The sequence below is a fragment of the Shewanella woodyi ATCC 51908 genome, assembly GCF_000019525.1.
Lineage (GTDB): Bacteria > Pseudomonadota > Gammaproteobacteria > Enterobacterales > Shewanellaceae > Shewanella > Shewanella woodyi.
Genome location: NC_010506.1, coordinates 2,652,892 through 2,710,562 on the forward strand (window position 1 = coordinate 2,652,892; position 57,671 = coordinate 2,710,562).

Sequence of the window (57,671 nt, forward strand, 5' to 3'; positions counted from 1 at the left end):
TGTTGACGATTGCAACCGAACCATCGGCATTTTTTACAAGCCAAGTCCAAGCACTTCCAAAGTTGTTCACTGCGGCATCAGTAAATTGCGCTTTAAAGGCTTCAAAAGATCCAAATGCATCATCAATTGCTTTGGCTACTGCGCCTGTTGCTGCACCACCGCCATTTGGTGATAGACAGTTCCAGTAAAAAGTGTGATTCCATATTTGGGCTGCATTATTAAAAATTCCACCAGAAGAGGTTTTAATGATCTCTTCTAGGCTCTTTTCAGCTAACTCTGTACCTTCTACTAGACCATTAAGCTTTACAACATAAGTGTTATGATGCTTACCATAATGGTATTCGATGGTTTCTTGAGAAATATGGGGTTCAAGAGCATCTTTAGCGTAAGGTAGTGCTGGTAATTCAAAAGCCATTGCGTTTCTCCACTCAACAAAAAATTGATTTATAGTACTTGTTAGAATGATTCTACTCGAAAAATCACAAACAGTATGTGCAAATATAAGATTATTGCAATCGATAAATGAGTTCGTTAAAGCCCTATAAAAAGTAGGTTTTAGTTCTGGGGTGACCTGAAGTACAATAGTACTAATTTGTTAGTTAACGCATGTGTGAGTTAGGAAATAAAAATGGAAACAAACGAAACAGTAGAGAAGATCAAGCAACAGATCGCTGAAAACCCTATCATAGTGTATATGAAAGGTTCACCAAAATTACCGAGCTGTGGTTTTTCATCTCAAGTAGCTCAGATCATGATTAACTGTAATGCACAATTTGCGTTTGTTGATATCCTGCAACATCCAGATATCCGCAGTGAGCTGCCTAAGTACGCTAATTGGCCGACATTCCCACAACTGTGGGTAGAAGGTGAGTTGATTGGTGGTTGTGATATTCTGACTGAGATGTACCAAAAGGGTGAACTTCAGACATTAATCACAGAGACTGCAGCAAAATACCAATCTGAAGAGAACCCCTCTTAATTCGTTATGAATCAGATGTCCCATCCTGAAATAGGTTGACGGTTTTAATTAGACCAGTTGCTCTTGCTGCTGGTCTTTTTTATGCACTTGATTTGGTGTTCTCATACCTAAACTCAAGTGCGGCCTCATTTCATTGTATATAAAAACTGACTCTTCAACGAGTCGCTTTAACTCATCAAGATTGCTGCACGGATATAACAAAAACTCTTGCTTCAAAATACCATTTACTCGCTCCGCTAATGCGTTTTGATAGCAATCATACCCATCCGTCATTGATGCTCGGATACCATTTTTCTGTAATGCTGACTGATAGACTGCTGAACAATACTGTAACCCTCTGTCTGAATGATGAACTGCATGGCCTTGATATTGGCGATTATTCACTGTCATTTTTAAGGCTTTAACTACATCAGTTGCTTTCATCTCATCACTAAGTTCATAACCCATAATCTTACGACTAAACGCATCCGTCACCAGTGACAAGTAGTGAACACCTTGCTCTGATTGAACATAAGTTATGTCACTCACAAAGACCTCTTCAGGCGATAAAGGCGTAAACTCTTTGAGTAAATTCGGGTGTTTCTTCATCCAGTGTTTACTGTGGGTTGTCTTGGTATAGTTATGCTTAGGTTTTACCAATAACCCTTCACGTTTCAAGTAACTAAAGAAGTTATCTCGCCCAAGTTTAATTCCTTTCTCGATGAACTTGGGTTTCAGTAAAAAGTAGAGTTTCCTGCCACCCACACGTGGCATAAAGCGACGGATATCAAGCACCATTGCTTTTACTGGGGCCAGTTCTATAGCTCGGCAGAGTTCTCTCGTTTCTCTTTGGTAGATAGCTTGTCTTGTTATGCCAAGAAGCTCGCAAGCACGATTTAAGCTTGTTACTTTCTGTTTTTGAAGACTTCTCGCTCCCTGGCTAAGTACTTTTTTCTTAGGCCTGCGCCATACTCAGCATCAATGATATCAACGGCTTCATTGAGTAATAGATTACGTAAATGTTCATCCTCAAGCTCTTTTTCAAGGCGCTTTATTTTTTGAGCTGGCGTTTCTTTAGCTTTGGTGGTCTTAGGCATGGTTATTCTCACTGGTTGAGTCCAATCCATCTTACCGTGCTTTCTGAGCCAAGTAAGTACGGTTGAACGACCTTGGATACCATAAATGCTTTGAGCTTGCTTATAAGTCATGTCGCCTTTTTCAACGGCTGCTACAACTTGTAATTTAAAGCCTAACGAATAATCTCGTTGTGTTCGCTTAACGTGGGTGGGGATTTGAGTTGTCATAATAAAGTCCTAAATGTGTAAACACATTTCAGGACAAGACAGATTGAATAAAAAAGCCTTTCATCTGAAAGGCTTTTTTGTATTTGATTGTATTGTCACTATTTAACTGAGGTTTCTATCTCTTCTGAGTTAGATGTTTTCGGCATAGGTAATAGCAAATTCATTGTAATGGCGACGATTCCGCACAAGCTGATGCCTGTTAGGCTAAATGAGCCGATACCAAATGCCATCCCACCGATCCCAAAGACTAACGTGATCCCCACAATACAGAGGTTTCTAGGTTCTGTCAGGTCAACTTGATTCTTGATTAATGAGTTTAAGCCCACCGCGGCAATAGAACCGAACAGTAAACACATGATCCCTCCCATGACTGGAACAGGAATGGTTTGCATGATGGCCCCAAGCTTACCGACAAAAGCCAGCACAATGGCAGTAATGGCTGTCCAAGTCATGATCACTGGGTTGAAGTTTTTGGTGAGTGTGACCGCGCCAGTCACCTCTGAGTATGTGGTATTAGGTGGACCACCAAACGCCGATGCTGCAATGGTTGCCACGCCGTCTCCAGCTAAGGTGCGATGTAATCCAGGCTTTTTAAGGTAATCCTTACCTGTGACATTGGAGATGGCAAGAATATCACCGATATGCTCGACAGCTGGTGCAATGGCGACTGGGATCATAAAGGCAATGGCATGCCAGTTGAACTCAGGGGCAACAAAATTGGGCATGGCTATCCAGCTTGCCGCTATGACGGGGGTAAAGTCGACAATGCCGAAGGTGAGACTTAAGCCATAACCAACCAGGATCCCTGCCAAAATTGGCATCAGTTTTAATAGCCCTTTGGCAAAGATGGCGACAGCGACCGTGCTTAATAGGGCAGATAGAGAGATGATAAGGGCGGTGCTTTGTTCAACCAGAACTAAGGAGCCATCTCCACTCTTGCCTAAAGCCATATTAACTGCAACAGGTGCAAGACCGAGACCGATCACTATGATAACGGGGCCGACTACAACAGGAGGAAGTAAACGTTTGATAAAGCCATCCCCTCTAACTTTAACTAAACTTGCCAGAATGAGATAGACACAACCAGCCGCCATCAAACCGCCCATGGTCGATGGGATCCCCCAAGTTTGAACACCATACATAATCGGGGCAATGAAGGCGAAAGATGATGCTAGAAAAATTGGGATTTGACGTTTAGTGATAAGCTGGAAGATGAGTGTGCCTATACCAGCAGTAAATAGGGCGACGTTAGTATCTAAACCTGTTAATAGCGGCATTAATACCAGTGCACCAAAGGCAACAAAGAGCATCTGAGCTCCCTGAAGTGCGAGCGAAACATTTTTCATTTTTATTCTCTTTACATGAGGTAAACCCTCAAATATTAACAGCATTATTTTACTTTAATAGAGATAATTTTTTTTAGTTGAAAATTATTATCTTAAGTGATGTTTTTTAGAATCATGAAGTGAAATCAGAAGTGGAAGAAAAGTTGTGATACAATTTTGGCATATCGACTTTTAGAACTGTAGAAGATGCTCAAAACCCTATTTAAAGCCTCACTTTTATACACGAGTTGTTTGTTTATTCAATTTAACTCTTTAAATGCCGCCGAAGTGACCCAGCTGGATCAAAGCTTGGTTCCAGTTGAAACCCGTTCGGCCGCTGAGCGAAATAAAGCCATCTCTTTAGGTCTTCAACACGTGATATTAAAAAACTCAGGCTCTGCTGCTGCATTGAGTAATCCAAGTGTCAAGGCTAAGGTCAAATCGCCCAACTCTCTTATTAGGCAGTTTGGCTATGATGAAGTGGATGGAGAGCTACTGCTCAAAGTTAACTTTGATCACAAGCGCATACTAGAACTACTCCGTGAGGCTCAACTGCCCGTGTGGGGAAAGCAACGCCCCTTAACTTTAGTGTGGTTGGTTGAAGAGAGTAGTGGAGAGCGGAAAATTTTGAATGACGCTTCGCCTGTAGAGAGTCGAACATTGTTTCAAAAAGATGCCGAAGCCAAAGGGGTACCGCTGCTGTTTCCGCTGATGGATCTTGATGACAATATGCAGATCTCCGTCAGTGATGTGAGGGGAATGTTTGTTAATCAGATTGAGCTGGCCTCACAACGCTATCAAGCCGATTACTTTGTTGTGGCGTCGATGACCCCAAATGCCGATGGCGTTGAGTATAGTGTTTCTCTGTTTTCTAAGGGAGCAGAGCAAGGTGGAACAACGCCTCTAGTGAGTAAGCAACAACAGGTATCGGATACAGAAGCTGCCGTAAACGGCATTATCTCTACTGTGAGTGAGTATTACGTTAGTCGATATGCTATTGCAGATAGTGGTGAGCAACTGACTAGTTCAGTTACATTTGTCGATATTACTGAAATGAAACAACTGGTTGCAATTGAAAAGTACCTTAAACAACTCAGCGCTGTAAAAGCGGTTCATATCTCGCAACTGCAGGGAACCAGCGTTAAATATGCGTTAGAACTATTTGGTACTCTTGATGACCTTCATCGTTTAATGGCTCTTGACCCACGGATTATAGAGGCTAGTGGTGGATATCAAGGTGATATTGGTCGTGATGATAACCTCAATAGTTTAGATCCAGCCTTAGTTAATGAGCTTGAATATCGCTGGCGCGGCTAGTCATTCAAATTGGTGGGTACCCATGTTAAAATGGGTATCTAAGTTACATCGTGTGAAATTGAGAAGTACTTGAGTGAAATCTAACTCACCTATACAGCTATCATTACCAGTTCATCTGCCTGACGATGAAACCTTTAACAGTTATTATCCCGCAGCCGGAAATGATGAGCTAATTCAGAGCTTACAAGCTTGCGCTGAGGGAAGCTCTGAACGTTCTGTTTATTTGTGGGGGCCGGTGAAGTCAGGCAGAACCCACCTAATGCATGCTGCATGTGCCCATGCAAATGATCTGCAGCGAAGCAGTTTCTATCTACCGCTTGGCATTCATGCCAGCATCTCAACCGCTCTACTTGAAGGCTTGGAGAGTTTAGATCTTATCTGTATCGATGATGTCGATGCCATTGCTGGACATCCACTCTGGGAAGAAGCCATTTTCGACCTCTATAATCGAGTCTCTGAGCATAAGAACTGCTCCCTTATCGTGAGTGCCAGTGTATCGCCGAACGATTCAGGTTTTACCTTGCCAGATCTTATCTCTCGGATGCAGTGGGGATTAAACTATCAGTTACAGCCCATGGCTGATGAAGAGAAGTTGGCTGCTCTTCAGCGTCGCGCTGCCATGAGAGGTCTACAACTACCCGAAGATGTAGGCCGTTTTCTACTTAATCGCTTGGCGCGTGATCTGCGAACCCTGTTTGACGTATTAGATAGGCTTGATAAAGCATCACTGGTTCATCAACGTAAGCTAACCATCCCTTTTGTTAAAGAGATGCTCAGGTTATAAAAAGCGTGGAACCTTAATACCAATCGGTATAAAGATGTGATCGCTCAGCGAGAGTTTAGCGCTTCTGAGGCAAGGCAACGAGTGAGGAACATAGTTGTTCTACGTTTAAGCTCGTTAACGCAGAATCAGAACCGCTAAAACTCGCCTGTAAGGAGTGTTTTTGGCTGCCTACTTCTGCGTTGAATGAACTCACAAGGGAATAACCATTCTGTCATTCATTCGCCTTGAATTAGCTTGCCAAAAAAACTCTGAGTAGATCACTTTCTTATACCGATTGGTATAATAAGTTCCGCGCTTTTTGTATCGATAGGTTCATTCCAATCTATTTTTTGTAAACTAATCTATGAGCTTATGCCTATCTCCACTGACTCTCAGTTCAGGTATTCGTAATGGTGTTGTTGAGCTGTTCTGTTGCGTAGCCGCTCTTTTCTGAGCACTGCTTAATGTCGAAATAGTCAGGTTTTCTAACCAGGAATCTCCCTGTGTCATGGCAATAGGCTCTGGAAGGTTACTGATCAGGTTTGTGCCATCCATATTTGGGAAAATATTGTTAATGACAAAGGCGGCTCTGCTTTGCAGTGAGCTTTGACCAATACGCCCACGTTGACCCCAATCAACTGTGATTGTTGCTGCTGTGATGTTTTCAGGACGATCTGTTATACCTACGTCACGTAAAATACCATATCGATGGCTCATCATCGCCTCCTCAAACAGCATGGCCGTATCCTCTCGAGTACTTGAGTAGGCGTAATAGTCACTGGCGATATCGTTAGAGAAGAATAGAGTAATATCTGAAGGTAGGTAGCTTTTCTGAGTGCTACTAGCTGTCTCACCCCTAAAGCTGACAGTCGCTAAACTGGACATTTCACCACTGGTAAGTGGAAATCTAGAGGTGACTTTATCTGAAATTAACTCTTTATTTTCAGATCTTTGTTCAAAATGGTCGAGTAGTGTTTGATTATCTATCCCAAGACTTGAATGAGTTGAACTGGGGAAGAAATCATTGGCGTGGGCCAGTTCATGATAGAGCAGGGAGGAGAGATCTGGAGACAGCTCTGCTAGGCTGCGATCTGTTCTGGTAGCACGTGCTGTTATGTAAGAAACATAGTCATTATTTTTAATGTAGCGCCAAGGCATAATAAAGCCCAGCTCATTACCGAAGCTACTGCGAAAATCAGGGGCTTCATTGATCACATCACGCTCCTGAGCAAGTAACCAAAGATCGCTGGGATCAAGGTAGATAGCGCCAGTCACAACCCAATAAAATGAGGGGCGAACATCATAACTAATGACCACGGCCGTGACTGATTGTAGCAAGGTGGCAAAATCACTATTGGGATCCATCTGCTCAATAAAGGTTTCAAAGTTTTCCCCCATCCACTGGTGAGAAACCAAGAGTCTATCCATGATCTTCTCTTTATCTGTCGAGCCTGGAATTTGCCCTAGTAGAGGTAGTGTGTTTGTTGAGCAAGGAGAGGTGAGCTGATTTGAGTAGATACAGCTCTCCAATGCACTGGCGTATGGTGAGTTTTCCTTGTAGGCAAATGTCCTAGCAACTGGCTCATCAAAATACTGAGAGGTGATTGCTGACTCATTCGTTATCAGTGACAGAACCTCTTCATTGATGGTTTCTCCTGAAACAGTGCCAGTGACGCGAAGTATTGAGATGGTATCACTAGTGACATTAGGCGCTTTAAATTGTGGTCGCTCAGGGGTTTGGGTATCCAAGTTGAGCTCAGGGCCAGAGGCGATACACCAGCTAATATCTGAAGGCTGTTGGTCATTATTCGCCCCAACTCTATCAATTCTGAAACTGGCATTATTACCTTCTACCACTTGATGATCGCTGCGAACTTTGAGCCTTGAGGCTGAAGCGTCATCCACTGTGAGGTCAATTGTCTCGGTCAGGTTTAGGCTAGTTGATTTAACATTGACTGAGAAAGAGTAGCTACCAGCCTCTAAGAATTCGAAGGCAAGCACTGGGCTTTTTACCGACTTTAAGATTAAAGATGGGCCGCTTAATTGTTGCCATGTAAAATTAAGTCCTGCACTGTCTCTGTCTTTTACTCTAGCGATAATGGCAGCTGTTTGTTGCGCAAAATAGTTTTGCTCTACAACAAACTCAAGTCTTGATGATGTGGTGATGACATTTAGCTCTGTGGCTTGATCACAAAAGGTTAGGCTCGGTGGTGTCGGTGGTGTCGGTGGTGTCGGTGGTGTAACAGGTGTAGTCTCTTCATCAGAGCTGCCACCGCCACAAGCTGTTAATAGGAGAGTGGCTATTACAAATGGGCTGTATTTCCACATAGACGGATCCTCAAAGGGGGAGACATTATTTAACCAAAATATAACACGGAGAGTCGGCTTCAGGTAGGGGGCGTTTTTAGCAAAGTAAAGAATCCACCTTCTGAAGAAGGTGGCTTTGTATTAGCCCCCTAAAAGGGGGCGTTGTCTACTTCAAATCTAATTGCGGCTGCTCCTGTTTTTCAACCTTTTCTTGATGCCTTACATATCTTCGAATCACTTCCTCATTAATCCCCACTGTGTCAACAAAGTAACCTCTTTGCCAAAAGTGATTTCCCCATAGCTTATTTTTCCGAAGATACGGATACTTGCTAAACATTTTCAAAGCAATTTTACCTTTTAAAGCACCCATCAACTTTGAAATCGATAGCTTCGGAGGAACTTTGATAACCAGATGTACATGGTCTATTTGTACATTCAACTCTACAACCACACACCCTAACTGCTCACTATAGACATGAATACATCAGTAAACATCTTTTCCTAACTTATTCTTTAAAATCCTAAACCTATACTTAGGTGTCCAAACTATGTGATATTGACATCGCCAATACACATGCGATGCTTTCTCATATCTACTCATGTTTTTTATCCTCTATTACTTCGCTAAAAGTTAGAGTTCAATTAACATGAGTAGATATTCAGGCAAAGCCTAATTGATGATAACCACCTACTGAAGTAGGTGGTTTAGGGCTGAAAATAAAAAGCGCCCTTGGGCGCTTCTAGTTTATCGCTTTATACTCAGGGCATAGCGCATTATTTTTTATTCTTCTTTAATCCTAAGCCTAATTCGCGGCCACGTAGCCTAGCATAAAATGGAAATCCAATTAGTAAAGCGCCTAAAAGAAGTACTTCAATGAGAGCGAAAGCAAAATACTCTTCAGTGACATAGAGCAAAGTTAGCCCATGAAGCATATAGAGGCAGATGATAAAACTACCCCATGCATAGGTATAGGGCTTTCCTTGAATAACGCCTTTAAGAGGAAGCAGGATAGGGATTATCCAGAGAAGGGCAAATGGGAGTGAATATTCCCCGGTCACCCCTTTGTTGACAAACCAGCCAGCTAAAAGAAGAACGAGCAGCAGGTAACCAGCCCGGCATAGCTTAAATAGCATATCAGTGCTCATGAAAGACCTTTATTTATAAGATAGAGAGTACATTTTCAGGAGGACGACCAATAGCAGCTTTGTTATTTGCCAGTACAATAGGGCGTTCAAGTAGTTTAGGTGTTTTGACGATTGCACGAATAAGCTGCTCTTCAGTGAGGTTTAACTCACCTAAACCTTGCTCTTTATACTCAGTCTCTTTGGTGCGCATGATCTCTCTAGCTGTTAGGTTCAACTTCTCGAGTAAACCCTCTATTTCACTCTTAACTAATGGGCTTTTCAGGTATTCAACAACTTGAATATCACACTTGTTCTCCTCAAGTAGCGCAAGGGTTTGACGGCTTTTTGAGCAGCGAGGGTTATGAATGATAGTAACTTGAGTCATCGTAATTAAGTCTTGTCTTTGAAATTTGACGATATCATACGTGAAAAGGTGAGCGAAGTCACAAGGATAGAGTGTAATTAATTAGCAAAAATTTAGAATTATAAACTGTAAGCTATTCATTTCTATTACTTAGATGAATACTTTTCATTCCCCTACCACACCTTAACTATATTGCTGTAATGTGGCAGGGGATGAGCTGCTATTTTAGTTCATCTAGTGCTTTTTCAGATTGTTTAAACTGTCTTATTCTTGCCTCGATACGGGCAAGTTGCAATGGGTTGTCTTCAGTAAGACGATAAGCAAAATTGAGCTGGTCAACTGCACCTTTGTAATCAGCGCCCAGAGCCATAGATTCTGCTTTCACAAAATGCTCCATCGCTTGGTTGCCGGTTTTCTTATACGCATCGCTAAGTAGGAAGAAGGGGAGTTGATTCTGTTTATCTAGAAATATCTGATCTTCTAATAATGGGATCGCTTTCTCTGCTTGATTGGACTCAATATAGGCATTGGCCAAGTTGATATTGATCACTTGAGATGTCGGCTTAAGACGTTTTTGTGTCTCAAGCAGAGCGATTGCTTCGGAGTTTGCTTCCCTTTGTAGTAAAAGATCTGTCTTAGTATCTAGATAAAAGAGGTTATTCTTATCCTCTTTTAACAAACTATCGATAATGGTTTCAGACTCTTTAAAGCGTTCGGTCTTAAACAGAGCAAGTGCTTTGCCATACAGTGCGGCGTTTTTAAATGCGTATGTCTTCTTCGCTAATTGTGTTTCAAAGAGTGAAAGCGCCGCTTCATCACTGTAGCTTGAAAAGCGAACTTGTATTCTGGCTTTGGCGAGCTGAAAATCGATATTATCGGGAACATATCGGTGTGGATATTGTGCGGCTCTGTTTCTTGCATCTGTGATTCGCGATTCGGGTAAAGGGTGAGTCAGCAACATCTGTGGCGGCTTAGAGGTAAAGCGGTAACGGGTGGCTAACTTCGCAAAAAAATCTGATGCGCCATTTGGATCGAATCCAGCGTCAACCAAAATTTGCATGCCGATGCGATCGGCTTCTTTTTCATGAAGACGGGTATAATTAATTTTTGCTTGAGTCGATAGTGCTTGCGTCGTTGCTAAGGCTGCCATTCCCGCTTGAGGTGCGGCGATGGTTAAGAGTATTGCTCCTAACATGCCAACCATGGTGGCGGTTGAGCTCTTGTTTTGTGCTTCTAAAGAACGGGCTAAGTGACGCTGAGTTACGTGAGTTATTTCGTGGCCGAGTACCGATGCAATCTGGCTCTCATTGTCGGCATTGAGGAATAAACCAGTATGGACACCAACGTGGCCACCGAAAAATGCAAAAGCATTGATCTCATCATTTCTTAGCAGGAAAAAGTAAAAAGGGGTTTTGACGCCAGTAGCATGCGCCACGAGTTTATTGCCCAGCTCCGTGAGATATTGGCTCAGCACAGGATCATTTAACATGGGAGCCGATGAGCGAATAACCCGCATATAGGCATCACCAAAGACAGTCTCCTTCTCTAAGCTGAAGGTATTAACTGCTGCGGTGCCCAGATCTGGTAGATCGTTATTGGCGAAGCTGAGTGGGGCTGTAGCACAGAATATGAGTGACAATGCACCAGCTAAAAGCGATTTTGTTGATGTAAATTTACTCAAATTGATCCTTAATAAAGTACGTCACCATCAATAGACAATTTTATTCGCTTTTGGTTCGACGGCTAAGCTTTTGCTGTAGGTTATTGATTGTATACCCTAGTTCGAGATGCTAAAAGCCAAATTACAAAAAGATACTTTCACTCTATGTCATTTTTTTAGACATCAAAATGGTGACAACATTGCGTGTGACCTTCTTGTCACTTAGGATAATAGTCAACGTTTGTTTATAGCAAGACTATTATGGATTTTATTGATTTAACGCCGTTTCGTTGCCCTTTGGCACTCGTGAAGGTCAAACTTGCGTTAAAAGCGTTACAAGAGGGTGAAGAGCTCTGTATCTCACTATCAGACACTGGTTCCAGACAAGATGTTCCCCGATTCTTAAAAAAAGTCGGCTATGACTTTTCAGAGCTCACAAATGATGAAGATATTTTAACACTTAAAATTCGACGCTTAGGTTAGTATTAATTCGATTTCATCAGACATTAAAAGAGAAAAAATAACTTCAGGAATAACGAATGTTAGCTTTATTGACAAATTGGTACAAAGAGAGATTTAGCGATCCACAAGCTGTCACACTGGTTTTTATTTTATTGGGAATAGCACTGGCTATCTACTTCGCCGGTGGTTTGTTAGCCCCGTTAATTGTTGCACTTATATTGGCATTTTTATTGGAGTGGCCTGTTGCGCAGATGCTTAAAATTGGCATTAATCGAACCACTGCTGCCTCACTGGTTTTAGTGGTGTTTATAGGGGTGATGCTATTAATAACACTTGGTTTGGTGCCAAGTATTTGGAAGCAAGGGGTCGCGCTAATTACCGATCTGCCCACCATGTTAGATAAGGGCCTGTTGACGGCTCAAACTTATGTTAATCAATACCCGCAATTTGTCAGTCCAGAACAGTTAGACAGCATGGTTGCTGAGTTAAAGAAGATGTTAGATACCCAACATCTACTCGATATCGGTAAGCAGATATTAGGCTACTCTGCCTCATTGTTAGTCTTGATGGTGTATGCGATCCTTGTTCCATTGCTGGTTTTCTTCTTTTTGAAAGACAAAGATCAATTGATCAAGGGGAGTAAGCGTTTTATCCCCACTAATCGTGAGCTTGCACGTAAAGTATGGTTCGAGATGGATCAGCAGATCTTTAACTACATACGAGGCAAGGTGATTGAGATTGTGATCATTGGGGTTGTGAGCTATCTCTTTTTTGCAATCATGGATATGCGTTATGCAGCATTATTAGGGGTCTTAACTGGATTCTCTGTTTTGATCCCTTATGTGGGGGCGACATTAGTGACCCTGCCCATCGCCTTAGTTGCATTTTTCCAGTGGGGGTTCAGCCCTGAATTTGGCTATTTAATGTTAGGTTACGGTATTATCCAAGCGCTCGATGGTAACCTTTTAGTGCCGCTACTGTTTTCTGATGCGGTTGATCTCCATCCAGTATTTATCATTGCTGCCGTGCTGATTTTTGGTGGATTATGGGGAGTGTGGGGCGTTTTCTTCGCTATCCCTTTAGCATCGTTAGTAAAAGCGGTTATCAATGCATGGCCGACACCAAACTCATTGAGTGATGGGGCGTCAGTCGATGAGCAGTCAGCAGAGAAAAGTTAGCCACTAACTCTTTTTAAAACACTAATTTTAAAGCACTAATAGCAATTAATATAGAATGGGGCGCAAGCCCCATTTTGTTTTCAGCCCTAAACCACCTACTTCAGTAGGTGGTTATCATCAATTAGGCTTTGCCTGAATATCTACTCATGTTAATTGAACTCTAACTTTTAGCGAAGTAATAGAGGATAAAAAACATGAGTAGATATGAGAAAGCATCGCATGTGTATTGGCGATGTCAATATCACATAGTTTGGACACCTAAGTATAGGTTTAGGATTTTAAAGAATAAGTTAGGAAAAGATGTTTACTGATGTATTCATGTCTATAGTGAGCAGTTAGGGTGTGTGGTTGTAGAGTTGAATGTACAAATAGACCATGTACATCTGGTTATCAAAGTTCCTCCGAAGCTATCGATTTCAAAGTTGATGGGTGCTTTAAAAGGTAAAATTGCTTTGAAAATGTTTAGCAAGTATCCGTATCTTCGGAAAAATAAGCTATGGGGAAATCACTTTTGGCAAAGAGGTTACTTTGTTGACACAGTGGGGATTAATGAGGAAGTGATTCGAAGATATGTAAGGCATCAAGAAAAGGTTGAAAAACAGGAGCAGCCGCAATTAGATTTGAAGTAGACAACGCCCCCTTTTAGGGGGCTAATACAAAGCCACCTTCTTCAGAAGGTGGATTCTTTACTATCTGTGTACCACTAACTCTGACACAGTGATTGCTTGGCCGTTACGGCCAACGAGCGATAGACGATGGTCGTTTGTTTTGCTTTTATATTCCAATGCTGCCAGTAAAGTGGCACACGCTTACGTTTGTCGGGGGTGATCTCGATTAAGATGCCTCTCTCTATTAATGGCTCAGCTTGTAGATGACCCACTAAGCCATAGCCCATTCCCTGAATGATAGCCTCAAGAAAGCTCTCTGATGAGGGGATCTTATGTTCCCGCCAACTCCCAGTTTTCATCTTAAAATATTTTTTAAGATATTTTTCATGGAGTTTATCTTTGGTCGAGAAGACCACGGCCGGTGCTCTTTCTAGGGAAGTTGGAGTGATATTAATCGGAAAATACTGCTGGATAAATTCAGGAGTTGCAACGCATAGGTATTCCATCTCTCCCAGATATTCGCTGCTGCATCCCGCAAGAGGTTCTTTGGTTGTGGTGACGCAGCCAACGGCTTCGCCATTTTTCAATAGATTGTGAGTATAGGATTCATCATCGACAATCAGTTCTAAGAGCCATTGGTGACGTTTAAATATCTCTGATAAGGCTGGAAGAAACCAGGTCGCTAAACTGTCAGCATTAACGGCAATTTTGACTATGGTGGGGAGCTTAGGATCATCGGCATCCATCTCTACACTCAGTTCACTCTCTAGCAGTTGAACTTGAGAGTAGTGGCGTAATAAGCGTTTTCCTGTCGGCGTGGCTTCTACGGGCGTACTGCGGATCACTAGGGCCTGACCGACACGCTCCTCTAACTGTTTAATTCTTTGTGATACAGCAGGTTGTGATATACACAATATCTTAGATGCGCGTTCAAATCCCCCTTCGGAGATCACCACGGCAAGCGCGTGCAGATGCGCATAATCGAGCATAAATCCATTCCTAATAAACAGAAAACTTGAATATAAGTATTACTTATACAGCATAAAAAACATTAGTTATATTTATTTTTTTGATAGGGATAAACTTAGTGTCAATTCATATTATTGTCGATGTAAAAGGTTAAGAAGATGCAAGCATTTATTCAAGGTGTGGGAATAGGGGGAAGCTTAATCATGGCTGTTGGCGCACAAAATGCGTTTGTGTTGAAGCAGGGGTTAAAACGCTCTCATTCGCTGCCAATTGCAGGTTTATGCTCCTTAATCGATGCCTTGATGATCACGGCAGGTGTTGCCGGATTAGGTCATTTGATTTTGGCCTTTCCACTTATTAAAGATATAGCCAGTATCGGTGGAGCCATATTTTTGTTGGTGTATGGGGCTAAAGCGCTGCAATCATCCTTTATCCCGCACAGCCTAGGTGATGAAACAAGTAAGGGGACTGATACATTGAAGGCGGCGGTATTAACCACCTTAGGGATCAGCCTACTTAACCCACATCTCTATTTGGACACTGTGGTGCTTCTGGGCAGTATCAGTGCACAGTTTGAGGGCAGCGACCGTCCTATGTTTGGTGCTGGGGCTGTATTGGCATCTTTTGTATGGTTCTTTAGCTTAAGTTTTGGAGCTCGTTATTTAAGCCCACTGTTTCAAAAGCCTAAGGCTTGGTGTTATCTCGATAGGTTTATCTGTGCGACCATGTGGACCATCGCTGGAGTGTTAATTTGGCCCTACCTGTTTTAGAGGTAAAATCTTAGAGATAAAAATGCCCGCTATTGCGGGCATTTTGGGGTATAAACTGAGCTTTTTTATTAGCCCTCTTTGAGATGTTTTAATACCACCTCATGATGATCTTTAGTCTTAAATTTATTAAATACATGAGCGACTTTACCATCTTGGCCGATGAGGAAGCTTAATCTGTGGATCCCATCGTAAATTTTACCCATAAACTTCTTCTCTCCCCAAACACCAAATGCATCGGCGATGGCATGATCTTCATCGCTGAGCAGGGAGAAGTTGAGTGATTGTTTATCTGAGAAGCGGGCGAGTTTAGCCACAGGGTCAGGGCTAATACCTAATACAGTAACGTTAAGCTCAGACAAATCTTCACGGCTGTCTCTTAAGCCACAGGCTTGGACAGTACAGCCAGGGGTAGAAGCTTTGGGGTAAAAATAGACCAGTACAGGTCCTTGAGCTAGGCAAGCTTCCAACGAGATTGACTCATCTTGCTGGTTTTTCAGTGTGAACATAGGGGCGAGCTCACCTGAGGTTAATGTTTTCATTTTCAGATCCTATCTAATTATTTTTATGCTGTTGTTAACTCACGCATACGTTCGATGGTGCAATCTAATGACATCTCTTGAGCGAGTTCATTGATGCTGATCTCCAACTTTTCTAACTCAACCTTTTCAGGCACATTGATGGTTAAAAAAACCGCTTGAGTTGGATTGCCATTTTCATCCTCTTCGGCATGAGATCTTACTGCGGCAAGATCCAGTGAGCGTTCTGCAAGAAACTGAGTTATCTTTCTCATCGTGCCGCGCTGATCTTTACCATTAAAGGTCACCTCAAGACGAGAGACATAATGTTGAGCCGTATGCTTAGAGGTGCGTTTCATTACTGTCATTAGCTCAAGTTCAACACTCAAACCGGGTAGGGTAGACTCCATCTTAGTGATGGAGGCCCAAGAGCCTGAAAGCATCATGATTAAAGTGAACTCATTGCCAAATAAAGCCATTCGACTGTCGACAATATCGCAGTCACATTCACTTGCAAGTCTTGCAAATTTACTGACAATTCCTGGGCGGTCAGCTCCCATAGCAGTAACAACAAGATGGTTGGACATGAACTCTCCTTTTTAATCTAAACAATAAATCAAAACGTAAAAACACCCTGTACGTTTTTTCAGTGGCGTAATGCTACCACAAGTTACTTAATATGCGATCTTTGTCTTGTACCTATGTTATTGCAAAATGTTAGTTTCAATACTGAGGTTGTTTTGCTTGTTACTGACGACATAAACCGCCTAAAAAATGACGATTTTTCGATATTTGCTTGCTATAAATCGGAGTCGTTAACTTATATCTGTAAGCATGATAAATGAATAGTATTCATCAAGAAGAAGCTGAAACACTGAAACGCTTGTTTTTACTGCTTAGCATCAGTACCATAGCGAGTCCTGAATTCTGGGGAAAGTCACATGATAAACGGAAGCATCGTAGCCTTAATCACACCAATGAATAGTGATGGCTCAGTAGATTACAAAAGTCTTGAACAGTTAGTTGAGTACCACGTTACTGAAGGTACAGATGCCATCGTAGCAGTAGGCACCACAGGTGAGTCTGCAACTCTGCCAATTCCAGAGCATATCGAAGTTGTGTCACAAACGGTTAAGTTCGCTGCAGGTCGATTACCTGTTATTGGTGGTAATGGCGGAAACGCGACTGCTGAGGCGATAGAGTTAACCAAAGCACAATCTAAACTTGGTGTCGCAGCCATGTTAGGCGTTACCCCCTATTACAACAAACCTAGTCCTAAAGGGATCATCGCCCACTATAAAGCAGTGGCTGCGAGTACTGATGTCCCGCAAATTCTTTACAATGTTCCCGGACGTACCGCAGTGGATATGTTACCGGAAACCATTGCTGAACTCGTTGATGTACCAAATATTATAGGTGTCAAAGAGGCGACGGGTGACTTAAGCCGCGTGAAACGTTTACGTGAGCTATGTGGTAATGATTTTCTGCTTTATAGTGGTGATGATGCCACGGCCAGAGAGTTTTTAACCCTTGGTGGTGATGGTGTTATCTCGGTTGCCAATAATATCGTACCTAAGCAGTTTAAAGCGATGTGTGATGCTGCATTGTCGGGTAATTTAGCCGCTGCGCAGGGAGCAGAAGATACCATTAAAGGGCTGTTCTCAGCACTATTTTGCGAGGCGAATCCGATCCCTGTTAAATGGGCCGCTCACCGTATGGGCTTGATAACTCACGGAGATATTCGTCTACCTTTAACGGAACTTTCTGATGAGTTCCATGGTCTGTTATTAGATGCAATGAAAAATGCCCGAATAGAGGTTAATTAATAGATGTTAAAGCAAGTGACTCCTTTAGTCTTGATCGCTGCAGTTACCGCTTGTAGCTCACCAGTGGATCGAAGACAAGCCAATGATGGCGACGAATACATTAATGCTGTTGTTGAGCCTGCGCTTATTATTCCAGATGGATTAAACACTCCTGTGTACAGTAAGGAGTATGAGATCCCCTCCATCGGCAGCAAAAGTGATGTGAAATTAGTCGGTAAGATGTTGGATATTCGTCCTCCATTGCAAGTATTACCTATGGCTGAAGGAACACATGTTGAAGAGGGCAGTGACAATATTAAGATTGTTGTTGAGTCTATTGATAACGATATCGACCTTAAAAAAGAGCTGTATGACGTTTTGCAGTCTTATTTAGCGAGTCGCTCTATTGCTGTGTTAAGTGAAGATTACGATAATGGCTTGATAGAGACCGATTGGCTGGAAAGCAAAGAGGTGATCGACTCTAACCTGTGGGGGAGTGATGAAGTTTACTTGCTTCGTCAACGTTATCAATTTCATGTCGATGTTCGTCCCCATGGCCGCAGTGGTAATATCTCCATCGATCTAATTGATCATGAAGAGAGCTTTGATGGTGAGCAGCAAGATATCGTGTTAAGTGGTGAAGATAAGCGTCGTTACACCATAGACATGCTCAATAATGCCGTTGCTTACATGAGTGTTAAACGTGCTCAATCTATTAAAGCTAAGCGCATTAAAGAGAGTTTAGGTATTGATGTTGCTGTGGTTAAAGGTTCTGAGCCTGATGTTGAAGCTGAAGAGTTTGTTCAATCATATTGGCTTGCCGATGCACCGTTTAAGCGAACCTGGGAACGTCTTCGTATCGTTTTGCCTGAACTAGGCTTTGAAATTATTGATATGGATATTGGTAAAGGTCTTTACTACGTCAATGTCAATGATGACTCTGGTTTCTGGAGTTCTCTGTGGAATGAGAAAGATCTGCCTATTGATGAGGGATCTTATCGTCTAATTCTCAAAGAGAGCGGTGAGAGCACCGAACTTTATCTGCACAGTGCAGATGATCAACCTCTAGATAATGCGGTTGTTGAAGCTGTGTATGAAGGTTTAGCTGAGTTGATGAGAGAGGACCGTAAGGTTCGATAATCAGCTCAAGGGTTCGATAATTAAAGGAGGCTTATAGCCTCCTTTTTTGTGCCTGGGATTTAGCTTTGAATGTTAAATTTATGTGTAATTTGTAAGTAAGCGTAAAAGCCCTTGAAGCAATGTTTTTGCTAGGTAAACTGTATGACATAAAATATACGCCATTGATCTATAAACGATGTAATCGACGGAAAGTTAATGAAAAAAATAATAATAACGTTAATCCTAATCTCCCTTGCCTTTCTGGCTTATCAAAAGCTATACCCAGCTAATGAAACCTTAGTGAAAAAGCCAAGACCCATCGCCAATGTGGTGGTTGCCAAGGCCGCAATTGAGCCGATAAGGGATGAGGTCGAGGCGCTAGGTACCAGCAAAGCAAATGAATCCGTGACAGTGACGCCTAAGGTGACTGAGGTGGCAACAGCGCTCTTTTTTGATGATGGTGACGTGGTTAAAAAGGGGCAGCAGTTAGTCCAGCTTCAAGATAGAGAGCAGCTTGCACGTGTTACAGCAGCTAAAGTGCGTGTAAATGAGCATATGCGCGAGCTAGATAGAATACGCTCTCTTGTGACCAACCAAACTATCGCTGAGTTGGAGCGAGACAGATTACAGACTTTAATTGATACTGCAAAAGCTGAGTTGGCTCAGGCAAGTTCAGCCCTCAATGACAGGCAGATCAGTGCACCTTTTGAGGGGCGCTTAGGTCTGCGACAGATAAGTGTTGGTAGCTTACTCTCTCCAGGAACAGTGATCACAACATTGGATGATATCTCAGTGATTAAGCTGGATTTCTCTGTTCCTGAGCGTTTTTTGCCTTCACTTGCTGTCGGTAAAAATGTTGAAGCCACCGCCATGGCGTTTCCCGATGAACTGTTTAGCGGGAAAGTTATCTCTATCGATAGCCGCGTTAATCCAACCACACGAGCAGTGATTGTGCGTGCTGAACTTCCTAATCCTAAACACAGACTACTGCCTGGTATGTTGATGAAGGTTAAATTGATTAAAGAGAGCAGAGATGCACTCATTTTGCCTGAGTCAGCCATTATTCCTATACAGGATAGACACTATGTTTATTTAGTCGATGGGGATGACAAGGTTGTGAAAAGAGAGGTGCACCTAGGATTACGTAAACGCGGCTGGGTAGAAATTCTTGATGGGATCAACTTAGGTGAGCAGGTGGTGATCCGCGGGATATTGAAAGTGAGACCCGGTGATAAAGTTAAAGTCCAATTCAGCGAAAAATTTAGCTTTTTAGAAAATGCTAAGGTTGGGCCAACTGTATGATATTAACTGATGTATCGGTAAAGCGACCCGTATTTGCTTCGGTTATCAGCATACTGTTAATTCTTTTTGGTCTGGTGGCTTTTGATAAATTGCCCTTGAGAGAGTATCCCAATATTGATCCGCCAGTGGTGTCGATTCAAACTAACTACCGAGGGGCGAGTGCTTCTGTGGTGGAGAGTCGTATCACTCAGCTGGTGGAGGATAGGATCAGTGGTGTAGAGGGGATCCGCCATATTAACTCCTCTAGCAGCGATGGCCGTTCTACAGTGACCTTAGAGTTTGACGTTGGCAGGGATATCGAAGCGGCAGCCAACGATGTGAGAGATAGGGTTTCAGGTTTGCTCAACAACTTGCCTGAGGAGGCTGAGCCCCCAGAGGTACAAAAAGCCAATGGCGGCGATGAAGTGATCATGTGGCTGAATCTGGTATCCGATCAGATGACCACTTTGCAGCTGACCGATTACGCCAGACGATACCTGACTGATCGTCTGTCAGTTATTGATGGTGTGGCTAACATTCGTATCGGTGGCGGTAAGGTTTATGCCATGCGTGTCTGGATCGATAGACAAGCTTTAGCCGCTAGAAATTTAACCGTCGCAGATATTGAGAAGGTGCTGAGATCTGAAAATGTTGAGCTTCCAGCAGGTTCAGTTGAGTCTAAAGAGCGACATTTCACCGTTCGGGTTGAGCGTAGTTTTCGAAACCCCGATGATTTTGCCAACCTCGTACTCTCACAGGGGGAGGATGGCTACCTGATAAAGTTGGGTGATGTTGCTAAGGTGAGTGTTGGCGCTGAGGAGGAGAGGATCACCTTTAGAGGCAACCGGGAAGCCATGATAGGCCTAGGGATCACTAAGCAGTCGACCGCGAATACCTTAGAGGTGGCAAGGGCTGCTAATGCTCTAGTTGACGTGATTAATCCAACCTTGCCTGCCGGTATGGAGATAAAGCGCTCCTATGACAGCTCAGTGTTTATTGAAGCCTCGGTGAAGGAGGTGTACCAAACATTGTTTATTGCGATGACCTTAGTGATTATCGTTATCTACCTTTTCCTCGGTAGTGTTCGTGCCATGTTGATCCCTGCCATCACAGTGCCTGTTTCCTTGATGGCCACCTTTATTATTCTTTACCTCTTAGGTTATACGATTAACTTGCTAACCTTGTTAGCCATGATTTTAGCCATTGGCATGGTGGTGGATGATGCGATTGTGGTGCTGGAAAATATTCACAGGCGGATTGAGGAGGGAGACACTCCTCTAAAAGCGGCTTATCTCGGTGCCCGTGAAGTTGCCTTTGCTGTGGTGGCAACGACTTTAGTTTTAGTTGCTGTATTTATGCCGATTACTTTCCTTGAGGGAGATTTAGGTAAACTGTTTAAGGAGTTTGCGGTGGCCATGAGTGCTGCGGTGATCTTCTCGAGTATCGTAGCACTGACTCTAAGTCCAATGATGTGCTCAAAGCTTCTCAAACCAGCAGGAGAGGATCCATGGTTGGTAAGACAAGTCGATGCTGGAATGAACTTTGTGACCGAGCATTACAAGCGCATACTCACTAAAGCCATGGCTCATCCATACCTTATAGGCTCACTGGTGGTTGTTGCTTTGGCTTGCAGTGCGCTGCTAGTTAAAGAGGTACCGCAAGAGTTTGCACCAAAAGAGGATAGAGGCTCTATGTTCCTCATCGTCAATGGTCCTCAGGGGGCTAGTTTTGAGTATATCGAGTCCTATATGGATGAGATTGAAACACGCTTAATGCCCTTGGTGGAAGCTGGTGAGATCAAACGGCTATTAATTCGCGCGCCAAGAGGGTTTGGTAGTGTGGCTAACTTCTCTAACGGTATGGCTATTATCGTACTGGAAGATTGGTCAGTGAGACGAAGCGCTAATGAGATCACCGGAGATATTCGTAGAAGGTTAGGGGATCTTGCGGGGGTGAGAGCGTTTCCTGTCATGAGGCAGGCATTTGGCCGCGGCGTGGGTAAACCGGTACAGTTTGTACTTGGCGGACCTAGCTATGAAGAGCTGGCCAAATGGCGTGATATTATTTTAGAAAAGGCAAAAGAAAATCCAAACCTGGTCGGACTCGATCACGATTATAAAGAGACTAAACCACAACTTAGGGTCATTATTGATAAAGACAGGGCGGCAGATCTTGGGGTGTCAATCTCGCACATCGGCCGAACGTTAGAGTCGATGTTGGGTTCAAGATTAGTGACGACGTTTATGCGTGATGGTGAAGAGTATGATGTGATTATCGAAGGAAACAGAGATAACCAAAATACAGCATCAGATCTGGAAAATATCTATGTTCGCTCCGATAGGAGTCAAGCACTTATCCCATTGACAAACTTAGTGCATGTAGAGGAGTTTGCCGATGCAAGTCAGCTCAATCGCTACAACCGAATGCGCGCTATCACCTTAGAGGCGAACTTAGCTGATGGGTATAGTTTGGGTGAGGCGTTGACCTACCTTAATGAACTGACACAAACCTATCTTCCCGCTGAAGCGGTGATCAGCTATAAAGGGCAATCTTTGGATTATCAGGAGTCGGGTAGTTCAATGTATTTCGTGTTTGTACTCGCACTGGGTATCGTCTTCTTAGTGCTTGCTGCGCAATTTGAGAGTTACGTGCATCCTATCGTGATCATGCTAACCGTGCCATTGGCGACCTTAGGAGCGCTAGTTGGCCTCTGGTTGACGGGCCAAAGTTTGAACATCTATAGTCAGATAGGGATCATCATGCTGGTGGGCTTAGCGGCTAAAAATGGCATATTGATCGTGGAGTTTGCTAACCAGCTCAGGGATAAAGGGATTGAGTTTGAACATGCAATTATTCAAGCATCATCTCAGCGTTTAAGACCGATTTTGATGACTGGGATCACCACCGCAGCTGGCGCGGTACCTTTGGTGCTTGCTCAAGGGGCAGGTGCTGAAACCCGCTTTGTGATAGGAGTTGTTGTGCTATCTGGTATTGTATTGGCAACCCTGTTTACCATCTTTATTATCCCAGTGGCTTACTCCATGTTTGCTAAACATTCCGGTTCACCTGATGCGGTTGCACAGGCATTGGAGAGAGAACTTAAGCAGTAGGAAGATGCTGAAATAATTGAAATAAAAAGCCCAAAAGTGATTCTTTTGGGCTTTTTTATGACGAGAAGTTTTATCAGTTACAGCTTACCAGAATCCATCTGAATCTTTATCATCATCCTTTTTTGACTCTGTGTTTGACTGTTTTTTCTCTGGGTCTGTCTGCTTGTCTTGCTGGCTATCATTCGATTGTTTACCCTGAGCATCATCATGACTATTCGCGCTTTTCTTATGGTCTTTACCAAACTGCGTCATCTTAAATTTTGCACTGTATTTGAGAACCGCAAGATTACTTGCGATGACCCCAACAACCAAAATAATGATGAGCCAAGTTTCTAAGTCTGTCATAGGCAGTCCTTAATTTTCAATAATCTCACCATAGTTAGGCCAACGTTTTTAATGATTAATCAACGGCCAAACGTGCTTCACAGATGCGGATATCTTCCGGTGTATCAACCTCTGGAGAGTCAAAAGCACTGATAGCTACTTTTATCTTATGACCATGCTCAAGGGCTCTGAGTTGCTCAAGCTTCTCTAAATCTTCTAGTCGGCCTAAAGGTAGTTTGGCAAAAGTAGAGATGAAGCTGCGTGTATAAGCATAGATCCCTAAATGCTTATACACTGGGTAATCGTTAGTGTCACGACCAAATGGAATGCGTGCACGTGAGAAATACAGGGCATTAAAGTTATTATCAAACACCATTTTAACGTGTTTAGGATCGTCAAGTTCTGCTTTTTCTGTTATCTCAACCCCAAGTGTTGCCATGCTGAACTCACCAGGGTGACGTTCGAACAGTGTGATTACTTGCTCAATTGAGATTGGGTCGATCAGCGGCTGATCTCCCTGCAGATTGACGATTAGATCATCATCTTTCAAACCCAATTGTGTGATGGCATCTTCAATTCGGTCAGTACCAGAAGCGGCTTGTGGATCTGTCATCACCACTTTGCCACCAAAAGCTTCAACAGCTTCTTTGATGCGATCATCATCGGTTGCAACATAAATTGCAGTTAAGCCCTTAGCCAAAGAAGCACGCTCATAGACGTGTTGGATCATCGGCTTACCGTTAATCGGCGCCAAAGGCTTGCCAGGAAAACGGCTTGAGCCATAGCGAGCTGGGATTAACAGAGTTACGTTCATTGGTTTATACCTATGCTTTACTAATCTAAAGTATTGATTAAGAGAAAAGGGCTCAAAGAGCCCTGATCAAATTGTGCGACTAGATACGACGGAATAGCTTAGTTAGCATCTCGTCAGTCACTTTCTCTTCCCAGCCTTCGCCGTAGACGTTATCCCAAAGTGGTCCCATGCTCTTAGTCACGGCAACCATCTTAGCGATAGTCTCATCTGGAAGATCTTTACAGATATTTTTTGGCAGTTTGATGTTGTGCTTATCCATCATCTGACGGAATTCGGCAACCCCTTCAGGGTAGAACTCTTCCAGTACGTCAAAAGCTAAACAGTTACCGATCCCGTGGTGGTAACCTAGCACATAGCCCAAACCGTAAGAGACTGCATGACATGCACCAACTTGGCTATAAGCGATACTCATCCCACCCATGTAAGATGCCATCATCAGCTTATCATCTTTCTCTGCATGATCATCGATGAAGACTTCACGGCAAAGATCCATCGATTTCTCTGCAAAGGCCTTGGCAAACTCATTTAGGTAAGTACCTTCGAGTGACTCAACACAGTGGATATAACAATCCATACCTGTGTAGAACCACTGGTCAGTTGGTACGCCAGCAATGAGCTCGGAATCCATGATGATCTGATCAAAAACAGTGTAATCGGAGTTAAGACCTAATTTACGCACAGGCCCACAAAGTACAGCTGTACGAGATGCTTCAGCACCTGTACCAGACACTGTTGGAATACCGATGTGGTGAATGGCTGGGTTCTTAATCAGATCCCATCCTTGATACATGGCACTGCCACCTGGATTGGTTAGCATCAGTGATACTGCTTTGGCCAAGTCCAGTGTTGAGCCGCCACCTAGGCCAATAACACTGACTGGCTGCTTGCTATTAAATGCTTGTACTTGTTCTGTTAATGCATCAACTTGCTTAGTCGTTGGTTCATCATCGACGTTAACGTAGATTAGTAGATCATGGGCTTTGGCTGGCACGCGCTCAGCAAGAGGTTTACTTTGATGTACATCATCGACAAGAAATACCACGAAATCATCGTCAGACTGACGCTCTTCTGCTAATACAGCGTCAAGTTGAGCGAACGAACCGCGGCCAAAGATCATTTTTGGGACGCATTTGAAATTTTTAAAACTCATTACAACACTCTCCGTTGAGATTTTTACTGTAAGAAGTGATGTCGCACGTTAAGAGCTTAAGGTGCGACATAAGTATCAGGTGTATTAAGCGAAAGCACGCTTGATGTTTTCAATACGCTGTGCGATCTCATCTTCTGTCCATGACAGTTTGATTAGCATAGAGATAGTACGGCTCATGATGGCATCAGACTTAGGCACTGAAACTTGAGTATAATCAGGACGATCTTCAATTAATGTGATCGGTAGGGCAGAGCAAGACTTAAGCTCTTGAATATGCTTCCAGTTACTTAGGTAGTGCCAGTTGTTCACGTACCAGTAGAAGCAGCCATCTACGCCATTTTCAGCTAACTTTTTGTTGATCTCTATGGTGCGCTCTTCGGTTGGCATCATAAAGGTCAAGAAGCCTGCTGAGTCACCTTTAACATCTGGTAGTTCGCGGAAAGAGATATCGGCGATATCTGCAATGGCTGACTTGATGGTGTTCTTGTTTTTACGTTGGATATCGATAATGGTATCGAGTTTACGTAGCTGAGCAAGACCCATCGCCGAGTTCATCTCAGAGATACGGAAGTTCAAGCCCATAATAGGGTGGCCTTCTGCACCACGATCGTTACCCACATGGTCGTGACCGTGGTCTGAGAACATGTGTGAGTTTTTGTAGATGGTTTCGCTGTTGGTGATCACCGCGCCACCCTCACCACAGGTAATGGTTTTCACTGAATCAAATGAGTAGCAGCCTACATCACCGATAGTGCCTAGGGCTTGACCTTTGTAAGTACCACCAATAGCCTGACAAGCATCTTCAAGTAGGACTAGATCATGCTTTTCACAGATGGCTTTAATCTCATCTAACTTGCCCATTGAACCACACATATGAACTAAGTTAACCGCTTTAGTGCGTGGTGTGATGGCAGCTTCAATGCCCTCAGGAGACAAACATAGAGTTTCATCAATCTCTGCAAAAATAGGGACTGCGCCAGCCATAAATACGGCTTCAACAGATGCAACAAAGGTAAATGGTGGGACAATAACTTCATCACCAGCGCCAATGCCTGCAGCCGCAAGTGCCGTTTGAAGAGCCGCAGTACCACTAGAGAGCAGGTGAGCATGTTTTACGCCCATCTTTTCACAAAGTAGCTGCTCCATCTCACGTGTCTTCCAACGGTCATTGCGCATATGATCGAAGTTATAACGGAAAGTAAAACCGTTCTCCATTACATCTGCAACTTCTTGCTTCTCTTCAGGACCAAATAATTCAAAACCGGGCATGGAAATTTCCTTAGAATTCGCTGCGCTTAAAATGCGCTGAAATAGATCATAACTGAAGGATTATAACTGGGTTAGAAGGCAAACTGCGATGTTTATTAAGCGATATTTCGCTAAAAAAGAGAAAAAAAGCTGTAATAGGGGGATAGATAGACACTCAAGCGATGGAGGAGTGCATTTTTGCGTGCGCCTCAGCATCATATTTTGAGGCGCACGGAGAAGCTTGGGTTGTTACTTTTCTTTAAACTGTTCATTATCGACAGTGACATCTAGATCCGACAACAAACCATTATCGATACCGTAGATCCAGCCATGTACCGAGACATTTTGGCCGCGAGCCCAAGCATCTTGAACGATGTTGGTGCTACTGACATTACCAACTTGCTCAATCACATTGAGTTCACAAAGTCTGTCGAACTTCTCTTCCCCTTCAAGTTTATCAAGTTCATCACTGTGTAGGCGGTGGATATCCCTTATATGACCTAACCAGTTATCGATTAAACCTAGACGCTCAGTGCCCATAGACGCTTTAACGCCACCGCAGCCATAGTGGCCGACTACCATGATATGTTTAACTTTAAGAACTTCTACGGCATATTGAAGCACAGACAAACAGTTAAGATCTGTGTGGATGACCATGTTGGCAATATTACGATGAACGAAGACTTCGCCAGGCATCAGATCAATGATCTGATTTGAAGGTACACGGCTATCGGAGCAACCGATCCAGAGATACTCAGGGTTTTGTTGGGTGGCCAACTGCTCAAAAAAATGTGGTTTTTCCTGAACGATACGTTCTGCCCAGCGGCGGTTATTATCAAAGAGCGGTTTTAGTATTTTCATGGTTCTCAACAATATTTAGGGAATGTATCTCGTTCTTATGAACATGCATTCTAACAGCTAGCGTTTATCTATCTGGTCTATTCAGTCATGTTAATGACTACCTGGTTTGCTCTCTTTTTCTGTTGATTGATATAGTAATTATTAATACTCATTAGGGATTAAGTCTAATTGTGCTGACTTAGGAAAGCACAGAGATGTTGATTAACAAACTCAGCCTGTTCCAGAGTGGAGATATGCCCTGCTTGTGGGATATGGATAAATTCACTGCCCTTGATGGCATCATGCATCAAGTATCCCTCAAGTACGGGGCGAACGGTATCCTCGACACCTGTCATGATTAAACAGGGGGCATTTAAAGATTCGATCTCCTCTAGGGTATCTCGTCTGCCAAAGATGATTTTTCCTAAACGGCAGATGGTATCAATCTGTTCAGGCTTTACCTGTCTTAAGGACTCTTTAAAGCCGTTAAAAAGCTCAGGGTTATTAGCCTCTGTGTTATGAGCGAAAAAGAGAGGAGCGATCTGCTCGACTAACGCTTCGGGTACTGCTTGAGCTTCTTTAATGGCATCGAGCATAGTGTAATATTTGGCTCGCGCTACCTCTGGTTCAAAGCCGACGAAACATCCGAGCATTGCGAGCGACTTTACTCGCTTAGGTACTTTCAGTGCAAGTTCTGCCCCCCACATGCCCCCAACAGACAAACCTATGATAGAGAACTCTTGAATGTCGAGTTGATCCATCAGCTTTAACATATGATCGGCGATATGCTGCAGTGAGCGACAGTTATCTGGGAGAGGGTCTGAGTCACCGTGTCCCCAAAGATCAGGAACGATACAGCGATATTGTTGACTTAATGCTTCAATCTGAGGGGCCCACATCTGAGCATCCCAAAGGTAGCTGTGGCCAAGAAGCAGCACAGGCCCTGTACCAATATCGATATAACTTAATGTTTTGTCTTCGATGGTTAATCTGTTTTTATAGGAGGTAAACTTCATATTGCCTACTGTCATCAATCTTATCTAAATTAAAAAGTGTTTGTTGCTGAAGGAGCTGGCGCCACTCTTTGTACATATTCATTAATAATATGGGTGAGTTTAGGGATTATGGCACTCTTTAGCTCAATATCGGCATCGTTTAAAATGGCATTGATTCTACCGGTATCAAAGCCTTTGAGTAGCTCATTGGCTACGGGAAAATAGCTTAAGTGCCAAGGCTCTGGGCTGACCCCACTAAGACCCGCCTGAAATGGAAAATAGAAGCCAAATTCATGACTGTGCTTGACCAGCCAACGGTGCAGAGGTGCGCAGGGGCCGTTGTCTTCATACTCGCAGGAGACAAGTCGTAACTCACCGCTAGTGATAGCACTGGCGTCATAGAGATCTACATCCGTACCCCAATGGTGTCTCGATGTGCCCGGTAGTGCAGACCATAAGAGTATCAATTCAACTATCTCTTGTTGGCTTTTATTCGCTATCGAGACGGGGTGAGAGTCAATATCTAGCAGTGTACGTTTTCCTTGGGCTTTTGCGTTCCAGATCTGCAGCTGCTTGTTAAAATGCCTATGGCCTGAACAGACAGCAATATCGATGCCTTGATGTTTTGCAGCTATAGTCATACTTGCCAAGGCTTGAGCCGTTTTTGGCTCGAGCCTATGACCTTGATAGTCCACAAGGTGCTCGCTATCAAGGCCGTAGAGGGCATCTGGTGAGATTAGCAAAGTAGCTTTTCCAGGATCACTTCATAACATTGGGTTAGCAGTTCAAGATCTGAAACCTTAACGCATTCGTTGACCTTATGTATGGTCGCGTTGACTGGACCTAGCTCAATCACATGGGCACCAGTTGGCGCAATAAAGCGTCCATCAGATGTGCCACCTGAGGTCTGGGGATCTGTATCGGAGCCTGTAACCTGTTTAATCGCTTCGCGGGTTGCATCCAGTAGTGGGCCGTCACCAGTTAAAAATGGCAGGCCGTTAAAAATCCAGCTGATATCGTAATCTAATCCGTGCGCATCTAAGATATTAAGCACTCGCTGGATTAAGATCTCTGCGGTTACCTCAGTGGAGTAACGAAAATTAAACATCACCTCAAGGGCACCAGGGATCACATTCGATGCACCGGTACCGCCATTTATATTGGCAATTTGAAAACTGGTCGGTGGGAAAAACTCATTACCATTATCCCATTTCATCCGTGCCAGTTCATCCAAAGCGGGCGCCGCTTTGTGGATTGGATTATCCGCAAGGTGAGGGTAGGCAACATGTCCTTGAATACCATTGATGGTTAGATTTCCAGTTAAGCTGCCTCGTCGACCATTTTTAACGATATCACCCAACTTATGGGTCGAAGATGGTTCACCGACAAGAGACCAAGTTATTTTCTCATTGCGTGCTTCTAAGGTATCGATAACACGGGTTGTCCCGTTAATGAATGGACCCTCTTCATCACTGGTGATGAGAAAAGCGATAGAACCATTATGATCGGGGTGTTTCTCTACAAAGCGCTCAGTGGCAACCACCATGGCGGCAAGTGAACCTTTCATGTCAGCTGCGCCGCGACCATGAAGGTAACCATCGATGACTACCGGGTCAAAGGGGGGCGTGTGCCAACGATTAAGGTCTCCGACTGGAACGACATCTGTGTGCCCTGCAAAACAAAAAAGTGGTCCCTCTTTGCCTCGGCGTGCCCACATATTGGTGGTATCTTCAAATACCATAGATTCTATCTCAAAGCCTTGGGCTGCTAACCTTTCAGCCATGAGTGTCTGACACCCTTCATCAAGAGGAGTGACAGAGGGGCGAGAGATAAGATCCTGAGCTAAGGTTAAGACTTCTTGGCTCATAGGTTGAACCACGCTTTATACTCAGCTTCTTTAAAGCCAACAAGGGCTTTACCATCAGCGGCTAAAACTGGTCTTTTAATCAGCGTTGGGTGCGTTAACATCAGCTCAATGGCTTTGGCTTGATCAATGTCTGACTTCTCTTCGTCGCTAAGATTTCTAAAGCTTGTGCTGCGCTTGTTAAATAGCGGCTCCCAGCCTAAAGTTTCTACCCAAGACTCGAGTTGCTCCTTGGTGAGTCCATCGACGCGAAAATCATGAAAGGGGATATTCAGACCATTAGCTTCTGTCCACTTTCGCGCCTTTTTGACTGTGTCACAATTTTTTATTCCGAAAAGAGTCAAGATGGTTTCTCCGTTGATGTTGTTATTGACTGCGACTTATTATATTGATTGGCATTATCCAATTAGTCGATTTTTATGGGCATTGTGTCATTGCCCTTGGTTTCTCTCAAGATAAGTTGGCGATTAAGGATGAATAATATTCAGGAGAGAGTCTGTAAGGGCTGACAGTTTCTAAAATATGCTGGAGCAAGTTAAAGATCGACGGTAAAAATCACATCTTTGCCTGCCTCAACATGACCGTGAGATTTATTTAGCGATCTCACATCTTCCATGTTGGCCAGTACTACAGGGGTCAGTAGGCTCTCTGCATGTTCTTTAAGGTAGCTGAGGTCAAACTCGAGAATAGGATCACCTTTTTTGACCACTTGGCCCTCTTCAGCAAGTCGATTAAAACCATTACCTCTAAGCTCTACTGTGCCGACACCAAAGTGGACAAAGAGCTCTAACCCTTGGTGAGATTCGATGCTAAACGCATGGTTAGTTTCAAATATTTTTCCGATAGTGCCATCTATTGGAGCAAAAATCTGACTACCTTTCGGGTTAATCGCGATACCGTCCCCGACTATTTTTTCGGCAAAAACGACATCAGGTACCTTTTCAATCGCTAAGATCTCACCTGACACAGGGGCATAAATTTCAATACCACCAACGGGATTGGCTTGTCCTGACATTAAACGTCTTATTCGGCTTAAAAATCCCATTTATCATCCCCTAGTAAACATATATTTTTCATTTTTATGATGTCACTCTTGCGTAGCATACTGAATTATTTGACTTAGGAACAGTGTGATACGTAATGATTTAACGCTTCTATACGTTGTAATTTGAGTGCTTCTACACCCCATCTTTGATAAGTCGATAGATCTTGTTTAGAAAGTGCTGATTTAAGCTCAAGTAGTGAGTTAACGTTGATGCTCAGTTCATCAATTCCCATCCCAATTAATATGGGGGCGACATTAGGGTTACTGGCTAACTCTCCACATACAGATACTGGGATGTTGTGTTTTTTAGATTCATCTAAGGTCATTTTGATTAATGTTAAAATCGCAGGTGACAGAGAGGGAAAAAGCTTAGTTAAGCTTGGATTTGTTCTGTCGGCCGCCATTGCATATTGAGTGAGATCGTTTGTGCCGATACTGACAAATTGTAACCTTGGAAGCATAGAGGCAAGGTTCATCACCGCAGCAGGGGTCTCAACTACGATGCCGTAGCTAAGCTCACCAAAACCGCGCTCCTCATTATCCAACTCTTGTTGACACTCGCTGATGAGGTTAAAGAGTTGGTCTAGCTCTTCGACCTGATTGATCATGGGAAACATTAATCTGATGTTGCCATGGTTTGCGGCGCGGAGCACCGCCTTCAACTGTGTTTTTAGCAGGTGTGGATGCTGTAGAAAGTAGCGAGTGCCACGCACGCCTAAGGCAGGGTTATCCTCACTGGGTAAAGATAAACAGGGAAGCTCTTTATCGGCGCCGATATCTAAGGTTCTTATGGTGAGAGTCTTGCCATTAAGTAGCTGAGCTGCATCGCAGTAGAGACCATACTGAACATCTTCCGTTGGCATAGTACTGACATTCATCAACATAAATTCGGTACGAAATAGCCCGACACCATCAGCGCCAACTTCACTTAAGTGGGTGAAATCACTCAAGCTACCCACATTTGCCATCAGTTGGATCGGGTGATTATCAAGGGTTTCGCATGGCAGCTTTTTAAATCTTTGCAGTTTCTGCTTATGCGCTAGATCATCGGCTTTTAGTTTCTTTAACGCCTTAAGCTCGGACTCTCTAGGATTAATATGTAGCTGGCCAGATAGGGCATCGAGGGCCAGCGCTTGGTTGTTCTGTATGGCGTTGTCGAAATCACAGCTAAGGAGAGCTGGGATCCCCGCGCTTCGCGCTAGGATAGCTGTATGACTGGTGAGTCCGCCGGTTTTGAGCACGATACCGACAATGTTTTCTAAGGGAAGGAGCGCAAATTCAGCAGGAGTGAGGTCATTGGCTAATAAAATAGTGGGTTTAGTTAAGTTCTCAAGATCATGAGTGATAGACCCATGAATTGCACTGATTAACCGATTACTCAGGCAGTGAACATCTTGGGCACGATTCGCTAGGTACGGATCCTCCATCGCTTTTAGTAAGTTAACTTGCTGAGCAAACACACGCTCAACAGCGACGCAGGCTGCAAACTGTTGCGCTTCAATGGTGTTAAGAAGTTGCTTGATGAGCTCCTCATCTTCAAGGAACATGATATCGGCTTCGATTAAGAGGTAATGTTCACTATCTGGATCAAGCTTATCTAAGCCAGCATTAAGATGTTGTACTAGTTGGTGTATGGCATCTTTGAGTTTGGCTTGTTCGGAAGGTATCTCATTAATCGGAAGCAGACGATAGTCTAGATCATTATCGTGCTGTTTAAGTATTCTGGCTTGACCAAAGGCTATTCCTGATGAAACCACTATACCCGGAGTAGACATACTTGCTTCCTATTGGTTGAATACTTAAACAATGTAATAAAAAGTTAGATGAAATTAGCTTAGCGTGATTAAGAGTTCTGATACTTTTTCCACGGCTTGCTCAGCTTGTGGACCTTCTGCAAACACTTTCACGGTTATCCCATGGTAAAGGCCTAAGGTTTGTAATTTAAATAAGCTTTTTGCACTGGCTTGTTTACCGTTACATTCAACTAAGACATCACAATCATAGGTCTTTGCTTCTTTTACCAGCAGCGCAGCAGGGCGAGTGTGAATGCCATGTTTAGCTGTGATAGTGACAGATTTTTCATACATAAGATAAACTCATTTGGGAGTGAGGCGCAATCAATATTCGGTGATCTGAAATTGCTTCTTTTTTAGTGCACTGACAGCTTCATTAAGCTTGTCTTTTTTGACGAGGATATAATCAGTGTCGAAGGTTGAGATAGCAAAAATGCTGATCCCAGCTCCTGCTAATGCACCTGACACACTCGATAGGATACCTGTCATTGAGAATCCAAGGGGACCGACAACTTCTAAGCAGCGCCAGTTACTCTCCTCTTCGAGGCTTTCAAGCTTGAGCTCCGCCGGGACCACAACAGAGAGTTCATCTTTGGTCTTACCGACAAAAAACATCTCTTGAGTAAATATGGCAGGGGGGATCTTAGCATCAGGGCTAAAGCTGTGAATGCTATAAAGTTGAGAATGAACGGCAAGAGTCATTCTTGACATGGTTATAATTTACCTAATGTAGTTTTAAATTCATATTCCAGCATATTAACATAAATCCTATAACTAAAAAGGGAGCAATTAGCCCCCTTAGTTTATACCAAAACTCAGTGTAATGAATGAATTTTCTCCATAATGGTTAAACTTTAAATTGAGCTAAAGTCTTGGCAGTGTCCTCACTTAGATCTTGCAAAGAGATAGCCGCAGACTTATTGCTCTCATTGGCTTTAACGCTAACCTCTGTTAGCTCAGTGATGCTACAGACGTTTCGATTTATCTCCTCTGTGACTAATGATTGCTCCTCAGTGGCACTGGCAAGCTGGGTATTCATATCACTGATATGAGCAATTAAACCTAGAATGTCCTCGAGTGAGCTACCTACCTCTTTTGTTTGGTTTTGAAGCTGTACAGATCTGCTTTGTGTATCTGAGTTACTGGTCATCACCGAGGCGACACCTGATTGGATATCTGAGATGATCTTTTGGATCTCATTAGTCGACTCCTGTGTGCGAGTCGCTAATGCACGGACCTCATCGGCAACCACGGCAAAACCGCGACCATGGGCGCCAGCTCTTGCCGCTTCAATGGCAGCGTTAAGTGCGAGCAGGTTAGTCTGCTCTGCAATGCCACGTATGACATCTAATATACTGCCTATCTGATCAGAGGATTGGCCCAAATTGTGAGTGATTACCTCAGAGTTTTTGAGTTCGTCTACTAACTTTTCTGTATGGATTAACGTTTGATCCATCATCGATTTACTTTGTTGAGCCTGGGTTTGAACTCCATTGGCTGCATCGGCTGCTTGCTGAGTATTGCTTGCCATCTCATGAGTCGTAGATAGCATCTCATTGATGGCTGTTGCTACGCTGCTTGTCTCTTGATGCAGATGGTCAACACAGGCATTTGACTCTTCAACAGCGGTGAGGAGTCGGTTGGCATCTTGATTTAAACTGTCACCTAATGGTTTGAGGTGGCCGACCATTAAGTTGATTTTTTCAACAAAAAGGTTAAAAGCGATGGCAAGATCGACCACTTCATCTTTGCCTACTGTGGGTAAGCGTTTAGTGAGATCACCTTCACCTTTGGCAATATCTTCCATCGCCGCTATCGCTTCTTTCAGTGGAACGCTGATGGAATGGTTAAGTATGAGGAAAAAACCAAAGATGGGCGCCGAAATCAGTACCATGATAATGAGGTAATTTAGTACGACCTCATAGGTTGCTTCATTAATATCACTCATGTAAGAGCCTGTCACTAAGGTCCAGTCCCAGGCAGGGTAATATCTTGCTTCTACTAATTTCTCCTCAATAGCTCTGGTCTGAGGGTTAACAATGAAAAATGTTTGTTTTGATACCGTCGCTGTTTGTGCTTCACTGACCATATCTGCAAGGGAGAGTTGGCTGTTTTGAGAGTGGATCTTATTAGCGTGTTGGCCGATGAGGTTAGGGGAGGTACCATGGGAGATTATACTGCTGTTTTCATCGATAAGGATAAAGTAACCATCTTTGCCAAACCCAATTTCATTGATTAGTTGAGTGGCTTCAGCCTTTGCATCTTTAAGAGTTATTTTCCCCTGTGATACCTGCTTTCGGTGAGCGTCAATAATACTCAGTACTGTGACTAACTGGGCGTCATTTTGCACCCACTTTTGCTTTATCAAATTATTACGTTGCTCATTAATGGAAAAGCTGGCGAAACAAAGCGTACCGATTGCAGCAAGAACAAGCATTAATATCAATCGTTGAAGTATGGTGAAGCGACGTAATAAAGCTATCATAGGTCTCCCAGAGGATAAGGGTGAATATGGGTCTAAATATACGCTGACAGAGAAGCTAATTGAATGATTTAACGCTGTTTAAGCAAGTGTATGAGTAAAAGCTAGATCTACCTCACTCTATGTAGAATTAATCACAATATTTACTAAAGTTTTAGTTGGTGATGCTAGGCATTTTTAACGAAGTGTTAGCTTGTGATTATTTTGATTGTTAATTTAACGTATTTTCAACACCTTACGTGATGTTTATGTTTTTTTGTTATAATAATGGTTGAAAATATTGCTTTCGCTTTGATTTATTTCACTATTACGCGCAGAATTAACTATTATCTCTTTTCGGTTTTAACCATGAATAAAACATCTAAAATAGTTAAGTCAGACGATATTTTATTAAAATTATGCGGCTCAGTAGCCAATGTATTGTCTCAAACCACCGACAGTCAGGTTTCCCATGCTGCCATGGTGCAGAGTATTACTCGCACCAGCTTGAAGCCGGATTTAGGCTGTTTTTCAATTTTTGATGGTGGTTTCTCTGGCTTAGTTGTGATCAACTTTTCAGCTGATGCTGCTCTTGAGGTGTACCGCGGTTACATGACTCATATGGGTATGCCTGAAACTGAATTCGCTATCTCTCATACTTCAGATGAGGTTGGGGATGTGATGGGGGAGCTGATGAACCAAATTTTAGGGGACTTTATCAGTAAGGTTAGTAAGCAGCTGCAGACCTCTATTAATCAAAGCCAACCAAAGATGCTGACCATTAATAAGCAGTTGACCATCTCTGTTGATACCAACCTTGATGATGCCGTTGCGCGTAGAGTGTCATTTCGCACGCAGAATAACCATATCTTCTATCTTGAATTTGCAATGGATAAAACTGAATTTATTCAACTTGATGAGTTCGATGAAGATGGAGAGTTCGACCCTGATGACCTCCTAGCCGAACATAGCAATAAAGAGGAGAAAGAGCCTGTATCTCCTTGGGCTAAAGCGGCGAGTAAGGAGAGTGCAACGGATGAAGCTGACGATCTCCTCAATGAGCTTGGGATCTAATTTAGATTAACGCTTAATGTCAGATTAACGGCGCCTTGTGCGTCGTTTTTTATGGGAAGAATTGGCATTAAGCATGAGTTAAGCGTTTTATTATGGCACTATCTAAAGATAATAATAATCACAGGGTGGCTGTATGGCATCTAAAGCAACATCGATAGATATCGCCTATCGTGCTGGCGTTTCTCAATCTACGGTATCCAGAGCATTAAGAAATAGCCCTTTAGTCAATCTAGAGACACGACAGAAGATCCATGAGATAGCCAAAGAGCTCAACTACAAGGTGGATAAAAACGCCAGTAACTTGAGAACGCAAAACAGTCTGACTCTAGCCCTGCTTTTATGTGAAGACCCAACCAATGATGATTCACTGATTAATCCTTTTTTTCTCTCCATGTTGGGATCGATTACCCGTGCAACAGCCCAGCAAGGTTATGATCTATTAGTCTCTTTTCAACAGTTAAGCAGTGATTGGCATGGGGATTACGAGGACAGTAATAAGGCCGATGGTATCATTTTATTAGGTTATGGGGATTACCTTGATTACGAAAGTAAACTAGATAAACTGCTGTCGCAAAATACTCACTTTGTGATTTGGGGGGCTGAGCATAACAATAATGCCGTGTTATCTATCGGCTGTGATAATGTCCAAGGCGGCATGATAGCCACGGAGCACCTAATAGAGCAGGGGAGAAAACAGTTTGCTTTTTTAGGCGGAGCATCGAGCCACAGTCCTGAGTTTCGCGATCGTTATTTAGGCCATACTAAAGCAATTAAGCAAGCAGGACTATCTCACAGTAAGAAACGGCAATTTAGTGCGATCAGTACCGAAGAGTCGGGCTTTGATGCGACCAAAGAGCTGCTCGCTTCAGGACAAAGCTTCGATGCTATCTTTGCTGCGAGCGATCTTATCGCTATCGGAGCGATTCGCGCCCTGAATGAGCAGGGTTTACAGGTGCCTGAGGATGTTGCTGTCGTGGGTTATGATGATATTCCGGTGGCGAGTTTTGCCAATCCACCTCTGACAACAGTTAAGCAAAATACCCAATTAGCGGGTGAGATTTTGGTTGAGAGTCTGCTTAAGCTAATTAAGGGGGAGGAGGTTAGTGGACAGTTGATCCCAACATCTCTGGTTATCAGAGGCTCCTCATCCATCTAATTAGCATAAATATTCAGATGTTTATTGCGTACATAAAAAAGCATTGACACTTGATTTAGGTTTTTTTGCTATCTTTTGCATCAGCTTAAAGCTAGGAGTGGTAATAGAGTAACGAGTTTGAATATCTTCAATCATTGTCAGCCAAAGCTTTGCCGTCATCTCTGAGTCGGCTAATGCGCGGTGAAATACGCCATCGTTTTCAATCTGCCTAAATGCGACTAAACCACCGAGTTTATGATTTGGCGCTTCTTGATAGATGCGCCTAGCGATTAACATGGAGCAGGCAAATTCACCTGTGTAGTGACGGTTTATTAAGCTGAGCTCAGCATCGAGAAAACGTTGATCGAATGAGGCATTGTGGGCGACAAGATTACTGCCATGAATAAAATCAGCGAAACGATCCATCACGACTTCACAAGGTGCGGCAGTGCTTAGCATCTGATTGGTTATCCCTGTGTAACTTTCAATAAAGCTGGTGATCCGAAATCCTGGATTCATTAACGCTTGAAACGTATCGACAACCACGCCATCTTCTAATTTTACAGCACCAATTTCAATGGCACGATCTCCTTGGTTGGGGGAGAGGCCTGTGGTTTCAAAATCGAGCACAATAGCTGAGTTGGATGCTGGGTTTAGCATATTTTGACCTTAGTTCATTCACTATATGTTTGACAGAGTTGGGTGCATCTAAGACAAAAAAGCCCGCGAGGTAAGTCGCGGGCTTTTTAAGGAAACTTAAAAAGTAATATTACTTCTTAGCGTTTCTCTCTTTAACTTCAGCGATAACTTTCTCAGAAACACTGTTTGGACATGGTGAGTAGTGAGCAAATTCCATAGAGAATTGACCACGACCAGATGTCATAGTACGTAGTGAACCGATGTAACCGAACATTTCTGATAACGGTACGTCAGCTTTAATACGAACACCTGTAACACCAGCGTTCTGATCTTTGATCATACCGCGACGACGGTTAAGGTCACCAATTACGTCACCAACGTTGTCTTCTGGGCTGAATACATCAACGTTCATGATAGGCTCAAGAAGTTGTGCACCGGCTTTTGGCATTGATTGACGGAAAGCACCTTTAGCAGCGATTTCGAACGCGATAGCTGACGAGTCAACTGCGTGGAAAGCACCATCCATAAGCTCAAGCTCAACGTCAAGTACTGGGAATCCAGCAACAGTACCTGTGTTCATCATGCTTGCGAAGCCTTTCTCAACTGCTGGCCAGAATTCCTTAGGAACGTTACCACCAACAACAGAAGACTTAAATGTGAAGCCAGAGTTTTGCTCACCAGGACGGATAACATAGTCGATCTTACCGAACTGACCTGAACCACCAGACTGCTTCTTGTGTGTGTAGCTATCTTCAGTTACCTGAGTGATAGTTTCACGGTAAGCTACTTGTGGCTCACCAACAATTAGGTCAACGCCGTAAGTACGCTTAAGGATATCTACCTTAATGTCTAGGTGAAGCTCACCCATACCTTTAAGGATAGTTTCACCTGAATCTTCGTCAGTCTCAACGCGGAATGATGGATCTTCTGCAATCATCTTACCGATAGCGATACCCATCTTCTCGCTGCCGCCTTTATCTTTTGGCGCTACTGCGATAGAGATAACTGGCTCTGGGAATACCATTGCTTCAAGAGTACAAGGGTGCTTAACATCACATAGAGTGTGACCAGTTTGCACGTTCTTCATACCAACGATAGCGATGATGTCACCAGCTTGTGCGTAATCAAGTTCGTTACGCTCATCAGCTTGCATCTCAACCATACGACCAACACGCTCAGTTTTACCTGTGAACGAGTTAAGGATGGTGTCACCTTTGTTGATCTTACCTGAGTAGATACGTACGAAGGTTAGTGCACCAAAACGGTCATCCATGATTTTGAATGCTAGTGCTTTTAATGGCTCATCGATAGAAACTAGAGCGAATTCGCCAGTTTCGTTACCTTCTTCATCAGTAAGAGGTTGTGGATCAACTTCAACTGGATCTGGTAGGTAATCAACAACAGCGTCAAGAAGAAGCTGCATACCTTTGTTCTTGAAAGCAGAACCACAGTAAGTTGGGAAGAAAGTCATGTCACGAGTACCAGCACGGATACAACGCTTAATGTCTTCCATAGATGGCTCTTCGCCTTCCATGTAAGATTCCATTAGGTCGTCGTCCATTTCAACTGCAGACTCGATTAGCATTTCACGATATTCTTCAACAAGCTCAACCATGTCAGCTGGGACATCTTCGATCTTGTAGTTTTCAGCTTCACCAGTGTCATCCCAAACCCACGCTTTACGAGTAAGTAGGTCAACAACACCAGTAAATTCGTCTTCGATACCGATTGGAAGAACCATAACTAGTGGGTTAGCCGCTAGTACATCTTGTGTTTGCTTAACAACACGTAGGAAGTCAGCACCCATACGGTCTAACTTGTTTACGAAGATGATACGAGCAACTTCTGATTCGTTCGCATAGCGCCAGTTAGTCTCAGACTGTGGCTCAACACCACCGCTACCACAGAATACACCGATGCCGCCATCAAGAACTTTAAGAGAACGGTATACTTCAACTGTGAAGTCAACGTGGCCAGGGGTGTCGATAACGTTAAAACGGTGGTCGTTCCAGAAGCAACTTACAGCAGCAGACTGAATGGTAATACCACGCTCAGCTTCCTGTTCCATGAAGTCAGTTGTAGATTCACCATCATGAACTTCACCTATCTTATGGATCTTACCGGTTAGCTTAAGAATACGCTCTGTTGTGGTGGTCTTACCCGCGTCAACGTGAGCAAAGATACCAATGTTTCTGTACTTTGATAAATCAGTCATTTTTCTACTCTATTGGAGTTACGTTCTAAAATTCGGGGGGAAGTATATCAATACTTTTGAAATTGTTTTATAGATTTTTATTAAAATCCTGCATTTTCGGTTAAATAACCGAAGGGAAAGTCTATCTTCTGCCACGTAGAGCGTTCTGTAACCCTTGCTACTTCTGGTTTTCGGGCTGATCAGGTAGAAACCACCAGTGTTCTTTTTTACTTATATCATTTTTCCCAAATGTGACTTCACAACAGTACTATTTCTTCTTTCATCCACTCTTATAGGGAGCTGTATCACTATTTTATGATCTCATCGAGCGTTTTGACATTGGTTTGTTGCTAGCATCGCCGAAATTTTTTATCGGTAGAACCATGATGCAACTTGAACTCGGTGAGTTAACCCCTGAACAATTCTTGAAAGAGTATTGGCAAAAAAAACCGTTAGTTATCCGAAAAGGTTTCTCTAACTTCAGAGACTTACTCTCACCTGAAGAGATGGCTGGTTTAGCTTGTGATGAGATGGTTGAGTCTCGCCGTATCTATAAAGAGCAGGGGGAATGGCAAGCTGAGTTTGGCCCATTCGATAGCTATGAACATCTTGGTGAGTCAGGTTGGACTTTGGTGGTTCAAGCGTTGAACAACTGGCTTCCGGGTGCAGAACAATTGATCCAGTGCTTTGATTTCATCCCTCGCTGGCGTTTTGATGATGTCATGGTGAGTTATGCGACACCTGGCGGAGGTGTTGGACCGCATATTGATCTCTATGATGTGTTTATCTGCCAAGGCTCTGGTCGTCGTCGCTGGCGTGTGGGTGACAGAGGAGAGCATAGAGAGTTTGCTGCTCACCCAGCTCTGCTTCACACTGAAGCATTTGAGCCTATTATTGATGTGGAATTGCTACCAGGAGATATTTTGTACCTGCCACCTGGTTACCCTCATGATGGGGTGACGCTTGAAGAGTCGATGAGCTTCTCTGTTGGCTATCGTACAGCTTCGGCAAAAGATATGGTAAGTGCATTGGCTGACCACTTAATTGATAATGAACTGGGTTGTGAACAGATTGAAGATCCAGACAGAGTAATCAGTTTGCAAAGTGGACGCGTAGATGAAAGCGACTTAGCAAGAATTAAGGCGCAACTTCTGGCCAAATTAGATGATAGATTGATCAGTGAATTCTCGGGGAGATACCTGACAGCATCTAAGTGTGAGTTAGATCTGCCTGAGCAGAGTTTAGGTTTTCAATCGACAGATATTTTGGAGATGTTAAAAGCGCAGACACTTATCCGCCTTGGTGGCTTGCGAGTGCTTTATTTCGATGCCTCTGTTAAGCAAGGTCTGTTTTACATTAATGGTGAGGAGTATCAGTTATCATCAGCGCTCAGTGACGCTATCCCGTTTTTATGTGATCAGCAGCAATTGAGCTATTCGTGTATAGCTCCTTGGCTAGATAGCCGTGAGTTCATCGAGCAACTGACTTTGTGGGTCAACGCGGGTTTCTGGTATTTTGAAGAGGATTAATATTCTTTTAACGGATTGATTAAATGGAGCCTTATGGCTCCATTTTTGTTACTCTCGAGCGAAAATGTGATGTAAGTGATTAAATTAGGAGCTTTATTGTGGCGATTGAACACAGCGAGTTGATGGCAGAATTAGCCTCTTTAGATTGTCGTACTAACTTTACCATCAAGAAGATCACCGAATATATGTTGCCTAAGCTCAAAGAGCCTATCTATCTTCATGGGGCAGATAAAGATTGTCAGCTGGTGATTAGACCCGCCTATGAGGTATTTCTTGCAGATCTTGCTGAACTTGAGGGAGTCACATACAAAGAGGGGTATTTTCATAACAATGAGATGACTCGTTTTCCTAAGCGTGTACAGAAGAGCTTAAACGGCATTCACTACGGACTTGGGTTTAAATTTACTGATCGTGAGGCTGTAAAACGCTTTATTCACCGCCTTATCACTATCATTAATGGTGGTTAATATTTTTGTGTCGATTTGACTCGTTGTACAAAGAAGCCAGTCGATTGACTGGCTTCTGGTTCGTGGCATTCTTATTGATTACACTGTTGAAAATGATTCTGACTATTCATTTAATGTTTTTGAGACAAGCTCATAGTGATCCCATACCTGCTTATCTGTCATTGAGCGGACTAACTTGATGTATTCGGCATGTGTCCACGCCAGTGGGGTGGCAGAGTTTGTTCCCTGCCCAAGTTGATACTGGTATCGAGTGGCATGACCTACGCCGTCCCAAGCTTGCTCTGGTAGCATCAATCCATCATTTGCGAATGCTTCCATTCCCTGAACATAGGTATTAATCAGCTCGCTTTGTTTCTCTTTCGTTAACTGATCTGATTGGATGGCTTTAGCTAGTTCATAATGCCCACGTTCACCAGTAAAGAATGGCCAAACTCGACCACGTTGCCCTAGGCTATTACTGCCTTTTTCGGCGTAGTTGTCTCCAGTTTGAGTATCTTCACCATAACCATCATTACCGTAACGTCTAAAGCCTGGAAATTGGGTGCCATCTTTAGCGGTAAACAGATATTTAACTCTGAGTTGATCCTCTAGTTGGGTGTTATCGATTAAAGCAAGTGTTTGTTCGATCACAGGATCTTGTGCTGGACGAACGCCGTAACGAACGAGTTCTAAGAAACCACCGTCGAGTACGAGTCGCTGATCTAGCCCTGGACGCCCATTGTTATCACCCAGACGGTCATCTGTGTTGGGGGTGCCATTTGGAGCCAGCCTAAGGTAGTAAGGGGCGGGAGCCTGCTTGCCTGTCAAGGGGACTGGCGAGGTGGCACTGAGCAAACCATTATCTGTGATAAGGAGCTTGCTGAGCTTGTTATTCATGGTTTTCGCTGTGATTAAATAACGCTCTGCACCTTGGTTATCGTCTGCTACTTTGGCTATTTCACTGGCTGCAATTAAGCCAGAAATTACGGCGGCTGAGGTAGAGGGAGAGTAACCAATCTGCTCCTCCCAGCGCTCTTGTTGTGTTTTGAGCGGTGTGATCTCTGAGTGGTTCCAGCCTAAATTAACTTCGCCACCAGTGACTAAAAACTCAGCAGCTGGTTTTAGCATCTGGGCGTACCAATGAGCGATATCACTGTCGGTAAGTACACCTGCTTGCCACAGTTTCCAAGCTAACATGATGGGCATGGCAGTTTGATCCAGTTGAACGGCGACCCACTCTATTTCACCGTCAACCTGGGTTTTTTGTAAGAACCAACCTGGAGTTCCACTAAAACCTGGGGTGTCTTTGGTGGCTTGTACTTTCTTTAGATATTCAAAGGCAACTTTAGCGGTTTGTGTATCGCCCATGGCCAGAAATGCCATAGCGCACTGATAGAAATCTCTGGGCCAGACGGCTTTATAACCTGTGCTGGCTTTCGTTGCTGGTATTGTGTCTCCCCAAGGGTTGGACAGAGAAGCGATAAGGGCGCCAGGGTGAGTTTTGTCCTCTTGAGCCTTGAGAACAAGTGCACTGGCGTACAGCAGTTTGCCATTGTCTGTGGTATTGGCTGACATTGGCGAAAGCTGGGTTAGAGAAGCTAGATAATCTTGCCAACCTAGGGCATCTCCCTTGCCATTGTATGTATCGAGTACAGTATTATTACCGTCTGCTAATGTTGCATCAGCATTGGCTAGACTCTCTGTTTTACTTTGACCAAAACCAAGGACAAGATTGAAATCAAGACTGCTGTCCTTTTCATCTGTGCTTCTTTGTGGTGTTGGAAGTTGAGCTGTCAATGCCACATTGCCTAAGTTCTGAGATGGCTGTTTATTGTGGTTTTTCTCTTCGCTGGTAGAGGTAAACTGCCAATCCATCTTACCGTCTTGTTTAAGATCTGTAAGCCCATCTGATCTGCCAACAAAGCCTGCGCTGGCTTTGGTGAAAACAAGATCCGATCTTAAGGTCAACACACTAGATTGACTCGCTCCAGTGTATGCTTGAAGTTGTTGTTTATTTGGTTCATTAATCACCTTAGCAATGTCATTAGCGCCACTATTGTCAATGTGAGGGTTGAGATACACATAGGGAGTAATGCCATCTTCAAAAGCGGTAAAAATGACCCGCATCATTAAACTATCACGCTTAGGGTCGGTAAAAATATGCTTCTCTATTTCATATTTACCTTCAATATCTCTATTAACTACTTTATAAGCCAAAGAGAGAGGGCGTCCCATTTTGTCTTTATGCAGATAATCTATTGTGCTGGTGGTGTTATCTTTTTCTGTATCGACAAAACCTTCGCCTGTGATGATGAACTGCATCTCTTTAAGCTGAGCATTGTGGATCAATCCATACATGGTTTCTGTTAACACACCTTGTGCAATGGAAAACCAGACTCGGCTATTGGGGCTCTTTTCAAGTTCCTCTTTATCATAAGCTTGATAAGAGGTGCCGATCCCCGTTTTACCCGCAAAAGCCCAAGTAGGCTCGTTACCTGGGGCTCCAGTGGCTATGTTGCTCGCAATTGGCTTAGCTGGTTCGGTTTGTGTTGATGATGGTGAGCAGGCTGATAGAAACCCTGTGACAGCGATGGTGAGTATCGTTTTGCTAAATTGGACTGGTAGGTTGCTCGGTCTGAAAATCATCTTGTTGAAACTCCAATTGTTCTTGTTTTAGGTCGGTACTGGATTTTGATTGATAAGGTATGATTCTGTTATTTAGCCGTTACCTCAGTGGCAGGTGTTTTGACAAACAAGACACTGACTCCAGCGATCATCATTAAGCTGCCGGCAATAATGAGGGCAAAAATAGGTTGTCCCTCAAATACGAGATTAAGAATGACGCCGAGTACACTGGCTGCGAGCAGTTGAGGTATCACAATAAAGAAGTTAAAAATGCCCATATATACCCCCATTTTTTCTGCTGGAAGCATATTTGACAGTAGGGCATAGGGGATTGAAAGTATCGATGCCCATGCTATTCCGACGCCAATCATTGGAAGCCAAAGCAAGTTTGGATCTTCGATAAAATAGAAGCTTATTAGGCCAAAACCACCACAAAAAAGGTTGAGCATATGGGCTCTTTTTAAACCTAACGTCATCACTACAAAAGGGATTAAGATGGCGGCTAATGCTGAGAAACCATTATAGGAAGCAAACAAAATACCTACCCAATCAGCGCCGTCATTATAGGCTTTTGAGAGTACATCTTGAGTACCGTAATGATAATCAGTGACGGCTGCCGTGGTGTAGATCCACATGGAAAATAGAGCAAACCAAGAGAAGAACTGAACAAGAGCCAGTTGGTGCATCGCTTTTGGCATATTGAATAGATCATCTACCAGGCTAAACACCATGCCTAGTTGAGCACGTGATTGCTTCTTGTCTTGCTGATTGTTCAGTTGGTTGTTTTGCTGACTAAGTCGTTTCAGCTTTAAGGCGCAGTAGAGCTGAAGTGGACCAAAAGAGAATACTCCTAAGCTTAAAATCAGCAGTTGTTTATCAAGCGCTTGTATCCAAATAATCAGGGTGAGAATAAGCCCTGTTGCAGTCCATATTATGGATGCAAAGCGATAGTGCTGCTCGGTACGTGTATGAGGTTTATCTGTTTTGAGACTTTCACTACTGTATTGCTCAAATGCCTTTAGCTCTTCTGGTGAGTACTCTTTTGTTGAGACAACGGTCCATAACACGGCGATAAGCAGCACGGCCCCGCCAAAATAGAAGGCATAGCGGACTGAGGCTGCAATCTCGCCAGCAGGCGCAGTATTGGGCACATCAAAGAGGTTAGTCAGTATATAGGGGAGTGCGGAAGCAACGACTGCGCCGACACCGATAAAAAAACTCTGCATGGCAAAGCCTAAAGTACGTTGACGGTTAGGCAGGTTATCTCCAACAAAGGCTCTGAAGGGCTCCATGGCGATGTTGATAGAGGCATCCATGATCCACAGCATGCCAGCGGCAATCCACAGAGTGGGGGAGTGTGGCATGATAACGATAGCTAGGGTGGTTAATATGGCTCCAATAAGAAAGTAGGGCCGACGTCTGCCTAGCTTTCCCCAGGTATTGTCACTCATGTAGCCGATAATTGGCTGAACTAATAGACCTGTTAGCGGTGCTGCGATCCACAGAATTGGGATCTCATCGATTGATGCACCTAATGTTTGAAAAATGCGACTCACATTAGCATTTTGAAGGGCAAAGCCAAATTGGATCCCAAGGAAACCAAAGCACATATTGAAGATTTGCCAAAAACTGAGCTCAGGCTTTTGCCTATTAGCAAGGTCGTTTCTGCTAGATTGCAAAGTCTTTAGCTGCTCATGTCGCTCTGACTGTTGAGCCGTATTGGCAAGGCTTGAGTTTTCTGACATCCAATTTCTCGCTTTTTATTCTGTTTTTATGCTCGTTGTGTCATAGGACAATTAAAAATTGGTACACACGAATGTCACTTAATATTTATCACAGAGCGCTTAAGGTGCCGTTTTGTTAACGTGTTTAGATAAAGCGCCAAATCTATTGGTATAAAGTGATTTTTCAATATCTAGTATAGGTTGCAACCTTTTTCATATGTGCAGTGATAGAGCTTAATTTAAGTGCTTTTGCATTTAACCTTGGTGGCGGACTCGGTACAACTTCTTGCATACGTATTCATGGCTGCTTGTTAACAAGTTGATAGCGTACTAGCAACCTTGTGTCGATGGTTTAGAATAGTATTTTATTGAAATTTATGTAAATTTTTAGTCGGTGAGATATTGTCGCCCTGACTTTGACTACTCAGTTATCCATTTTTAAATCAACTTAGCAAAAGGGCTAAACTGTTATTACTTGGTTGATTCGAGAGTTGTAGCTGATAAATTGCTAGGTTGAAAACGTTGGCAGAATTCACAAAAATGGTAAATCTTGCCTGCTTTGCGCATCTTTCGCTTTTCACATTTAGGAATACTTGTATTATCCCTTTTTATTTTTGAGAGAGACAAATGGATATTCAACGTTTAAACCCAACTCCACGTTGGTCTGATGCCACTGTATTTAATCACATGGCGCACTTTGTTGAGATTGCCAATGATACAAGTGCAGATGTTAGAGAGCAGGTTAAACAGATATTTGCTCAAGCTGAATCGACCCTATCCCAAGTCAATAGTAATAAGTCGCGTATTTTATCGGCCACTATTTATGTCACTGACTTTTCCCATATGCAGCAACTTAATGAGGAGTGGGAGGCTTGGTTGCCCCAAGGTTGTGCACCGAGTAGGGCTTGCGTAAAAGTTGAGTTGGCGGATCCAAGTTACTTGGTTGAAATTAGTTTTGTCGCAGCAGTAATCACTGCACAAAGTTAAGCTAACCTGAACTTAAGCTGACAAAAAGTAAAAAAACGGTTGGTTTTGCGTTTAATCTACTGCGCTGCTACTCACTTTTGTTTACGACTCTGTAATACTGCAACATCATTTAGCGAAGGAAACTGCTCATGATATTTGCAGTACTCAGAAGGAAAGATGATGAAAGTGTTAAAGTTGGTGACGTTTAGTTTGAGCATTGTATTTGCTAGCGTGATCTTAGCGGGAGTATACCGTTTTAATTTGACTGATGACGATATCTATATCGAGATGTCTGACGGAACTGTTTTGCCTTATGATGAGGCGGTAATTCTTGAAAAGAAGACCAAGAATGAGGAGAAAAGTGCAGCATTAAGAGAGGGGATATTTACTGCTGATACTCAAGAGTCTTCTCTTGTGATGCGTAAACTGTTTAGCCTTCAAACAACCACCCCGTTTAATATCATGCTCCCTGATTCTAATAGCCTTGTTGCTCTGACCCATTTTCTCGGTGGTGATGAACATGAAAGTCAAGATAATAGCGAGCTTGCTGCTGGGAGTTACCAGCATGGCGAGGTAAGGGGGAGTGTGTTGCTTGATTACTACAAAATCACGCCATTAAACTTCCCTGAAGGATCGAGCACGACTAGCTCAATGCATTCAGATAATGACAAAGCGCTTTTTACTTTTGTTGCTCCATTTGCTGTCACAACACAGGGCTCTGGAGTGTTCTGGTATCTAGGCCTGTTTAATATCGATTATCAAACTAATAGGCTCTCACATATTGATAGTGAGTTTGTGGGGGATAGAGTTGAGATAAAGCATATCGAGCCATCGGAACCTTTCGATTCACCATACAGCATAACTGTAACTTACAATGAAAGGGGACCCCTACAAGCGATGAGTGATAAACCTTCCATGAGACAAATGGTGGAGTTGAGGGTGTCAAAGGGTGAGATAATTAATTTGTCAGCGATTAGTGGTTGATAGGGGATCACTAAGCCAATAAAAAGGGTCGGCTCACCTTTGTGGTTAGACAAAGAATCCCTGTTTGCTGTTATAATCTACCTGCTTAACTTTTAGCGTTTCTGTTTTTGCTTTCAGCCAAACAGTGTGATTACTTTAATTTTACCTGAGATCTCCCATGCCATTTTCCAAACTTGGATTAAGTGAACCTATTTTAAATGCCGTAACTGAATTGGGTTACACCACACCGACGCCCATTCAGGCTGAGGCGATCCCGCTAGCCCTTAAAGGTAAAAATCTAATTGCAGCAGCACAAACTGGTAGCGGGAAAACCGCTTCTTTTGTGTTACCTATTCTTGAGCTGTTATCTGCTGGCGAGACTCAACGTAAAAAACGTGCCCGTGCTCTGGTTTTAACGCCAACAAGAGAGTTGGCAGTTCAAGTGTGTAAGAGTATTGAGCTTTACGGCAAGCATCTAAATCTTAACGCTATAGCCATCTATGGTGGCGTCGATTATGCGCCACAAAAACAGGCGTTAATTGATGGTGTCGATATTGTTGTGGCAACGCCGGGACGTTTGCGAGACCTCTATACTCAACGTGCAATTCATTTCGATGAGACAACACTGCTCGTGCTTGATGAAGCCGATAGGATGTTGGATATGGGGTTTATCGAAGATATCACTAAGATTATCGATACATTGCCCGAGCAGAGGCAGAGTTTGTTATTTTCAGCAACACTCTCCAGACAGGTGAGGGAGCTTGCTAAAGAGACTGTTTGCGATGCTATTCAACTCTCATTTAATAAAGAGAATGAGGCTAAGCCAAATATCGAACAGTGGATCACCACAGTCGATAAAGATAAGAAATCAGCACTGCTCAGTCATTTAATTAATGAACAAAACTGGCCACAGGCACTGATCTTTATTGAAACTAAACATGGTGCAGCCAAATTGGTGAGTCAGCTTGAAAAGCGTGGCATCGAAGCTGAGTGTATTCATAGTGGGCGTACACAGGCCATTCGTGAGCAGATCTTGGCAGATTTTAAATCTGGCAAGATAAGGTATCTGATCTCCACTGGGATCTCAGCTCGTGGTATCGATATCGATGAGTTACCTTTGGTGATTAACTACGATTTACCCTTTCCAGCCGATGAGTATGTTCATCGCATTGGGCGTACGGGCCGTGCAGGTTCAGCTGGTGAAGCGATCTCTTTGGTCTCAAAAGATGACTTTAAAAATCTGTGCATGATTGAGAGCCGATTAAACCATCTGCTTGAACGCCGTGTTATAGAGGGGTTTTCACCGAGAAAAGAGGTGCCCGTTTCGGTATTAAACTATGTGCCTAAATCACAACGTGATGAAGATGGAAAGCGGATTAAATCTGAGAAAAGTGCTAAATCAGGGGCTGTTAGATCAAAAGCGAAAAGCAGTAAACCATCGAACCGCTTAGGAGATGGAAAAAGTACTGAGTCTTCAAAAAGTAACACTCAAGCAGGCTTTAATCCTTGGACAGACGGTAAGAGATAGTATTTATACCGATAAGAGTCAACGAAGTAGAATAGCGAAGGCTCAGGTTGTCATTACCTGAGCCTTTTACGTTTCTAGTGGTCTTGGTTAGCTTTATCTTGTTTAACAGTATCTTGACTAATAGTACCTTGGTTGGCCCTGTGTTGTATCGACAACACTTTTGAGCCAAAAGGCGGTAACTTCAGAGATAGCTCAGCTTTATTGCCTTTAATAGTGAGCTGTTCACTAGCTAGAGGGGGCCCTTCACTGAGCAGATCACTTAACTGATAGCTAGCTTGTGTTAAATGCCATTGCTTAGTTAGATGCGCTGGAATGACAAGAGCTATATCTTGGGGTTTGTCTGAGAAGTTAACGACAACAAGTAGCTGCTGAGATGGGCTGTAACGGGCAAAGGCAAATAGGGCATTATTCTTGGTCGTGATTGGGGCATATTCCCCCAAAAGTGCTGGAGCACTATGACTTAAATTTAACAGCTGAGCATAAAAACCACGTAGTTTGAGTTCATCATCTGTAGATTGTCCACCATCAAACTTGCCACCGTTCATGTAAGCTTGATGTGCGGGAACGCCGATGTAGTCAAAAATACTGGTACGTGTTGGAGAGCCAAATCCAGCGCTCTCACTGCCATCTTCACCAAGCTCCTGCCCGAAATAGATAAGTGTTGCTGAACGATTAATTGTGGTTGAAACCACCATGGCGGGCAAGGCTTTAATGGGATCACCTGCAAAGTCGGGGCTGGCGATACGTTGCTCATCATGGTTCTCTAAAAAATTCACCATGTGACTGTCGATATCCGCCACATTTAACCTATCTATCTCGATGGCAGAGGTTGACTCTTTACTATGAATAATTGCTTTTAAGGTGTCATAGAGTCCTACTTTGTCATAGAGATGATCCATCTTGCCAAGATGAATATAATCACGATAAAGGTTTGGGTCGTAAACCTCTGCGAGCAGGAACGCATCAGGATTAATCTGTTTAATGTTACTGTTCAGGTAGCTCCAAAATGCGACAGGCACCATCTCTGCCATATCATAGCGAAAGCCATCAACGCCGAGACTAAGCCAAAATTCAGTGATCTGTTTGAACTTAATCCAAGAGTTGGGGAGCCGTTGCTTATCTACCCCTTGCCAGAAGGCGAAATGAGCAGTGGTATCTTGTTGGGCAAGATGATTTGGTAGAGTGGGGAAGTCGTGGCTACCATCAGGTTTAATACCGTAATTTATCTTCACGGTTTCATACCAGTCATGGCCATTGGGCGTGGCCAAGCGGGAGCCGTTGCCTGTCCATTTGGCGGGAAGCTCATTAAATTTGCCATCGCTCAGTGGATGGAACTCCCCCCCTAATGGTATTTTGATATCGACATCAGGCACGTTAAACGGCGTATTAACGACATAATAGAAGTTGTTATTTCTGGCATATTCAAGCTGGGTATTGTCATGTAGTCCAAAGTCAGTGACGCCATCAGGCTTTGAAATGGAGTGATAGTTTCTTGCCACATGGTTTGGCACGATATCGATGATCACCTTCATCCCATGCTTGTGGGTTCGTTCAATGAGCGCGATAAATTCATCTAGCCTGTTGGCGGGATCGATAGCAAGATCTGGGTTGACGTTATAGTAATCTTTTACCGCATAAGGGGAGCCGGCTCGCCCTTTGACGACGTCAGGATCATCCATACTTATCCCCAACTCACTGTAGTCATTAACTAAGGCGTGATGGGGAACTCCCGTATACCAAATATGAGTGACACCTAAAGATTTAATGCTCTTTAGGGCGGCGCTGTCAAAATCTGCAAATTTACCAACACCGTTTTCCTCAAGTGTTCCCCAAGGCTTATTGGTGCTGTTTTTATTGCCAAATAAGCGGGTGAATACTTGATAAACAACTGGCTTATTAACAGCCTGCTTATTAACAAAAGAGTCATGGAGCTGTTTGGGCTTTGTCAGAGTAGTCGTCAGTGGCACGCTCGCAAAAGAGGAGTGGTGCATTACAAGCAGTAAAAGCGCTAACACAATGGCAGGTGTCTTTATCGCGTCCAGTGTTAATGCTTGACTCTCTTTTTTTGATATTAATTCCACGCTTTGGCCCTGATTAATCTGTGAGTGATAGTAACAGTACGCCGCGCGTGGGGACTGTGATGCTGGCCCCCTCTGCTGAGCTAATCGCTATCTGGGTGTCTGTCAGTATTTCAGTTGCTCTGTTAAACCCATCTAACTGGGCTTTAAATCGTTTGCTTGTCAGTTGCACTGGTTTGTCATTTTTGTTCATGACAACCATGAGAGTTTCATCGTTAAAGGAGCGGAAATAGACATAAACCCCGTCTATTGGCACGTAGTGTTTAAGTGAACCTTTATGGATCGCAGCAGAGTTTTTTCGAAAGTTCAGTAGGGTTTTAACAAAACCTTGAGCTTCACGCTGTTTCTCTGTTAGCCCTCTACCTGTTAATGCATTGATTTTGTCTGTTGGCCAACCACCGGGAAAGTCACTACGGACTTCACCATCATGACGTCCCTCTTTAGGGCTGGTCATTAACACCTCTGTGCCATAAAAGAGTTGAGGTATACGGTTTGAGGTGAGTGTGTAGGTCATGGCCATCTTAAAGAGATTAAGATCTTCATTCATTAAGCTATAGAGTCGATTGGTATCATGGTTGCCCTCAAAAAGAACTAAATTGCTTGGGTTGGCATAAATCACATCATTAGCCATCATCTCGTAGAGGGAGATAAAGCCTTTGTCCCAACTTTCGGCTTGTGTCAGCGCTTTAAGCATCACCTCGTAGAGAGGGAAATCCATTAAACTCGGAAGATAAGAGATGTAGCCGTCTCGATTAACTTTACCCGCTTGCCAGTAGGAGACTGTAATGGGGTTAGCAGTCCACTCTTCGCCAACGATATTAAAGTTAGGATATTCAGTCATGATAGCCTTGGACCAATCACTTAAAAATGCTTTATCGGCATAAGAGTAAGTGTCTTCACGTATACCGCTTAAGTTGGCATATTCAACCCACCATATACTGTTCTGGATAAGGTAAGTGGCAAGTAAAGGGTCAGTTTGATTGAGATCAGGCATCGTATCGACAAACCAGCCATCGACAAACTCGCTATGGTCTTCGCTTACAGCGTAGGGGTCTTGCACTGTGGTTCGTCTGTGGCTGGTATAGTTTATTGGCTGCTTATCTTGGCTTGTATGGATACCGTTTATCCAGGTTGAACTGGGGAGATCTTGCATCCACCAATGGTTTGAGCCGATATGGTTGACGATAATATCTTGAATGATCCCTATGCCTTTGTCATTGGCCTTTTTGACCAGCTCTTTGTATGTTTCATTACTGCCAAACCTAGGATCGATGCGGTAGTGATCTGTGGTTGAGTAACCGTGATAGGAGTATTTTTGCTGATTATTTTCAAGCAGTGGATTGATCCACAGTTGAGTAACACCTAACTTTTCCAAGTAATCTAAACTGTTCTCAATGCCTTGAATATCACCGCCATGGCGGCCATCTTTATCATTTCGATCTATCTGTTCAAGCATCTCAATTTGATTGTCATTACTTAGATCGCCATTGACGAATCTGTCTGGAGTGATCAGGTAGATCACATCCTTATTGCTAAAGCCCTGACGCATGGCAGAACCCTTGGCTCGCTCATGCAATGAGTAGTTAAACCTGTATTTAACCTTCTGGTCATCTAAGAGGCTTAACGCTAATGTTTGGGCCTTTGCATCAGCTAAGTTCAGGGTAATAAAAAGATAATTTGGATTGTCAGTGCGCTTTGTCTCCAATATTGTGACGTCATCTCCCTCAATATCTACCTTTAACGAGCCAATCTTGTCTCCATGGAGCATCAACTGCAATCTAGGGTTGTGCATGCCTGCCCACCATGAAATAGGCTCAATTTTTAAGTGGGACTGAAGTGATACGGCATCTGCCCCAGAGGTTAATAGCAAGGAGGCGGTAAAAAATATGCCAAATGTCAGCTTGTTAAGCATTTAATGATCCTTTTTAGCAAGATAGATAAGTTACTTTAAGCCGCAATATTGAGTCAGATAACTGTCGTGGCTCATTAGCTTTGAGCTTGTCGTGTCGAAGATTTTATGTAGATCATTCAGAAACTGAATATTCTGAGTTGTATTGATGTTCTCTGTCAGTGTTGAGTAGGTATTTGGCGTGAACCTTTGTCCTAGCATCACCTGTACCCAAGCATTTTCGGTAAACAGTTCATCTTGATATCGAGAGACGACACCAGAGGCTTTGAATAGGTCCAGTTTCTGTTGCAGTGAGTTTGGAATTGGCATTTCGCGGCAGTATTGCCAGAAAGGTGTCTGCTTTTGACCACTTAACCGATAGTGCAAAATGATAAAATCACGGATCTGTTCAAATTCTTGCTTAGATTGTTGGTTGTATTGGTCAATGTTCGCTTGTTCCATCTCTTGGCTTGGAAAGAGTTTGAGTAGCCTGATAATACCGGACTGAACTAAGTGTAGGCTGGTGGACTCTAATGGCTCTACAAAACCACTCGCAAGGCCAAGTGAAATACAGTTTTTTAGCCACTGATGTTTACGTCTTCCTGTGACAAAATTGACTTTTTGAGGCAGGGTTAGTGGTTTGCCATCTAACTGTTTAAACAATAGCTTTTCGGCTTGCTCATCATTGATAAATTGGCTGCTGTAGACAATGCCGTTCCCTGTTCTGCTCTGTAGAGGAATGCGCCATTGCCAGCCGGCTTCATTTGCAGTTGAACGGGTATAGGGACTGATAGGCTTTTTTACCTCACTTGCAACAGCAAGGGCCGAATCGCAGGGGAGCCAGTGACGCCAATCTTCATAGCCGCTATTGAGTGCTTGCTCAATAAGTAAGCCTTTAAATCCAGAACAGTCAATAAATAGATCGCCTTCGATAGTCTGTCCGCTCGCTAAGGTGACAGAGTCAATAGCGCCATTGCTTGAGTTGAGGTTTGTTCTTATAACAAGGCCTTCAATAGAGTCTACACCAGCTTGTTTACTATAGCTTTTGAGGTATTTAGCATAGAGTGAAGCATCAAAATGATAGGCGTAAGTAAGCCCTGGTAAACCGGTTCCAGCGATAGCGTCTAAAGGCTGGAAGTTGTTTTTTTTAGCGCTAAGGTAGTTAAGCGAGTATTTGCCTAACTGCTTTGATATTTGATGCTCGCTTTTTAGGTAGTGATTAAGGTAATAGTGATGAAAAGGGGTAAGTGCGAGATCTTTGCCTAATGGTCCGAAGGCATGCATGTAGCTGTCGCCCTCTTGGGCCCAGTTATCGAACTCTATTCCAAGTTTGTAAGTCCCATTTGTTGCTTTGAGAAATTCATGTTCATCGATGTCCAGTGCTTGGTTGAACATTTTGAGGGGAGGGATGCTGGCTTCACCAACACCTACCGTTCCTACCTTATCGGATTCAATTTGAGTGATTGTAAGCTGTTTCCCTAAAAATCTCACTAGCATGGCCGCAGCCATCCAACCTGCAGTTCCACCTCCGACAATGACTATCTTTTTTATGGGTGAGTGCATCATAGCTCCTTAATGATCCCTCTGTGACTAACCGTTTATGCTCATGGGTATATAGACACTTGAGCTTGAACGATTAGTCACAGAGGATTTAGGGGAGATTAGAACTTGTAATTAAGGCCTAACATGTAGTTACGACCATAGTTCTGGAAATCACGCACCTCACGTTTGTCATCACCAAAATAGGAGGTGAAAGGCTCATTGGTTAAGTTATTCACCTGCAATTGAACCGACAGTCCATAAAGCGCATCGATGCCACTTTCAGAGAAGTCATAGCCAATTTGAGCATCTACGACAGTTTCAGCCTTAATATTCACGTTTTCACGTTGCAAACTGATCTTTGTAACCTCTCCAAGGAAGTCTGAGCGGTAGCGAGAGCTGATGCGTGCTTCAAAACCACGAGTTTCATAATAAACCGTCGCATTAAAGGTTTTCTCAGATAAACCCGGTAGGGTGGTTGGTTCACTGTCTGGTGTTTCCTTCACTTCGCTGTCGGTATAGCTGCCGCTTAAGATAGTACCAAAACCTTCAAGCGCATTGGCAAACATTCCAAAGTCGATAGAGAGCGATGCCTCAATCCCTTGCACGTATCCACCTTCGCCGTTTTGAGGTTGAGTCACGTTACCGATAGGGTTGCCTGGTTGATCTGGGAATATCTCACCAAAATTAAAGTTTGAGTGCTGATCATAAACAAAGTTTTCTAGATCTTTGTAGAACACAGCTAAGGCAAAGTAGCCTTGATCGCTGAAATAGTTCTCATAGCTAATATCATACTGGCGTGCCAACCAAGGTTTGAGGTAAGGGTTACCTGCGCCACCAGTCCAGTTGACGCCATCAGTTGGTGACGCATTATAGCTAAAGTTGACGTTAGCATTCATCTTGTCCATACGTGCACGGGTTAAGGTTCTGGCTGCTGCAACACGAAGAACCTGATCTTCCGCCACTTCGAAACTTAAGTTCATACTAGGTAGCCATTCGGTATAGGTATCACCGGCAGAATTTGGTGTTTTCACCACCTCACCACTGTCCACTGTGGCGACTGTTCCCTCTGAACTTTGATCAGTATGCACCGATTGCAAACCAAGATTACCGACAACTGGTAGACCAAACAGCTCTGTCTCAAGATTCGCCATCACAAAAAGGGTTGTGACCTCCTCTGAGACATCCCAAGAGTTGGTTGCACGGCTGAGATCAACTGTGTCAGCATTGGTTTCTATGTAGTTGCCGTCGTTATAGAAAGCCAGCGAGTCATAACTTAGCATGTCACCCATGCCGAAAAACTCGAGAGAGGTGGGTGAAAGCAGATACTGATCAGGTACGCGTACCATATCTGGGTACTGCTTTAAGGTTAGGTAGAAGCCGTTGTCCCGCTTACTCTTATCACGATCGGTGCGGTTAACGCCAAATTCAATACTGCTGATAAAGCCATCATCGAAGATATACTCCGCGCTTAATCGCAGGGATTTTAGTTCATCCTCAATCTCTGGTTTGTTAATAAAGCCATCTTGGCTATCAGGACCGATAGGGTTTCCCCAGCTAAATGGTCCGCCTAGTTTGATAAGATCAGGGTTGGAGTAATCCAAATTGTGGGCAAAGTTATAACTTCCTTCGCCATTATAAGCAAAGCCTAAGGTGTCGGTGACCCCATTACCATTTCCACGGCCTGTTCCACTGTAGCTCTCCATGCCAATGTCTGTTCTGTTTGCACGGGACATAGAGACATCGGCTGTGACACTCCAGTTTTCATTGAGCATAAACTGATTGTTCCAGCCAATGGATAACGAGTCGGCATCTCGAATATTAATATCGTTTCGAACAATTACAGCGGCATCATTAATGGTGCCATTT

At 43.4% G+C, this 57,671-nt stretch carries 49 protein-coding genes and 2 pseudogenes (2 of these 51 only partly in view); 18 read left to right on the forward strand and 33 right to left on the reverse strand.

Annotation, left to right across the window (positions count from 1 at the left end; genetic code table 11):
* Positions 1-415 carry the 5' portion of a superoxide dismutase [Fe] gene (sodB, locus tag SWOO_RS11070; RefSeq protein WP_012324788.1) on the reverse strand. It extends 167 nt beyond the left edge of the window, so only the first 415 of its 582 coding nucleotides appear in the window; it begins with the start codon at positions 413-415; its stop codon lies beyond the left edge, outside the window.
* A gap of 213 nt (positions 416-628) precedes the next feature.
* Here sodB and grxD point away from each other — a divergent pair, with 213 nt between their 5' ends.
* A complete protein-coding gene (grxD, locus tag SWOO_RS11075) occupies positions 629-979 on the forward strand; it encodes a Grx4 family monothiol glutaredoxin (RefSeq protein ID WP_012324789.1) in 351 nt (116 codons plus the stop codon).
* A 48-nt stretch (positions 980-1,027) separates the two neighbouring features.
* Here the strand turns inward: grxD and SWOO_RS11080 are convergent.
* Positions 1,028-2,262 (reverse strand): IS3-like element ISShwo1 family transposase gene (locus SWOO_RS11080; RefSeq protein WP_195742808.1). Its coding sequence is split into 2 segments (ribosomal slippage): positions 1,028-1,905 and positions 1,905-2,262, totalling 1,236 coding nucleotides; the frame shifts between segments, so codons are not numbered across the junction.
* Positions 2,263-2,360: 98 nt separating this feature from the next.
* On the reverse strand, positions 2,361-3,608 hold the full coding sequence (locus tag SWOO_RS11090; protein WP_012324790.1) for a uracil-xanthine permease family protein: 1,248 nt from the start codon (positions 3,606-3,608) through the stop codon (positions 2,361-2,363).
* A 231-nt stretch (positions 3,609-3,839) separates the two neighbouring features.
* Here SWOO_RS11090 and SWOO_RS11095 point away from each other — a divergent pair, with 231 nt between their 5' ends.
* Together SWOO_RS11095 and hda are read left to right on the forward strand one after the other, a co-directional pair.
* Positions 3,840-4,904, forward strand: a complete 1,065-nt coding sequence (locus SWOO_RS11095) for a DUF2066 domain-containing protein (RefSeq protein WP_229377344.1) — start codon at positions 3,840-3,842, stop codon at positions 4,902-4,904.
* A 73-nt stretch (positions 4,905-4,977) separates the two neighbouring features.
* On the forward strand, positions 4,978-5,688 hold the full coding sequence (gene hda / locus SWOO_RS11100; protein WP_012324792.1) for a DnaA inactivator Hda: 711 nt from the start codon (positions 4,978-4,980) through the stop codon (positions 5,686-5,688).
* Between the two features lie 336 nt (positions 5,689-6,024).
* Here hda and SWOO_RS11105 read toward each other — a convergent pair whose 3' ends face one another.
* The 5 genes and pseudogenes from SWOO_RS11105 to bepA form a co-directional block, all read right to left on the reverse strand.
* Positions 6,025-7,995, reverse strand: coding sequence for a hypothetical protein (locus SWOO_RS11105; protein WP_012324793.1), 1,971 nt, complete (start codon positions 7,993-7,995; stop codon positions 6,025-6,027).
* A gap of 145 nt (positions 7,996-8,140) precedes the next feature.
* A pseudogene (gene tnpA, locus SWOO_RS11110) lies at positions 8,141-8,575 on the reverse strand (IS200/IS605-like element ISShwo2 family transposase).
* A 173-nt stretch (positions 8,576-8,748) separates the two neighbouring features.
* Positions 8,749-9,120: a DUF2069 domain-containing protein gene (locus SWOO_RS11115; RefSeq protein WP_012324794.1), complete on the reverse strand. Its 372-nt coding sequence runs from the start codon at positions 9,118-9,120 to the stop codon at positions 8,749-8,751.
* Positions 9,121-9,133: 13 nt separating this feature from the next.
* Positions 9,134-9,484: an arsenate reductase (glutaredoxin) gene (gene arsC, locus SWOO_RS11120; protein WP_012324795.1), complete on the reverse strand. Its 351-nt coding sequence runs from the start codon at positions 9,482-9,484 to the stop codon at positions 9,134-9,136.
* Positions 9,485-9,683: 199 nt separating this feature from the next.
* Positions 9,684-11,144 (reverse strand): beta-barrel assembly-enhancing protease, encoded by a 1,461-nt coding sequence (gene bepA, locus SWOO_RS11125; protein ID WP_012324796.1) that lies wholly within the window; start codon positions 11,142-11,144, stop codon positions 9,684-9,686.
* 240 nt (positions 11,145-11,384) lie between these two features.
* On the opposite strand from bepA, the gene SWOO_RS11130 reads away from it, so the two are divergent.
* The 3 genes and pseudogenes from SWOO_RS11130 to tnpA (SWOO_RS11140) all read left to right on the forward strand — a co-directional run bounded on the left by SWOO_RS11130 (position 11,385) and on the right by tnpA (SWOO_RS11140) (position 13,392).
* On the forward strand, positions 11,385-11,606 hold the full coding sequence (locus tag SWOO_RS11130; RefSeq protein WP_012324797.1) for a sulfurtransferase TusA family protein: 222 nt from the start codon (positions 11,385-11,387) through the stop codon (positions 11,604-11,606).
* Positions 11,607-11,662: 56 nt separating this feature from the next.
* Complete coding sequence (locus tag SWOO_RS11135) at positions 11,663-12,763, forward strand: AI-2E family transporter (RefSeq protein WP_012324798.1); 1,101 nt, start codon at positions 11,663-11,665, stop codon at positions 12,761-12,763.
* Positions 12,764-12,957: 194 nt separating this feature from the next.
* Positions 12,958-13,392: pseudogene (tnpA, locus tag SWOO_RS11140) on the forward strand (IS200/IS605-like element ISShwo2 family transposase).
* 74 nt (positions 13,393-13,466) lie between these two features.
* Here tnpA (SWOO_RS11140) and SWOO_RS11145 read toward each other — a convergent pair.
* Positions 13,467-14,360 carry a LysR family transcriptional regulator ArgP gene (locus SWOO_RS11145; protein ID WP_012324799.1) on the reverse strand — a complete coding sequence of 298 codons (894 nt, stop codon included), beginning with the start codon at positions 14,358-14,360 and terminating at the stop codon, positions 13,467-13,469.
* Positions 14,361-14,498: 138 nt separating this feature from the next.
* Between SWOO_RS11145 and SWOO_RS11150 the strand changes: the two genes are divergently transcribed.
* Positions 14,499-15,110 (forward strand): LysE/ArgO family amino acid transporter, encoded by a 612-nt coding sequence (locus SWOO_RS11150; RefSeq protein ID WP_012324800.1) that lies wholly within the window; start codon positions 14,499-14,501, stop codon positions 15,108-15,110.
* Positions 15,111-15,178: 68 nt separating this feature from the next.
* On the opposite strand, the gene bcp is transcribed toward SWOO_RS11150, so the two are convergent.
* Together bcp and SWOO_RS11160 are read right to left on the reverse strand one after the other, a co-directional pair.
* Complete coding sequence (gene bcp, locus SWOO_RS11155; protein ID WP_012324801.1) at positions 15,179-15,649, reverse strand: thioredoxin-dependent thiol peroxidase; 471 nt, start codon at positions 15,647-15,649, stop codon at positions 15,179-15,181.
* A 23-nt stretch (positions 15,650-15,672) separates the two neighbouring features.
* Complete coding sequence (locus SWOO_RS11160) at positions 15,673-16,212, reverse strand: glycine cleavage system protein R (RefSeq protein ID WP_012324802.1); 540 nt, start codon at positions 16,210-16,212, stop codon at positions 15,673-15,675.
* A gap of 354 nt (positions 16,213-16,566) precedes the next feature.
* Between SWOO_RS11160 and dapA the strand changes: the two genes are divergently transcribed.
* From dapA to SWOO_RS11180, 4 genes are all read left to right on the forward strand, one after another.
* The gene (gene dapA / locus SWOO_RS11165) at positions 16,567-17,451 is read left to right on the forward strand and encodes a 4-hydroxy-tetrahydrodipicolinate synthase (RefSeq protein ID WP_012324803.1); all 885 of its coding nucleotides are present in this window, start codon (positions 16,567-16,569) and stop codon (positions 17,449-17,451) included.
* 3 nt (positions 17,452-17,454) lie between these two features.
* Positions 17,455-18,570: an outer membrane protein assembly factor BamC gene (gene bamC / locus SWOO_RS11170; protein WP_012324804.1), complete on the forward strand. Its 1,116-nt coding sequence runs from the start codon at positions 17,455-17,457 to the stop codon at positions 18,568-18,570.
* Between the two features lie 195 nt (positions 18,571-18,765).
* On the forward strand, positions 18,766-19,851 hold the full coding sequence (locus SWOO_RS11175; protein WP_012324805.1) for an efflux RND transporter periplasmic adaptor subunit: 1,086 nt from the start codon (positions 18,766-18,768) through the stop codon (positions 19,849-19,851).
* Positions 19,848-22,940, forward strand: coding sequence for an efflux RND transporter permease subunit (locus tag SWOO_RS11180; RefSeq protein ID WP_012324806.1), 3,093 nt, complete (start codon positions 19,848-19,850; stop codon positions 22,938-22,940). The genes SWOO_RS11175 and SWOO_RS11180 overlap by 4 nt, the downstream gene beginning before the upstream one ends.
* Before the next feature lie 84 nt (positions 22,941-23,024).
* On the opposite strand, the gene SWOO_RS11185 is transcribed toward SWOO_RS11180, so the two are convergent.
* From SWOO_RS11185 to SWOO_RS11250, 14 genes are all read right to left on the reverse strand, one after another.
* A complete protein-coding gene (locus tag SWOO_RS11185) occupies positions 23,025-23,285 on the reverse strand; it encodes a DUF2897 family protein (RefSeq protein WP_012324807.1) in 261 nt (86 codons plus the stop codon).
* 55 nt (positions 23,286-23,340) lie between these two features.
* Complete coding sequence (gene kdsB / locus SWOO_RS11190; RefSeq protein WP_012324808.1) at positions 23,341-24,078, reverse strand: 8-amino-3,8-dideoxy-manno-octulosonate cytidylyltransferase KdsB; 738 nt, start codon at positions 24,076-24,078, stop codon at positions 23,341-23,343.
* A gap of 79 nt (positions 24,079-24,157) precedes the next feature.
* On the reverse strand, positions 24,158-25,228 hold the full coding sequence (gene kdnB / locus SWOO_RS11195) for a 3-deoxy-alpha-D-manno-octulosonate 8-oxidase KdnB (protein ID WP_012324809.1): 1,071 nt from the start codon (positions 25,226-25,228) through the stop codon (positions 24,158-24,160).
* Positions 25,229-25,312: 84 nt separating this feature from the next.
* Complete coding sequence (gene kdnA / locus SWOO_RS11200) at positions 25,313-26,497, reverse strand: 8-amino-3,8-dideoxy-alpha-D-manno-octulosonate transaminase KdnA (RefSeq protein WP_012324810.1); 1,185 nt, start codon at positions 26,495-26,497, stop codon at positions 25,313-25,315.
* Between the two features lie 228 nt (positions 26,498-26,725).
* Positions 26,726-27,337 (reverse strand): carbonate dehydratase, encoded by a 612-nt coding sequence (gene can / locus SWOO_RS11205; protein WP_012324811.1) that lies wholly within the window; start codon positions 27,335-27,337, stop codon positions 26,726-26,728.
* Between the two features lie 164 nt (positions 27,338-27,501).
* Positions 27,502-28,332, reverse strand: coding sequence for an alpha/beta fold hydrolase (locus SWOO_RS11210; protein ID WP_012324812.1), 831 nt, complete (start codon positions 28,330-28,332; stop codon positions 27,502-27,504).
* 29 nt (positions 28,333-28,361) lie between these two features.
* A complete protein-coding gene (locus SWOO_RS11215; RefSeq protein ID WP_012324813.1) occupies positions 28,362-29,054 on the reverse strand; it encodes a M15 family metallopeptidase in 693 nt (230 codons plus the stop codon).
* The gene (gene dapE / locus SWOO_RS11220) at positions 29,048-30,178 is read right to left on the reverse strand and encodes a succinyl-diaminopimelate desuccinylase (protein WP_012324814.1); all 1,131 of its coding nucleotides are present in this window, start codon (positions 30,176-30,178) and stop codon (positions 29,048-29,050) included. Before dapE ends, SWOO_RS11215 begins: the two co-directional genes overlap by 7 nt.
* The gene (locus SWOO_RS11225) at positions 30,175-30,519 is read right to left on the reverse strand and encodes an ArsC family reductase (RefSeq protein ID WP_012324815.1); all 345 of its coding nucleotides are present in this window, start codon (positions 30,517-30,519) and stop codon (positions 30,175-30,177) included. The genes dapE and SWOO_RS11225 overlap by 4 nt, the downstream gene beginning before the upstream one ends.
* Positions 30,520-30,710: 191 nt before the next feature.
* Positions 30,711-31,220 (reverse strand): PTS glucose transporter subunit IIA, encoded by a 510-nt coding sequence (gene crr / locus SWOO_RS11230; RefSeq protein ID WP_012324816.1) that lies wholly within the window; start codon positions 31,218-31,220, stop codon positions 30,711-30,713.
* 74 nt (positions 31,221-31,294) lie between these two features.
* Positions 31,295-32,995, reverse strand: coding sequence for a phosphoenolpyruvate--protein phosphotransferase (gene ptsP, locus SWOO_RS11235; protein ID WP_012324817.1), 1,701 nt, complete (start codon positions 32,993-32,995; stop codon positions 31,295-31,297).
* A 54-nt stretch (positions 32,996-33,049) separates the two neighbouring features.
* Entirely contained in the window at positions 33,050-33,307 is a 258-nt protein-coding gene (locus tag SWOO_RS11240) for an HPr family phosphocarrier protein (protein WP_012324818.1), read from the reverse strand.
* Between the two features lie 30 nt (positions 33,308-33,337).
* Positions 33,338-33,724 carry an ACT domain-containing protein gene (locus SWOO_RS11245; protein ID WP_012324819.1) on the reverse strand — a complete coding sequence of 129 codons (387 nt, stop codon included), beginning with the start codon at positions 33,722-33,724 and terminating at the stop codon, positions 33,338-33,340.
* 136 nt (positions 33,725-33,860) lie between these two features.
* Positions 33,861-35,498: a methyl-accepting chemotaxis protein gene (locus SWOO_RS11250; RefSeq protein ID WP_012324820.1), complete on the reverse strand. Its 1,638-nt coding sequence runs from the start codon at positions 35,496-35,498 to the stop codon at positions 33,861-33,863.
* Between the two features lie 345 nt (positions 35,499-35,843).
* Between SWOO_RS11250 and SWOO_RS11255 the strand changes: the two genes are divergently transcribed.
* Positions 35,844-36,548 (forward strand): DUF3334 family protein, encoded by a 705-nt coding sequence (locus SWOO_RS11255; RefSeq protein ID WP_041417606.1) that lies wholly within the window; start codon positions 35,844-35,846, stop codon positions 36,546-36,548.
* A 133-nt stretch (positions 36,549-36,681) separates the two neighbouring features.
* Positions 36,682-37,704 carry a LacI family DNA-binding transcriptional regulator gene (locus SWOO_RS11260; protein WP_012324822.1) on the forward strand — a complete coding sequence of 341 codons (1,023 nt, stop codon included), beginning with the start codon at positions 36,682-36,684 and terminating at the stop codon, positions 37,702-37,704.
* A 21-nt stretch (positions 37,705-37,725) separates the two neighbouring features.
* Here the strand turns inward: SWOO_RS11260 and SWOO_RS11265 are convergent, their stop codons facing one another.
* Together SWOO_RS11265 and fusA are read right to left on the reverse strand one after the other, a co-directional pair.
* A complete protein-coding gene (locus SWOO_RS11265; protein WP_012324823.1) occupies positions 37,726-38,343 on the reverse strand; it encodes a 3'-5' exonuclease in 618 nt (205 codons plus the stop codon).
* Positions 38,344-38,452: 109 nt separating this feature from the next.
* Positions 38,453-40,537 carry an elongation factor G gene (fusA, locus tag SWOO_RS11270; RefSeq protein ID WP_012324824.1) on the reverse strand — a complete coding sequence of 695 codons (2,085 nt, stop codon included), beginning with the start codon at positions 40,535-40,537 and terminating at the stop codon, positions 38,453-38,455.
* A 365-nt stretch (positions 40,538-40,902) separates the two neighbouring features.
* On the opposite strand from fusA, the gene SWOO_RS11275 reads away from it, so the two are divergent.
* Positions 40,903-42,045: a cupin domain-containing protein gene (locus tag SWOO_RS11275; RefSeq protein ID WP_041417607.1), complete on the forward strand. Its 1,143-nt coding sequence runs from the start codon at positions 40,903-40,905 to the stop codon at positions 42,043-42,045.
* A 98-nt stretch (positions 42,046-42,143) separates the two neighbouring features.
* Positions 42,144-42,512 carry a hypothetical protein gene (locus tag SWOO_RS11280; RefSeq protein WP_012324826.1) on the forward strand — a complete coding sequence of 123 codons (369 nt, stop codon included), beginning with the start codon at positions 42,144-42,146 and terminating at the stop codon, positions 42,510-42,512.
* Positions 42,513-42,614: 102 nt separating this feature from the next.
* Here SWOO_RS11280 and SWOO_RS11285 read toward each other — a convergent pair whose 3' ends face one another.
* Positions 42,615-45,137, reverse strand: coding sequence for a glycoside hydrolase family 15 protein (locus tag SWOO_RS11285; RefSeq protein WP_012324827.1), 2,523 nt, complete (start codon positions 45,135-45,137; stop codon positions 42,615-42,617).
* A gap of 68 nt (positions 45,138-45,205) precedes the next feature.
* Positions 45,206-46,861, reverse strand: a complete 1,656-nt coding sequence (locus tag SWOO_RS11290; RefSeq protein ID WP_012324828.1) for an MFS transporter — start codon at positions 46,859-46,861, stop codon at positions 45,206-45,208.
* A gap of 606 nt (positions 46,862-47,467) precedes the next feature.
* Here SWOO_RS11290 and SWOO_RS11295 point away from each other — a divergent pair.
* The 3 genes from SWOO_RS11295 (at position 47,468) to SWOO_RS11305 (ending at position 50,297) form a co-directional block, all read left to right on the forward strand.
* Positions 47,468-47,827 (forward strand): RidA family protein, encoded by a 360-nt coding sequence (locus tag SWOO_RS11295; RefSeq protein ID WP_012324829.1) that lies wholly within the window; start codon positions 47,468-47,470, stop codon positions 47,825-47,827.
* Between the two features lie 156 nt (positions 47,828-47,983).
* Positions 47,984-48,790: a hypothetical protein gene (locus SWOO_RS11300; RefSeq protein WP_157581908.1), complete on the forward strand. Its 807-nt coding sequence runs from the start codon at positions 47,984-47,986 to the stop codon at positions 48,788-48,790.
* A gap of 157 nt (positions 48,791-48,947) precedes the next feature.
* The gene (locus tag SWOO_RS11305; RefSeq protein ID WP_012324831.1) at positions 48,948-50,297 is read left to right on the forward strand and encodes a DEAD/DEAH box helicase; all 1,350 of its coding nucleotides are present in this window, start codon (positions 48,948-48,950) and stop codon (positions 50,295-50,297) included.
* 74 nt (positions 50,298-50,371) lie between these two features.
* Here SWOO_RS11305 and SWOO_RS11310 read toward each other — a convergent pair whose 3' ends face one another.
* From SWOO_RS11310 to SWOO_RS11325, 4 genes are all read right to left on the reverse strand, one after another.
* Positions 50,372-52,378 carry an alpha-amylase family glycosyl hydrolase gene (locus SWOO_RS11310; protein WP_012324832.1) on the reverse strand — a complete coding sequence of 669 codons (2,007 nt, stop codon included), beginning with the start codon at positions 52,376-52,378 and terminating at the stop codon, positions 50,372-50,374.
* Between the two features lie 13 nt (positions 52,379-52,391).
* Positions 52,392-54,287, reverse strand: a complete 1,896-nt coding sequence (locus tag SWOO_RS11315; protein ID WP_012324833.1) for a glycoside hydrolase family 13 protein — start codon at positions 54,285-54,287, stop codon at positions 52,392-52,394.
* Positions 54,288-54,317: 30 nt separating this feature from the next.
* Positions 54,318-55,826, reverse strand: a complete 1,509-nt coding sequence (locus tag SWOO_RS11320; RefSeq protein ID WP_012324834.1) for a tryptophan halogenase family protein — start codon at positions 55,824-55,826, stop codon at positions 54,318-54,320.
* A gap of 98 nt (positions 55,827-55,924) precedes the next feature.
* Positions 55,925-57,671, reverse strand: the 3' portion of a protein-coding gene (locus SWOO_RS11325; RefSeq protein ID WP_012324835.1) for a TonB-dependent receptor. The gene runs 980 nt beyond the window's last position; 1,747 of the gene's 2,727 nt are visible here — the last part of the coding sequence; the start codon falls outside the window, past its right edge — the gene reads right to left on this strand; it ends in the stop codon at positions 55,925-55,927.

What these genes read in the sequence shown, in the direction of transcription:
- grxD (WP_012324789.1), top strand. Translation starts at nt 629, where the DNA reads ATGGAAACAAACGAAACAGTAGAGAAGATCAAGCAACAGATCGCTGAA.
- SWOO_RS11090 (WP_012324790.1), bottom strand. Translation starts at nt 3,608, where the DNA reads ATGAAAAATGTTTCGCTCGCACTTCAGGGAGCTCAGATGCTCTTTGTT.
- SWOO_RS11105 (WP_012324793.1), bottom strand. Translation starts at nt 7,995, where the DNA reads ATGTGGAAATACAGCCCATTTGTAATAGCCACTCTCCTATTAACAGCT.
- SWOO_RS11115 (WP_012324794.1), bottom strand. Translation starts at nt 9,120, where the DNA reads ATGAGCACTGATATGCTATTTAAGCTATGCCGGGCTGGTTACCTGCTG.
- arsC (WP_012324795.1), bottom strand. Translation starts at nt 9,484, where the DNA reads ATGACTCAAGTTACTATCATTCATAACCCTCGCTGCTCAAAAAGCCGT.
- SWOO_RS11130 (WP_012324797.1), top strand. Translation starts at nt 11,385, where the DNA reads ATGGATTTTATTGATTTAACGCCGTTTCGTTGCCCTTTGGCACTCGTG.
- SWOO_RS11135 (WP_012324798.1), top strand. Translation starts at nt 11,663, where the DNA reads ATGTTAGCTTTATTGACAAATTGGTACAAAGAGAGATTTAGCGATCCA.
- SWOO_RS11145 (WP_012324799.1), bottom strand. Translation starts at nt 14,360, where the DNA reads ATGCTCGATTATGCGCATCTGCACGCGCTTGCCGTGGTGATCTCCGAA.
- SWOO_RS11150 (WP_012324800.1), top strand. Translation starts at nt 14,499, where the DNA reads ATGCAAGCATTTATTCAAGGTGTGGGAATAGGGGGAAGCTTAATCATG.
- bcp (WP_012324801.1), bottom strand. Translation starts at nt 15,649, where the DNA reads ATGAAAACATTAACCTCAGGTGAGCTCGCCCCTATGTTCACACTGAAA.
- SWOO_RS11160 (WP_012324802.1), bottom strand. Translation starts at nt 16,212, where the DNA reads ATGTCCAACCATCTTGTTGTTACTGCTATGGGAGCTGACCGCCCAGGA.
- dapA (WP_012324803.1), top strand. Translation starts at nt 16,567, where the DNA reads ATGATAAACGGAAGCATCGTAGCCTTAATCACACCAATGAATAGTGAT.
- bamC (WP_012324804.1), top strand. Translation starts at nt 17,455, where the DNA reads ATGTTAAAGCAAGTGACTCCTTTAGTCTTGATCGCTGCAGTTACCGCT.
- SWOO_RS11175 (WP_012324805.1), top strand. Translation starts at nt 18,766, where the DNA reads ATGAAAAAAATAATAATAACGTTAATCCTAATCTCCCTTGCCTTTCTG.
- SWOO_RS11180 (WP_012324806.1), top strand. Translation starts at nt 19,848, where the DNA reads ATGATATTAACTGATGTATCGGTAAAGCGACCCGTATTTGCTTCGGTT.
- SWOO_RS11185 (WP_012324807.1), bottom strand. Translation starts at nt 23,285, where the DNA reads ATGACAGACTTAGAAACTTGGCTCATCATTATTTTGGTTGTTGGGGTC.
- kdsB (WP_012324808.1), bottom strand. Translation starts at nt 24,078, where the DNA reads ATGAACGTAACTCTGTTAATCCCAGCTCGCTATGGCTCAAGCCGTTTT.
- kdnB (WP_012324809.1), bottom strand. Translation starts at nt 25,228, where the DNA reads ATGAGTTTTAAAAATTTCAAATGCGTCCCAAAAATGATCTTTGGCCGC.
- kdnA (WP_012324810.1), bottom strand. Translation starts at nt 26,497, where the DNA reads ATGCCCGGTTTTGAATTATTTGGTCCTGAAGAGAAGCAAGAAGTTGCA.
- can (WP_012324811.1), bottom strand. Translation starts at nt 27,337, where the DNA reads ATGAAAATACTAAAACCGCTCTTTGATAATAACCGCCGCTGGGCAGAA.
- SWOO_RS11210 (WP_012324812.1), bottom strand. Translation starts at nt 28,332, where the DNA reads ATGAAGTTTACCTCCTATAAAAACAGATTAACCATCGAAGACAAAACA.
- dapE (WP_012324814.1), bottom strand. Translation starts at nt 30,178, where the DNA reads ATGAGCCAAGAAGTCTTAACCTTAGCTCAGGATCTTATCTCTCGCCCC.
- crr (WP_012324816.1), bottom strand. Translation starts at nt 31,220, where the DNA reads ATGGGATTTTTAAGCCGAATAAGACGTTTAATGTCAGGACAAGCCAAT.
- ptsP (WP_012324817.1), bottom strand. Translation starts at nt 32,995, where the DNA reads ATGTCTACTCCGGGTATAGTGGTTTCATCAGGAATAGCCTTTGGTCAA.
- SWOO_RS11240 (WP_012324818.1), bottom strand. Translation starts at nt 33,307, where the DNA reads ATGTATGAAAAATCTGTCACTATCACAGCTAAACATGGCATTCACACT.
- SWOO_RS11245 (WP_012324819.1), bottom strand. Translation starts at nt 33,724, where the DNA reads ATGTCAAGAATGACTCTTGCCGTTCATTCTCAACTTTATAGCATTCAC.
- SWOO_RS11250 (WP_012324820.1), bottom strand. Translation starts at nt 35,498, where the DNA reads ATGATAGCTTTATTACGTCGCTTCACCATACTTCAACGATTGATATTA.
- SWOO_RS11255 (WP_041417606.1), top strand. Translation starts at nt 35,844, where the DNA reads ATGAATAAAACATCTAAAATAGTTAAGTCAGACGATATTTTATTAAAA.
- SWOO_RS11260 (WP_012324822.1), top strand. Translation starts at nt 36,682, where the DNA reads ATGGCATCTAAAGCAACATCGATAGATATCGCCTATCGTGCTGGCGTT.
- SWOO_RS11265 (WP_012324823.1), bottom strand. Translation starts at nt 38,343, where the DNA reads ATGCTAAACCCAGCATCCAACTCAGCTATTGTGCTCGATTTTGAAACC.
- fusA (WP_012324824.1), bottom strand. Translation starts at nt 40,537, where the DNA reads ATGACTGATTTATCAAAGTACAGAAACATTGGTATCTTTGCTCACGTT.
- SWOO_RS11275 (WP_041417607.1), top strand. Translation starts at nt 40,903, where the DNA reads ATGCAACTTGAACTCGGTGAGTTAACCCCTGAACAATTCTTGAAAGAG.
- SWOO_RS11285 (WP_012324827.1), bottom strand. Translation starts at nt 45,137, where the DNA reads ATGATTTTCAGACCGAGCAACCTACCAGTCCAATTTAGCAAAACGATA.
- SWOO_RS11290 (WP_012324828.1), bottom strand. Translation starts at nt 46,861, where the DNA reads ATGTCAGAAAACTCAAGCCTTGCCAATACGGCTCAACAGTCAGAGCGA.
- SWOO_RS11295 (WP_012324829.1), top strand. Translation starts at nt 47,468, where the DNA reads ATGGATATTCAACGTTTAAACCCAACTCCACGTTGGTCTGATGCCACT.
- SWOO_RS11300 (WP_157581908.1), top strand. Translation starts at nt 47,984, where the DNA reads ATGATGAAAGTGTTAAAGTTGGTGACGTTTAGTTTGAGCATTGTATTT.
- SWOO_RS11305 (WP_012324831.1), top strand. Translation starts at nt 48,948, where the DNA reads ATGCCATTTTCCAAACTTGGATTAAGTGAACCTATTTTAAATGCCGTA.
- SWOO_RS11315 (WP_012324833.1), bottom strand. Translation starts at nt 54,287, where the DNA reads ATGCTTAACAAGCTGACATTTGGCATATTTTTTACCGCCTCCTTGCTA.
- SWOO_RS11320 (WP_012324834.1), bottom strand. Translation starts at nt 55,826, where the DNA reads ATGCACTCACCCATAAAAAAGATAGTCATTGTCGGAGGTGGAACTGCA.